The organism is Clostridium sp. Marseille-Q5894 (assembly GCF_946902305.1).
Lineage (GTDB): Bacteria > Bacillota_I > Bacilli_A > Erysipelotrichales > Coprobacillaceae > Thomasclavelia.
In genome coordinates, this window is sequence record NZ_CAMPPT010000007.1 from 173,015 (window position 1) to 214,272 (window position 41,258).

Sequence of the window (41,258 nt, forward strand, 5' to 3'; positions counted from 1 at the left end):
AACTCTAAAGATATTGCTCTGTTGCAAAAAGCATATGTAGGAATTAGCCGTGGTGGTATAAAAGATAAAAGAGTTATTGAAAATAGTGATATTATGTTGATGAATTCGGATTTAAATACGGTTATTGAAACATTTATGATATCTAAAAAACAAAAAGAAGTTACATTTGAAAATATATTTGTCGGATTATTGATTAATTTTATTATGATGATGATAGCTGTAAAAGGTATATTGCCTTGGTGGCTGGCATTAGTGATTTATTTGGTAGAGGAGATAGTAGTTTTATTAAATACTCATCGAATTGTTGATATGAAATAAGCAGGGTGTTTTAAGCTGACTTTGAATAGATAAAAATAAGGGGAAGAGAATTGTATGAAGATGGTTGAAATATGTACAATGGATTATTTACCAGGTTATAAAATAACTAAAAATTTAGGAATTGTATTTGGCAGTAAAGTGATGAATAAGGCTTTAGAAACTGATGATAATACAAATATTGAACAATTATTAGATATTACTAGACAAGAAGCAACATCAATAATAGTTGAACATGCTTTGAGAAGACATGCAACAGCAATCGTTAATGTTCGCTTTACGACAACTAATTTGGGTAATAATATGATTGAATGTCAAGTTTCTGGGATGGCAGTAAAGGCGGAAGAAATAAATGAATAAATATCTGATTGAAAAAGATATTTTATTAATTGAATTTTTGTTGAATCATTATAGTAAGAAGAACGCTAAAAATTTATTAAAATATAAGCAGGTTAAAGTAAATGGAATAGTAACGAGCCAATTTAATTATCAATTAAAAAAAGGTGATGAAATTGTTGTTGGTAAAGGTAGTTTTTCAAAAACAAATTTAGATATTCTTTATGAAGATGATGAATTAATTGTAATTAATAAGCCTTCGGGACTGTTAAGTATTGCTGGTGGAAATGAAAAAGAGAAAACCGCATATCATTTAGTTGGTGAATATTTGAAGAGTAAAAATAACAAGGCAAAAGTATTTGTTGTTCATCGTTTAGATAAAGATACATCAGGTGTTTTGATGTTTGCTAAAAACGAAATAATCAAAAATAAACTGCAAAACAACTGGAATGAGATTGTATATAAACGTGGTTATCTGGCAATCGTTGAAGGTAAGTTAGATAAAAAGAAAGGTCAAATAAAAAATTATTTGGATGAAAGTAAAACACAGATGGTCTATGTTTCTAATCATAGAAAAGGGAAACTAGCAATTACTAATTATCAAGTTTTAAAAGAGTCTCGTTATAATTCGCTGCTGGAAATTTTCTTAGATACAGGACGTAAAAATCAGATTAGAGTACATATGCAGTATTTAGGACATAGCATCGTTGGTGATAAAAAATATGGTGCTGCAACTAATCCATTAAAAAGGATGGGATTGCACAGTCATGTATTTGCATTTGTACATCCTGATACAAAGGTAAAAATGGAGTTTAAAGCAGCAATGCCGGAAGTTTTTAAAAAATGTTTAGTTTATAAATAGGAATAAAACGAATAATTGAACATATAATATAATGGTGATAGGATGTTTACAATTATGGTTTTATTAGGATTTACAGTCATAGGGGCATTTAAATATTTACAAATAAAAGAAGATGAATAAATTTTAAAATATTATTGACTTTATTGAATTAAAATGCTATTCTATACAAGAAAATGAAAAGTAGTGGAAAGAAGAAGTGCCTGCTTCTCGCCTGATTGATGATGTCGATAGGCAAATGTCACTAAGATAATTATCTTATTGTCAATATGTGTGGGCGCTTAGTGTGCTCACTTTTTATTTAAACTACTAAAATGGAGGTGGCTTTTATTAGCAGATTTGATAACAGAAAACCAAAACAACCAGATGAGTTGGTAAACGAGAAAATTCGTTTCAAAGAAGTTTTAGTAATTGATCAAAATGGTGATCAATTAGGAGTGAAGTCTCGTAATCAAGCGATTGATATTGCTTATAACGAAGGTCTTGATTTAGTGTGTGTTGCACCAAATGCAAAACCGCCGGTATGTCGGATCATGGACTTTGGTAAATATCGCTTTGAACAACAAAAGAAAGCTAAAGAAATGAAACGAAATTCAAAAGTTGTTGCATTAAAAGAAACACAATTATCTGTAACTATTGATGTTCATGATAAGAATGTAAAATTAAAGAGAACGTTAAAATGGTTAGAAGAAGGTAATAAAGTTAAGGTGGCAATTAGATTTAGAGGACGTCAATTAGCTCATATGGATCTTGGTAAAAAAGTTATTGATGACTTCGTAGCTGAGTGTGCTGAGGTTGGTCAGATTGAAAAACCAGCTAAGCTTGAGGGTAGAACTTTAACTGCAATAATTGCGCCAAAGAAAAAATAATTTAGGAGGAATTTATTATGCCAAAAATGAAATCACATAGTGGTCTAAAAAAACGTTTAAAAAGAACAGGTAGTGGTAAATTAAAACGTAGTCATGCTTACGTATCACACTTATCTCATAACAAAACTCATAAACAAAAGAAACATTTAGCTAAAGCAACTCTAGTACATGCTTCTGATTATAAGAGAATTAAATCAAGATTATGTAAATAGTTTTAAATAGGAGGAATATATAAATGGCAAGAGTAAAAGGTGGATTTACTACAAGACGTAGAAGAAAAAAAGTATTAAAATTAGCCAAAGGATATTTTGGTTCTAAACATACATTATATAAAACAGCACATGAACAAGTTATGCATTCATTAGCTTATTCATATAGAGATAGAAGACAAGTAAAAAGAGATATGAGAAAATTATGGATCGCTCGTATTAATGCAGCTGCAAGATTAAATAATATCTCATATTCTAAATTAATGCACGGATTAAAATTAGCTAACGTTGAAATTAACCGTAAAATGTTATCAGAAGTTGCAATTTGTGATCCAAAAGGATTTACTGAAATTGTCAACACTGCTAAAAAAGCATTAGAAAAATAATAAAAAGACTGTTGGATCCAACAGTCTTTTTATCATAGTGAACACTTTTAAAGATGTGAATATGTTATAATGAAATTGATGTAAACTATGATTTTTGGAGGGATAAAAATGAAACGTGTGGAGATGACAGTTGATTTTAAAAGTGATGTTGAAAAAGTGTTTGAAACTGTAACTAATATGAGCGATTGTTCTTGGCGTAGTGATTTATCAAAAGTGGAAAAAATCAGTGATAATGAATATATAGAATATGATCGCAAGGGCAGGAATACTAAAATTAAAATAACTGATTATCATAAAAATATTCAGCTTGAATATAATGTTCAAAATGATAATTATCAAGGACATTGGTGTGGGCAGTTTGCACCGTTGAAAAATGGTGGTTGTAGATTGTACTTGTTGTTTTATTTTGAACCTCGATCATTTTTAGGTAAATTTATGAATGTTGATAAATTTGAAGAACGTTATATTGAGGATTTGAAAAAGGAATTGCAGGAGTATTGATTATTTGAACCATTTTTTAAAAAATGGTTCTTTTTTTGAAGTGCTAAAAGGATTACATGGTTTAAGGGTAGTGACATCATAAAAAACAGTTTTTTTATTTCGGGTATCGTAGATGCAATAAGTTGGGGCACGATATTTTCCCCGTGAATAACAGACACTACCGGGATTGATCATGGTGATGTTGTTTTTATTAATGATAAAAGGACTGTGGGTATGTCCAAAACATATGACATCGGCACCTTTTTTCTCACCAGTATTAAAAAGATGGTCAAGGTCATAGTCAACGTTGTAATGATGACCGTGTGTAACAAAAAATTTGAGATTATCAATAGTAATAAATATTTCATCATGAATGTTTCTATTAAAATCGTTATTTCCTCTAACTAAATAAAAATTATTTAAACCAAGGCCGTCATAGGATGTATAAATATCACCACAGTGTATATAATAGTCAGCACGGCTATGTTTAAGCAAAGTTATTAGATCCTCTTTAGGCATTGTGTGAGAATCAGACAAGATCATTATCTTCATTTTGTATCTCCTTATGTAGTTATTAAAAGCATTGGTAATTGTTATGATTTGATATCAATCAACAAAATTATTAAGAAAACGCTTCATTAATATAATTTTAACATTTAAATGTTAAAATTCCTATAAAAATAAAAATTGATCCAAAGTTGGTTTCTTTAAACAATAATTATTTCATGTTATAATTATAATGTCGAAAAAGAAAGGTAGTGATGCTAGTGAAAAGCTTCATTGTTTTTGAAAACGTAAAAAAAATATACAAAGTTGGTGATGTTGAGATCAATGCATCAAATGGTGTTGATTTTAAGATTGAAAAAGGTGAGTTTGTTGTTATTGTAGGACCTTCAGGAGCTGGAAAAACGACGATTTTAAATTTGCTTGGTGGAATGGATAAGGCTACTAGTGGCAAAATCATTGTTGATGGTAAAGATGTTGCAGCATATGATGAAAAACAGTTGACACAATATCGTAGAGATGATATCGGGTTTGTTTTTCAATTTTATAATTTAGTTCAAAATTTAACAGCTCTTGAAAATGTTGAGCTGGCAACACAAATATCAAAAAATCCTTTAGATGTAAAAATGGTGTTAAAAAGAGTTGGTTTGGAAGATAGAACTAATAACTTTCCAGCCCAATTATCAGGTGGTGAACAACAGCGAGTGGCGATTGCAAGAGCTATCGCTAAAAATCCTAAATTATTGTTGTGTGATGAACCAACAGGGGCTTTAGATTACCAAACCGGTAAAGCAATTTTAGGCTTGTTAAGAGAGATGTGTGATAAATATACGATGACAGTGATCGTCATTACTCATAATAGTGCTTTGGCACCAATGGCAGATCGGATCATTCATTTGAAAAATGGGCAGGTAGCATCGATGAGTCTAAATGAAAATCCTAAACCGATAGCAGAAATTGAGTGGTAATATGAAAAAAAGAGCGTATGTAAAAAATCAAATTCAAATTATTCGTAAAACTAAAGCAAGATTTTTATCTATTTTTTGTATTGTTTTTTTAGGAGCAGCCTTTTTTGCGGGATTACGGCATACTTCATTGATCATGGAAACTACAATGGATGATTATTTAAAGAAATATGAATATAATGATTTGAATTATATTAATACTTTAGGATTTGATGAAGATGTTATTGAAAAAATATTGGCTATTGATGAGGTAAAGGCTGTTGAATATGGAAATCGTTTTGATGCACTGATAGAATTTAATGATAATAGTAAAGGAGTTACTGTTTATTCTAATAAAAATTTTGATAATAAAGTAAATAAATTAGAAGTTGTTGAAGGGAAACTGCCTGATAAAGATGATGAATGTGTAATTGATTATAATTTTACTTTAAAGAATAAAGTGAATATTGGTGATAAAATTATTTTATCTAATGATAATGGTTCTAAAGAATTTATAGTTAGTGGTTTTGTTAATGATTGTCGTTATGTTAGTAATATTGAACGTGGGACAAATACCTTAGGAGACGGAACGAATGATGGTTATGTAGAAATATTATCCAAGGGAAATGAAACCATAGCGCAGCCTCAAGAACTATATGATTTACGAGGTACAGAAATTTTTAATGAGCTAAGAGTAACGTTAAAAAATCCAGACAACGATAGTGTATTTAGTGATGAATATCTTGATTATACAAAAAAAGTTGATAAACAAATAAAAAAAGTATTAAATCAAGAAATAACACAAATAGATGATGAACTTGTTGAGAATGCTAATGAGGAAATTGATGAAGGTGAAAAGGATCTATCTGAAGGAGAGAAACAGTATGCTGATGGAATCAACCAGTATAATGATGGTTTAGCCAAGTATCAAGATGGATATCGTCAATATCAAGAAGGTTTGACGCAATATAATGAAGGCTATCAACAATATCAGGATGGCTTAAATCAGTATAATGCTGGAAAAGCTCAATATGATCAAGGCTGGCAGGCTTATCTTGAAGGAAAAAATCAATATGATCAAGGGCTAGTTGAGTGGCAGGCAGGTATGGAGCAGTATAATCAGTTGATAAGTCAATATCAGCAATTGAATCAAGTGTATCAGCAAAAATTAAATGAGTATAATGATGCTATTAATGCGGGAATTCCTGAAGGACAGCTAACTGAATTGAAAACATTTTTAGATCAAACGAAAGAGAAATTAGAGATTTTAGATACAACGAGTACTAATCTAAAACAAGAATTAGATAAAAGTAAAATTGAGTTAGATGAAAATAAGAATGTTTTAGAACAAAACAGTATTTTATTAGAAAATACTAAAAAAACTTTAGATGAAAGTAAAGCTAAGCTTGATAGCACAGAGGTTATTTTAAAGTCATCTAAACAAGAATTAGATAATTCTAAAAAAACTTTAGATGATACGAAAATTTTATTAGATCAAACAAAAATAGATTTAGATAATGCTCGAGTACAGTTAGATGAAGCAAAGCAAAAATTAGATGAAGGTCATGATAGTCTCAAAGATATTCCGAAAAGTGAATTAATAACATTAACTAGAGATGAAAATGCAAGTATATTAAGTTTTGATTCTGCCTGTAAATCAATGGCCGCTTTAGCTGTCGTATTTCCATTAATTTTCTTTTTAGTAGCCGCTTTAGTGAGTCTTACTACAATGACACGAATGGTTGAAGAACAGCGAATTCAAAGTGGTACATTTAGAGCCTTAGGATATGATAAAAAAGATGTTATTAATCAGTATCTTATCTATTCCTTTTTAGCGACTTTCTTTGCTAGTGTTTTAGGAATGGTCCTTGGTGTATATTTTTTCCCAGGAATAATTTATTTCTTGTATCATAAAATGTTATTTAGTGTTGGAGCACCAATAATAGTAAGATTTAGCGCTTTTATCTGTGTGCAAACATTTGTGATTTCGGTTGCAATTACAATGATTGTCACTTATATCGTAGTACGTCAGGAATTAAATGAAACTCCTTCGAATTTATTACGGCCTAAACCCCCAAAAATTGGTAAGAGGATAATTTTAGAAAGAATTACTTTTATCTGGAAAAGACTGTCTTTTAACCAAAAGGTGACGATGCGAAATATTTTTAGATATAAAAAACGTTTCTTTATGTCTATCATTGGAATTGCTGGATGTACAGCTTTAATAGTAGTTGGATTTGGAATTAAAAATTCAATTTCCACCCTTGCCGATAAGCAGTACGGTAATATATGGGTTTATGATGGAGTTGTTGTTTTTGATAAGAATTTGAATCAGTCAGAATTGAAGCAGGAACAGGCCGCTTTTAATGATGTAAGTAATGTTAAAGATAGCTGTAGTTTTTATCGAAAGACGATCAGTGTTTTGGATGATAAAGAATATTATGGTACTTTAGAAGTATTTAATAGTGATCAAGAATTAAGTAAATATATTAAATTTGAGGATTTTGATACTCATGATGAATTGAAATTGAATAATGATGGAGTAATTATTTCAGCTAAACTTTCAGAATTATTAAAAGTAGCGGCTGGAGATAAAATTACACTTAAAATTGATGATCAAAACTATCAAGTAAAAGTTAGCGGGGTAATGGTATTACATTTTCAACATCATATTTATATGACTGATCAGTTTTATCAAAAATTAACGGGTGAGCAGGTAAATAAGAATTATACTTACTTTAATTTAAAAGATAAAACTAATGAAGATACAATTAGTGAATATTGTAATCAGGATACAAATATTGATTCAGTTAATTATATTCAAGGAATCTCGCAAGGATTTAGAGATCAAATGGGAAGTATTGATAGTGTTGTTGTTATTTTGATTGTTTGTGCTGGGGCTTTGGCCTTTATTGTGTTATATAATTTAACGAATATTAATATTCAGGAACGTAAAAGTGAAATTGCGACAATTAAAGTATTAGGATTTTATCCAAAAGAAGTATACGATTATGTATTTAGAGAAAATCGTATTTTAGGACTGATCGGATCTTTTGTAGGCTTAGGACTTGGTAAGTTGATTCATATGTTTATTATTACAACGGTCGAAGTAGAAGTTGCAATGTTCGTTAGAAGTGTAAATTTAATGAGTTATATATATGCAATAGTAATTACGATGTTTTTTACGTCATTTATTAATTTTGTAATGCGTAAAGTTTTAAATCGCATTGATATGGTTGAGTCTTTAAAAAGTATTGAGTAATTAAATTATTTATGGTTATAAGAATTATTATTTAGGAGTATATAAAATCTTAAGAAATTCTAAAGAAAATTTAAAAAAATTTTTTCTCTGAAACCTAAGCCAGGCTTAGGTTTTGAAAAAACGGCAGAAATGAAAATGCTTTCATAGGTGGATTTTTAAGATAAATAGTAATATAATTAGACATGGATATATTATTGAAAGGAGGTAACGAATGGATATAAATATTAAGACGAAGCTAACAAATGTGTTTGATGAGTATATTGTTAATCGTAAAGCAATGTTCATTCCGATTGTGGCTGTTGCAAGTTTTATGCTTGTAGGTTATGCTGCAACCGATAAAGAAATGCCGGAAATTAGATCTAATCAAATTGAAGTTCCATACGGAGAAAAATTAGATTTAGATAGTATTGATATTGTCGACAATAAAGATAGTCGTGAATTAATTGATGTAAAAGCAGATACATCTTCATTGAATGTAAATCAGTTAGGCGTATATGATGTTGAAGTTACTGCTACCGATCAAGGTTCTAATGTGGCGACAAAAACAATTAAAGTTGCTGTTGTTGATAAAGAAGAACCTAAGTTTGAGATGCTGGGAACAAGTAAAGGTTATGTTATTGAAGTTCCAGTAAAAGGAAGTAGTGATTTTGCAAGTTATGTTAAAGCTACTGATAATGTTGATGGTGATGTAACTCCATTTATCGAGGCAAACATGCCGCTAAATACAGATGTACCAGGCTTCCAGGATATTACTTTGAATGTCGCTGACAGTTCTGGAAATACAGCAAGTAAAACATTTACTTTTGCAGTAAGTGATTTAGAAGCACCAGTAATTAATTTATTACAAGGTGAAAATGTTACTGTTGATTATGGTAGTACATTTGATTTAAATAACTATGTAAGTGTTGTAGATAATTTGGATGGAGCATTAACACCAAATGTTGAAGGTTCAATCGATACTTTAAAAATGGATGAAGTGCAAACATTAAAATTATCTGTTCAAGACAGTTCAGGAAATACTACTGAAAGTGCGTTAAATGTTGTTGTTAAAGATTTATCAGCACCAGTAATTACTTTAAGTGAATCAAATATTGTTATAAATGCTGGTGATAACGTTGACTTTAGTTCTTATCTTGTTTCAGCAATTGACAATAAAGATGGTGATATAAGATCTAAAGTAGAAATTTCTGCACCAAGTACTGATAAAGCTGGTAATAAAACAGCTACATATACTGTAAGTGATGAAGCAGGTAATAGTAGTAGTGCTTCTTTAACTGTAAAAATTAATAAAGTATATACAGGTAGTGCTGCAAGCAATGCTTATGGAAATGCGGTAGTATCTGCTGCTTACTCTAAACTTGGAGCGCCTTATAAATGGGGTGCTGATGGACCTAATGCTTTTGACTGTTCAGGATTTGTTAAATGGTGTTATTCTAAAGTAGGAATATCACTACCACATTCATCTTCGGCTCAAAAGAGTGCGGGAACTCAAATCAGTGTTTCAGCTGCAGAACCAGGTGATATTTTATGGAAATCTGGCCATGTAGGTATTTATATTGGTGGTGGGAAGTATATCCATGCACCTCAAACAGGTGATGTAGTTAAAATTTCATCGGTTTCAGGTTCAGGTTTTGTTTGTGCCATCAGAGTAAAATAAAAATTGAATATATTGAGGAATCTTAATAGATTCCTTTTTATTTTGAATAAATGGGTAGGCTTTTTTGTCTGTTTGTTTTATAATTAATACATAAAATTTAGTAGAAAGTATTGGTGATGATATGTATGTTGCAACAAGTAGGCAAATGAAAGCTTACGACAAAGCATTATTAGATGCTGGTTATACAATTGAAGAACTAGTTGATAAAGCTAGTAATGCTATTTTACCCCATTGTAAAAATTATGATAATATTGTGATTGTTTGTGGTCCTGGAAATAATGGTGCTGATGGTTTGAGTTTGGGAATCAAGTTACATCTTAGAGCAAGAAATGTTAAATTATATTGTTTTGGAAATCCAGATAAGTTATCAAGAGCGAATAATTATTATATCGATCAAGCGCAGGAAATGGAAGTACCGATAACCTTTATGGATGAGGAGGATATTTCACTGTTTGTAAGAGATGCTAAAAAAGCAGATGTAGTAGTAGATGCAATGTTTGGTTTTGGGTTAAATAGTGAGGTTAGAGGAATCGCAAAAATATTAGTTAATGAAATTAATAATTTATATGATGTTGATATTATTGCAATCGATATTCCTACTGGGTTAGATCCTGATACCGGAATCCCTTATGGTAGTGTAGTTTGTGCCAGTAAAACAGTTACTCTTACAGCAATTAAGCAGGCGTTTTTAAATGATGAATGTCATATGTATACCGGTGAAATTGCGATTGAATTATTAGATGTAAAAGATTTACGCCATGAATTAAAATTAGCTAAACTAGTGAGTCCATCGTGGATCAAATATCACTTAAAATCACGCAGTTATTACGGGCATAAAGGTATCTATGGAAAAGTATTGCAGATTACAGGATGTGATCATTATCGTGGGGCGGCGTTATTAGCGTCACGAGCAGCAGTATTTAGCGGAAGTGGCGTAGTTTGCGTTTGCTCTAGTGATAAAGTTATTGATGCTCTTGCAAGTACTACGCCAGAATGCACATCGTTACTTAGAGAAGAAATTTTAGATGTAAATGTTTTTGAAAATCGTGATGCTGTTTTGATCGGCTCTGGTTTGGGGTTAAATGAGCAAAGCGAGCGATATGTAATTGATACATTAAAAAATGTAAAATGTCCTTTAGTGATTGATGGGGATGCTTTAACGATTGTTTCTAAGCATCTTGATTTATTAAAAAGTTGTTCTATGCCAATCATTTTGACACCTCATCATGGTGAATTTAAACGGTTATGCTTTTATAATGATGAATTAGAGATGGTTGAAAAAGTTTCTCAGTTTGCATCAGAATATGGAGTGATCGTAGTGTTGAAAGGACCAAATACGATTATTACAGATGGAAATGAAGTATATCGTAATATTACAGCGAATAAAGCGATGGCTACTGCTGGAATGGGTGATGTCTTGGCAGGAATAATCACAAGTTTTGTTGGACAAGGGTATTTACCTAAAGATGCCGCTATTTTAGGAACATATTTACATGGTAGCTGTGGTGATATTATTGGGGATAATTCATATACTGTAATTCCTAGTAAACTAATTAATCTAATTCCTAAAGTGATGCATGAAATTATTAATGAACAAAAATAGTTTATATCTGAAAATAAAAAGATGATTTAAGATTATTGGATTAATAAAATTAAATCATCTTTTTGAGTCTTTAGTTATTTATCAGAACATCTTTTAATAATAGTAATATTTCTACTACTATCTTTATTTTTTCGGTAACTATAAAATAAATCGTCATTTTCAACTGTACAGTATGGAGAAACAGTAATATTATGTTCAAGTAAGCCGAGATTTAAGAGCATTTTTTTATTAAGACCTTTATTGTCCATTAAATAATGAGTTTCATCAGTTTTATGGTAGTAAGGTGTAGTATCAAAATCCATCGCTTTAACAAGATCGATAACATTATCCATAACTTCAAGGCAATCTTGACAAATGCAAGGACCAATATATGCCAACATTGTTTTAGGGTTACAATGTTCATTATTGATCAAATGACTAGTAACTTTAGAAACGATCTGTTTAGTTGTTCCTAACCATCCAGAATGAATTGCGGCAATGATATTTGTTTCTGGAGAATATAATAGAACAGGGGTACAGTCAGCATGAAATGATAATAAAAATAGATCAGCATCTTTAGTGTAAAGAGCATCAGTGTTGTCAAAAGCACTTTCTTGATCATAAATTCCTTTACCCCCATCATGAATAGTTACTTCTTTAAAGTTTGCAGAATGTACTTGATGTGGTGCTACCATATGGTCTAGATCAGTATTTAAAAGAGCAGCCAGATTTTTACGGTTATTTAGTATTAACTCTTTATCAACATTATTAAAAGACATATCTCCTAATTTTTTAGTTACGGTATACGCTTCAATATTTTTTACAGTATTCCATTTAATTAATTTCATAATTTTATCCTTTCCTATGTAATTTGCCTTAGCACCAAATTTAATTAAACATATAGTATATTAAAGGAGGTGAAAATGATGTTTAGTAATTCAGGATGTGGATGTAACAGCTGTAATAGCTGCAACAATTGGGGATGGAACAGTTCTATGAATGGATGTCGTGCAACACCAATCGTAGCTCCTCGAAAAGTTTGTACAACATGCTCTAATCAATATGTTGAGCAACCTATTATTTGTCCAATCGAATGCCGTCATGTTAATAATATCGTTTATTACCCACGTTATTATCCACGCTATGAACGCACTTGTATGACTCAAAGTGCTGGAAATCCATTTACAAATGCTAATATGGCATCTACATTTGGTTTTAATAATAGCGGATATAATAATACTACTGGGGATTCTGTAATCAACGGAATGTACAACACTACAAATAATACAGGAAGTGGTTGTGGTTGTAATCGTTAGAAAAGATAGATGCTAAGGCATCTATTTTTTCTTTAATTCATTTAAACAATTAGCATCAGGATCAATATAAATAGTCTTATAACTATCTAAAATAACCTGGCCAGGTTTAGCTTTATTAGGTTTTTTTAAGGTTTTTACTAAAGTATAATTTACCGGCACACTACTACTGTTTTTACCTTTAGAATAATAGGCAGCAATATTGCTGGCTAAACGAATAGTATATTCATCTAATTTATCACCTTTAACGATCACATGACTTCCAGGCATGTCTTTGACATGAAACCAGGTATCATAGCGATGAGCATGTTTGAATGTTAAATAATCATTTTGGAGATTGTTTTTACCAATACATATTTCAATTCCATCTTTAGTATAGTATGTTTCAAAAGCAGGTTTTTTGTTTTTACGAATAGTATTATGCTTCTTTTTCTTTTTTAAATATCCCAAATTTTCTAACTCTTCTTTTATTTCTAATGCATCATAGTATGATGCATTATCCATTAAAGTTAATAAACTATCAAAATATTCAATTTCTTTTTGAGTTATATTTATTTGTTCTTTTAAAACATTGATTGAATTTTTAGCTTTTTGATATTTATTATAATATTTTTGAGCATTTGCTTTAGGATCAAGTTTTTCATCTAAATCGACCATAATTTTAGTATTATCGTAATAGTTATCTAATTCAATATGTTTCATTCCTTTTTTTAATAAATGTAAATTAGAATATAATAAATCACCAATAATTCGATATTCATCACTATTTTGAGAATCTTCTAATGTTGTTTGTAGTTTAGTTAATTTAGAGATGTTCTTTTGATATTCATTTGTAATGAATTTAAGTAAATTAGAAGTTTGCTGCTTAATTCGCTCTTTTTGATCGATTAGATTGAAATGCTGATCGAGACCTTCAAATAAAGGGTATACTTGAAATGAAGTTTGTAGATGGGTTAGAGGAATTAAGTGAAAATATTCTTTTTGATCTGTTTTACTTATATATAATTGTTCACTGGTTTTGATCTCATTCATGATTGATATAAAACTAGCGCCATTATCATGACGATAAAGGATTTCTTTGGAAAGAATTGGTGAAATACCTTGATAGACTTTAGTTAAATTATTACATTCAATGAAATCTTGATCAAAAGGATTTAGTTTATTGAAATTTACTGGAGGTAGTTGATAGATTGCACCTGGCTGAACAAAACGTTCACTATTAATATTAGGAGTAATTCTTTTTAAACAATCAAGAATTTTTTTATCCTGATTACAAAGAATAATATTAGAATGTTTACCCATTATTTCAATAAAACAATGATATTCTATATAATCGCCAAATTCATTATGACAGCCAAAAAGAATGTGACAAATACGGTCGAGTTCTATCTGTTTGATCTCTTTGATATAGCCGCCTTCTAGATGTTTTCTAAATAACATTGTTAACGGATTAGGGTTTTCCGGAGTTGGATAATCTAAATTTGTTAGTTGAATTCTTGCATACATAGGATGACAAGAGAGAAGTAATTTATAATTTTGTCGATTACTTCTTATTTGGATTAACAATTCGTATTTAGAAATTTGGTAGATTTTATTGATTCTACCACCTGTTATTGTGTTATTCAATTTGTTTATTACTTGATGCATCATTATTCCATCATAAGCCATTTTTATCACCCAAAATAGTATAACATAGATTGAAAACAATTGACATTATAAGGTGTATTTTGTATGATGAACATATCATAAAAAAGGGGTGTTAATAAGTGCAAAAAGGAATGTTAATAATTCTTAGTGGTCCAAGTGGAGTAGGTAAAGGAACAGTAAGAGAAGAATTGTTTAAAGATGATAGTTTGAATTTGGCGTATTCGATCTCGATGACAACTCGTAAACCACGTCCCAACGAAAGAGATGGAATTGATTATTTTTTTGTAGAAGAAGAAGAGTTTAAAAAGAAAGTTAGTGAAGGTAAATTATTAGAATGGGCACAGTTTGTAGGGAATTATTATGGAACCCCTAAAGATTATGTTGATCAGCTGCTAAGTGAAGGGAAAAATGTAGTGTTAGAAATTGAAGTTCAGGGAGCTCTTCAAGTTATGGAAAGATGTCCTGATGCTACGACGATTTTTATTGTACCACCAAGTATGGAAGAACTTGAAAGAAGGATCCGGGGGCGAAGAACAGAAGAAGAAGAGATCGTTCAGCAGCGTTTAGCTAAGGCAAGAAAAGAAATAGCTACTAAAGATGAGTATAAGTATGTTGTTGAAAATGATGATATTATTGAAGCAAAAGAAAAAATTGCAAAAATAATTAAAGAACATCGAACTAATCAGGGTCACTAATCCCTGATTTTTAGTGGAGGAAAGATGGAAAAAATAAAAGAATATTTTAGGCTGTTTACATATATTTTTTATCCTGGAGTTGTTTTCATTTTATATTTTGCACAAGTAGTGGAAGGGAAATTGGGATTGAATTTAATTTTTTGTCCTACAGATCTAGTTTTAATGATATTTATTTTAATAATATATTTGTTGTTAGATGCTTTTAAGATTTTTGATAAAAAAGCATTTAGAATGTTGAAAAAGAACGATGGTAAAATAAAATTACCGGTTATGCTCATCATTATCGTTGTTTTAGTGTTTTTGATGAATTTGTATGATCAATTAAAAATTTATTTTTATCTTAATAATGAGGTAAGTATTAATTTGTTATTTGTAGGAATTGTTTGGTTGATTTTATATAGTGGATGTTATCTTTTAAATAAATTTGAAAAATGATTTTTGATTTAATCGAAAAGAACAGATTTACTCATCTGTTCTTTTTAAATCATCTATTCTTTATCTAAACTGTTTGTAATCACCTTTTTTAACTGCTTTTATTTAATGATGATATCTAGTTTTCATCACTTGTAATAATATCTTTTATATATATTTCCTGTTTTGTTTAAATAGAGCAGGAATTTGAATAAGATATCATTTTTAAATGCATTATATAGGACTAATTCTTTTGGCATTACTTACACTTTTTATTTATTATATATAGAAATTTAATGTTTTATAAGATGTTGAAATTTTATAAAAAGGGTTTTAAAAATAATAAAAAACTGTACTATTGGAAAGTAGTTTAGTACAATAAAATTACAAAGATAAAAACACAGTCTGGTTGGTAGTCCAGACGCAGCTGTTAGTTGCCAGTAACCTGCCTCCTTAGGTTGTCCTTTCTTTGATATTATTTTAAGGAGGAAGCTTTATGGAATTAGATGTGTTTTTTGAAGATCCGTTTTGGATCGGGGTTTTTTATTTAAATGGTGATTGTGAAAGATTTGTTGAAAGAGTTGTTTTTGGTAATGAGCCTAAAGATGGTGAAGTCTATAATTATATTTTATATCACAGTCAAAATTTATCTTTTAAAGCAGTTTGTCAGTTGAAAGTAAAGTCCAAACCGAAAAATCCTAAACGGATGTTAAGAATAATCAAAAAGCAAAGTTCTGATCTTGCTATTGGAACAAAGTCAATGCAGGCTTTAAAGATGCAATATGAGCAAAATAAGAATGAAAGTAGAGTTAGTAAAAAGAAATTGAAGAGAGATAAGAAAGATTATTTGTTTCAATTAAAACAAGAAAAACGTAAGGCTAAGAAAAAGGGACATTGATTCCCTTTTTTGTGGGAGTGTAAAATAAAGTGTGTAAGTAAGTAATATGTGTTATATTACTGCTACACACTTTTCTTATTATCAAAATTAAAAATATGGAGGTTAATGAAATATGGCAAGAATAAAAAGAGATCCAAAAACAGTAGCTTTGGCTCAACAAATTATTGATACTTATAATCCACAATCAGCACAGGATATGGATGAAGCTTTAAAAGATATTTTTGGACCATTATTTGAATCAATGCTTCAGGGAGAAATGAACAACCATCTTGGTTATGCATCTAACAGTAAAGAAGAAAAAAAGACATTAAACAGAAGAAATGGTTATTCTCCTAAAAAAATAAAAACATCAAGAGGAGAATTAGATATTAATATACCTAGAGACAGGGAGGCATCTTTTGAACCGCAAATTATTCCTAAGAGAACGAGAGATGTTTCGGACATTGAAAATAAAGTCATCTCAATGTATGCAAAAGGAATGTCTCAAAGAGATATATCAACCACAATTGAAGATATCTATGGATTTTCGGTTTCTCATGAAATGATTTCCGATATAACCGATGCTATCATTCCTGAACTGGAAAACTGGCAAAACCGACCACTATCTCAATGTTATGCATTCTTGTTTGTTGACTGTTTATATGTGACAGTAAGAAATGATTATGAGGTAAAGGAATATGCTGTATATGCTGTTTTAGGCTATGACATCAATGGAAACAAGGAAATACTGGGGTTATGGTTAAACGAGACAGAAAGCAAGCATAAATGGATGCAGATTTTTGATGAAATCAAAGCGAGAGGTGTGGAAGATGTTTTCTTTATATCTATGGATGGTGTTAGTGGACTTGAAGATGGTGCGAAAGCAATATTTCCCAATGTTGTGGTACAAAGATGTATTGTCCACCTTATAAGGAATTCTATTAAATATGTCCCAAGCAAGGATTATAAGCGATTTACACAATCATTGAAAAAAGTTTATGGAGCTCCTAGTTTAAAGGCGGCCAAAAACGCATTTGAAACATTCAAGAATGAGTGGAAACAATATCCGGGAGCAGTTGATGTATGGGAAAGGAACATTCATCATGTAGAACAGCTGTTTGATTATGGATCAGCCATCAGAAAAGTTATGTATACAACCAATGCAATTGAAAGTGTCAATTCAAGTTTTAGAAAGGTCATAAAAAAAGGAGCATTTCCAAATGAGACAGCGGTATTAAAAGTGTTATATTTAAGAGTTCTTGAATTATCGAAAAAATGGTCAGGTGGGCGTGTATCAAATTGGGCAATGGTTATGAATCAATTAATGATGGATGATAGATTTTCAACAAGAATCCAAAAATATTTAGAAAAATAAAATGACCTATATATACTCGATATAAGTCATTTCTATAGTTCTTTGACAATTTAATAAAATTACTTACACAAATTTCTTGACATTCCCTTTTTTGTAATATTTCCAGGGAAATATAAGGAGGAAGTAGAATAATGTTTAAAAAAGTGATTTTTTGTTTTGGGTTTATTAATATAGGACTATTTTTACTTATGTTTAAAAAGCCATTAAAAAAACAAAAGCAATCAAAATACGATTGTGCAATTGTTTGTGGTTTTCCCGCAAATCAAGATGGCAAACCTTCATTGATAATGAAGTCAAGAGTTGAAAAAGCGGTTGAATTATATCGGCAGGGAAAAATCAAATACATTATCTTTTCGGGAGCTGACGTCCAAAATCGATACAAAGAAGCGGATGTAATGGAAAAATACGCTTTTGAATTAGGAGTTGATAAAAACGCAATTATTAAAGAATCAAAAGCTAAATGCACATATCATAACTTAATGTATGCTAGTGAAATAATGAAAGAAAAAAATTTTAATAGCTGTTTAGTCATTACCAACAGCTGGCATTTACGCAAAGCCGATCATTATGCACGTAAATTTAAATTAAAATATGCGATGGTTGTAGCTTGTAGGCCAAAGGGTTATGGAGTTATAAGAGTGCTATGGCTGCATATATCGACTAATTTGATCATGTATCGTAATATGTTTAAAGGATATTATTAGATTTTAAATAAGGATAGAATTTAGTTTATAGAGACTTTGATGATGAAGTCTCTTTTGTTTTATGATAGAATAGGAAAAACGGAGATGATAACAGTGTATATTGTAGAAGTATTAGTCGAACATCCAACTCATGCTTTAGATACAACTTTTGATTATTTATCTAAAACTAAAATATTAACTGGTGTGCGGGTTGCGATTACTTTTGGGGCTCAAAAAATAATTGGATATGTAATGGCATCTCATTATAGTGAATTAACTAAAAGTGAATTGGAACAGGAAGCAGGATTTAAATATCGTTATATAAGTGAAATTATTGATGAAAAGCCGCTGTTAAATCAAGAGTTACAAGAATTATCACTTACTTTAGCTAAATTGACTTTAGCACCGCGAATCAGTTGTTTACAAGCAATGTTACCAGCTCAGCTAAAACCAAGTACTAATAAAAGTGTCGGGATTAAATATCAAAAGGTGATCAAAGTCATTAATGAAGATGTTAAAACACCTAAGCAAAAAGAAGCTCTTGCTTATTTAAAAGAAAACAACGATACAACTTTAAAAGATTTTCCATATAGTCGAGGCTTACTTAATAAATTAGTCGAACAACAAGCTGTACAAATTATTGATAAAGAAATTTTTCGAGATCCTTATTCTGGAAAAATAGAAATAGAACCTGAATTTTCTTTGAATTTAGATCAACAAAAAATCGTTGACGGCATTATCGCCAAAAGTGATTTTTTTCATACTGCATTAATTCATGGCGTAACTGGTTCGGGGAAAACAGAAGTATATTTACATTTATCAAAATATGTAATCAATCAAGGGAAGACAGTTTTAATGCTGGTTCCAGAAATTTCTTTGACACCAATGATGGTCGATGTTTTTAAACAGCGCTTTGGTAAAAAAGTAGCTATCATTCATTCTAAACTTTCTCCAGGAGAAAGGTATGATGAGTATCGAAGAATTTTAAATAATGAAGTAAAAATCGTCGTTGGGGCAAGAAGTGCAGTATTTGCACCTTTAAATAAAATTGGTTTGATCATTCTTGATGAAGAACATGATCCTAGTTATAAACAAGAAACTAAACCGCGCTATCAAACGATTCAAATTGCCAGGTTGCGTGGACAATATCATCATTGTCCAGTTGTTTTAGGAAGTGCTACCCCCTCATTGGAATCATATAGCCGAGCTTTAAAGGGTGTTTATGATCTTTATAATTTGCCTAAACGAATCAATCAATTTCCGTTACCTGAAATTGAATTAGTAGATATGGCTAAAGAAATCAGAGATAAAAATTATTCTTTGTTTTCTAGAGAAATGAAAAAAAGAATTGAGAATTGTTTGGATAATCAAGAACAAGTTATTCTTTTATTAAATAAACGTGGTTATGCCACATATATTCGTTGTCTTGATTGCAAAGAAGTGATAAAATGTCCTCATTGTGATGTGACTTTGACATATCATAAGCATGATCACAAATTAAAATGTCATTATTGTGAGTATCAAATGGATATGCCTGCAAGCTGTCCTAATTGTAAAAGTCATTACTTAAAACCTGTAGGAATTGGAACCCAAAAGGTTGAAGAACAGTTGGAAGCAGCTTTTACTAAAGCAAAAGTAATTCGCTATGATGTGGATACTACCAGGAATAAAGATGGACATCATAAGTTATTAGAAAAATTTGCGAGAAAAGAAGGTAATATTTTATTAGGAACACAGATGATAGCTAAAGGCCTGGATTTTGAAAATGTTACGTTTGTTGGGGTTTTAGATGCGGACATAAGCCTAAATATTCCTGACTTTAGGGCTAATGAAAGAACTTTTCAGCTATTGGAACAAGTATCTGGAAGAAGTGGACGCGGGCGAAAAAGAGGAACGGTCTTGATTCAAACCTATAATCCGGAACACTTTGTCTTACAATGTGTAAAAAATCATGATTATCTAGGTTTTTTTAAAGAAGAAATGAATTTTCGGAAAATGGCTCATTATCCGCCATATGTTCATTTAGTTAGTATCTTGATTCAGGGACATGATGAATCCATAGTAATTCAAAGTGCTGATCAAATTAAAACTTATTTACAAAAGCAGTTAAGTAAAGTAATGATTTTAGGACCAGCAAATAGTTTAATTTATCGAATGCATGATATTTATCGCAAACGAATCATGATAAAGTTTATTAATAGTAAGGAAATATATCCAGTATTGGAAAAGATGAGCAAATTTTATAATAAAAATGGGACTAAAATAAATGTTGTGTGTGATTTTAATCCCTATAGTCAAATGTAGAAAGGAAATTTATGGCAAGAGCAGTTGCATTAGAAGTTTTATTAAAATATTGGAATGAACAGAGTTATTTAAATATAACTTTGAACGAATATTTACAAAATAGTGATTTATCAAGAAATGATAAAGATTTAGCGACACGAATAGTGTATGGTACGATTCAAAATAAAATATATCTGGAATATCAATTAGAACCGTATATTAAGGGTAAGAAAGTTAAAAATCGGGAAAGATTGATTTTGTTGATGTCATTATATCAATTGATATTTTTAGATAAAATACCATCATATGCAATTATTGATGAGGCTGTGAAACTGGCTAAAAATAAAAATTTATATGCTGGTAAATTTGTTAATGCCATTCTTAGAAACTATCTTCGAAACGGTAAAAGAAATATTGAAGAAGTCGATGAATTAAAACGATTATCAATTGAAACCAGTCATCCTTTGTGGATGGTAAAAATGTTAAGTAAACAATACGGTTTAGAAGTGACAAAAAAGATTTGTTTTCATGATAATATGCCACCAGTAAGAGCAGCGCGAGTCAATACACTAAAAATAAATAGAGAAGAGCTATTGAAAGACAGCACTTTTAAAAAGGGAAATCTAGCTTTAGATGCTGTTTTATATGAGGCTGGAAATATTGCGGATACAGAATATTTTAAAAATGGATCAGTGACGATTCAAGATGAATCCAGTCAGCTTGTAGCGCCATTATTAGATCCGCAAAAAAATGAGTTGATATTGGATATGTGCTGTGCTCCTGGCAGTAAAACAGCTCATTTAGCGGCATTGATGGAAAACAGTGGCAAGATCATTGCTTATGATTTGTTTGAACATAAAATCAAATTAGTTAATGATAATTTAGTACGGTTGGGGATAACTAATGTAGAACTGCATGTCAAAGATGCGACAACTTTGAAAGATGATTATCCAAAAGAAACGTTTGATAGGATTTTATTAGATGCGCCATGCAGCGGTTTAGGAGTAATGAAAAGAAAACCAGAAATTAAATATCATGATTCTACAGTGATGGATACGCTGATCCCTTTACAAACAAAATTATTAGACAATGCCTACTATTTATTGAAAAATAATGGTAAAATGGTATACAGTACTTGTACTATAAATAAAAAAGAAAATGAACTAATGATAAAACAATTTCTTGATAAATATCCAGATATGCGGATAATTGAAGAAAAGAAGATTTTGCCATATGTTTATGATAGTGATGGTTTTTATATGTGTAAATTAGAAAAAGGAAAATAAGATGAAAAATATTTATGATTATTCTTTAGAACAGTTAACTGAATATTTTGCTTTAATAAAGCAAAAGCCATTTAGAGCAAAACAAGTGTTTAGCTGGCTTTATCAAAAAGATGCTTATCAATTTGATGAAATGTCAGATTTATCAAAAGAACTTAGAAATAATTTGAAAGAAGAATTTAGATTTGATGTTTTAAAAATCAAAGAAAAACAAATATCTAAGGACGGAACAATTAAGTATTTGTTTGAATTATTAGACGGAAGTTTGATTGAATCAGTATTAATGGTTCATGATTATGGTAAGTCTTTATGTGTAACAAGTCAGGTAGGCTGCAACATGAAATGTAAATTTTGTGCCAGCGGACTGCTTAATAAACAGCGAAATTTGACAGCGGGAGAAATGGTTGCTCAAATCATGAAGGTCCAGCAGGATATAGCACAGCGAATAAGCCATGTGGTCGTAATGGGTACTGGGGAACCGTTTGATAATTATGATAATGTGATGAGTTTTGTGAGAATCATCAATCATCCCCATGGTCTAGCAATCGGAGCACGACATATTACAATTTCTACTTGTGGTTTAATTGATGGTATTAATAAATATAGTGATGAAGGTATTCAAACTAATTTAGCGATTTCTTTACATGCTCCAAATGATGAAATTCGTGATCAATTAATGCCGATAAATAAAGTATATCCGATGGATGATTTACGAAAAGCAGTTAGTGATTATATTAATAAAACTAATCGGCGGGTTACTTTTGAATATATTTTGTTGAAAGATATCAATGATGATATTATCTATGCTCGTCAGCTTGCTCATTATTTAAGAGGATTAAATGCTTATGTTAACTTGATTCCTTATAATAGTGTTGATGAACATGGCTATCAGCCTAGTTCTAAAGAGCAGGCCGAAATATTTAAAAGCGAATTACTTAGATTACATATAAATGTAACGATGCGAAAAGAACATGGGCGCGATATCGATGGTGCCTGTGGACAGTTAAGAGCTAAAAGAAGTGAGGTGAAATAATGAACTATTATGCAAAAACTGATATCGGTAAGGTAAGAAGTAAAAACCAGGATCAAGCAGCAGTAATTGTTAATACAAAAGATCAAATCGTTGCAGTTGTTTGTGATGGGATGGGTGGTCACCGTTCGGGAGAAATAGCTTCGAGAGTAGTAATTGAACATGTGGTAAGCTGTTTTAATTGTATTCCGCCGTTTGATAATGTTGATGAGGTAAAAAAATGGATAAAGGAAACGATAATTGAGGCTGATATTATTGTGAAAAAAACAGCGATGCAAAATATTGAACATCGTGGTATGGGGACGACAATTGTTGTGGCAGTTTTTATGGACAATATGTTATATATATCTCATGTTGGCGATAGTCGTGCATATGTTTTGAAAAATGATAATTTAATTCAGGTAACTAGAGATCATACTTTAGTTAATGAATTGATCAAACGTGGCGTGATTAGTGAAGAAGAAGGAAAAAATCATAGTCAAAAACATGTTTTGATGCAGGCAATCGGTGCCGATACTAAAATAGAACCTTCATTGATCGAATTGGATTTTGTAAATAGTTTATTATTACTTTGCAGTGATGGCTTATATAACAGTCTTGATGAAAATAAAATAATTGAAGTATTGAAAAAAGATATAAAGGTTCCTTATATGGTAGATGAATTAATTGATTTGGCTAATGAAAATGGTGGTTATGATAATATTGCTGTAGCTATTATTGATAATAGGGGAGGTAAATAGGATGTCAAAAATAATTGCAGAACGTTATGAATTATTAGAGCTTATTGGTCAAGGTGGTATGGCGGATGTTTATTTAGCTAAAGATATTATTTTAAATCGGACGATCGCGATTAAAATTCTTAGAACAAGTTTAGCTAAAGATCCTATTTATGTAACAAGATTTCAACGTGAAGCTAGTGCCGCAGCAGCACTTTCACATCGAAATATAGTTGAGATATATGATGTCGGTGAAGATGAAGACAAATATTATATTGTTATGGAATATATCCCTGGAACAACTTTAAAAGAGTTGATTTTAAAGCGTGGTGCTGTGCATGTTGTAGAAGCAATAGATATTATGAAACAGGTAGTTAGTGGAATTGCTAAGGCACATCAGTTAGGAATCATTCATCGTGATTTAAAACCGCAAAATATTTTAGTGACTGATAGTGGTGTAGCTAAGATTGCAGATTTTGGAATTGCATCTATGCAGTCGTTAGCGCAAGTGACACAAACGGATGTAATTATGGGATCTTTACATTATTTGGCACCAGAGCTGGCACGTGGTGAAAAAGCAACAGTACAAAGTGATATTTATGCTTTAGGAATCGTTTTTTATGAACTGTTACGTGGTGAAGTTCCTTTTAACGGTGAATCTCCAGTAAATATTGCTTTGAAACATATGCAGGAAGATCTACCTTCGTTATTAGAATTTAATCCTTCAATTCCGCAATCAGTTGAAAATATAATTATTAAAGCAACTGCTAAGAATTTGAATGATCGATATAATAATGCAAATGAAATGCTGGAAGACCTTAATACTTGTATGGATCGTTTAAATGAGGAAAAACTTAAATTTACTTATGATAGTGAGCCGGAACCTACGATAGTTCTTGATTCTCGTTCTGTATTTAATACCGGAAATACAGCGGATATTCCTCCGGTAAAAGAAGTAATAAAAGAGGATAAGGCTAAAGAAGAAAAAGGATTGAAAAAATTAGTTACAAAATTTAAGGGATTAAGTACTAAGGCTAAAGCTGCAATTATTATTGGTACAGTATTTGTTGTTGCTGTAATTGCATTTGCACTTTATGTTAATATCCGGCCAGATACAAATTTAATGCCTGATCTCGAGGGAAAAACGCAGGAGCAGGCTCAAGAACTGTTGAAAGATTACAAAGTAACTATTAGTGATGATATTATTGAAGAATTGTCTGATGAGTATGATGAAGGTAAGATTATTGAAACAGATCCTAAAAAAGGAACAACAATAAAAGAAGGGGATGTTGTTAAGTTAACAATATCTAAAGGTAAATATATTGTTGTTGATGATTATGTAGGAATGGATGTTGAAAAAGCTGAAAAGGCATTAGATAAATTAGGATTTGATGTGACTATTGAATATGAGATTTCTTCAAAAACTAAAGGTACTGTAATCGAACAAAGTATTGATGAAGGTGAAAAAGTAGATCCTACTGAGAAAAAACGTGAAATTACGTTAACGGTTTCTAAAGGTAATTATATAGTTATTTCAGATTATTTAGGAATGGATATTGAAAAAGCTAAAGAGGCTTTGGCAAAATTAGGATTTGAAGTAATTGAAGAGACAGAAGAATCTGAAAAGCCTCAGGGAACAGTAATAAAACAAAGCTTACAAGATGGTCATAAAGTGGATCCTGATGAAACTAATCGGACAATTACGTTAACAGTTTCAGGTGGTCTTAAAATAGAAGTTCCTAATGTTGTAGGAATGGAAATCAATGCTGCTAAAAGTCGTTTGGAGAGTAAAAACTTTAATGTTGTTCTCAGCAAATTATCAACTGATTCATTGAGTGAAGATGAAATTAAAAATATTACTATTAATCGAGTGATAAGACAAAGTCCAGATGCTTTTAGTACAGTTGATAAAAATGGTGAAACCGTTACATTATATTATTATGATTCAAAACCGGAAATTTCTACAGATGATTAAGGAGGAAATTAATGTCACAAGGTAGAATAATTAAGGCGTTATCAGGGTTTTATTATGTTGAAGATGATGATAAAATAATTCAATGTCGGGCAAGGGGGAAATTTCGCAAGGATGAAATTAAGCCCCTTGTTGGTGATTATGTTGAATATCAAGATAACTATATTATGAAATTATTGCCGAGAAAAAATTTTTTAATTCGCCCACCAATTTGTAATGTTGATCAGGCTTTAATTGTTAGCTCATGTAAAGAACCGGATTTTTCTTCGATGTTATTAGATAAATTTCTATTAGTAATTGAACATTTGCAGATTGAACCAATAATCGTCATATCTAAGATAGATTTAGGTGATAAAGAAGTAAAAAAATATATTGCGGATTATCGAAAAGCGGGGTATCGCGTTTATGAAATAAGTTCGAAAGACAATGTAGGAATCATGGAATTAAAAAGTGTGTTCAAAGATAAAATAACGGTAATTACTGGTCAAAGTGGGGTAGGGAAAAGCAGTTTATTAAATGCTTTGGATATTAATTTGAATTTAGAGACAAATGTTATTTCTAAATCATTAGGACGTGGAAAACATACTACAAGACATGTTGAGTTGATTAAAATGTATGATGGATATATTGGTGATACACCAGGTTTTTCTTCGATAGATTTAAATATAAAACCAGAAGAATTAGCTGTTGCATATCATGATTTTGAAGAGTATAGTCATAAATGTAAGTTTAGAGGCTGTTTGCATGATAGTGAACCTAATTGTGGCGTAAAGCAGGCGGTAGTTGATGGCGTGATTTCTAAAGAACGCTACGAGCATTATCTAATGAATTTACAAGATACAAAAAAGAAAGAGGAACATAAGTATGGTTAAAATAGCACCTTCATTATTATCAGCAGATTTTACTTGTTTAAAAGATGAAATTAACAAAATAGAAACAGCTCAATGGATTCATTATGATGTGATGGATGGACATTTTGTCCCTAATATTTCGTTTGGTTACAGTATTTTAAATGATGTAAGCAAAATCACAGATATGTATTTAGATGTTCATTTAATGATTAGTGAACCAGCAAAATATGTTGATAATTTTATTGCTAGTAAAGCATCTTTGATTGTTTTTCATTATGAAGCGGTCGTTAAAGAAGAAATAAATAGTTTAATAGATTATATTAAAAATCAAAATGTTGATGTGGGAATTTCGATTAAACCCGATACGCCAGTAGAAGAGATACTACCTTTTTTATCAAAATTAGATTTAGTGCTGGTAATGTCAGTTGAACCAGGCTTTGGTGGGCAGGAATTTAATCCTATTGCACTTGATAAAATATCTAATTTAGCAAAATTAAAAAAGGATCATCAGTACCATTATTTAATTGAAGTAGATGGTGGAATAAATGAAATTACCGCAAAACAATGTCGTCAGGCAGGAGCCGATGTTCTTGTTGCCGGCAGCTATATTTTTAATAGTGATGATTATGCAAAGGCGATTGAATCATTAAAATGAAAATAGGAATTTGTAGTGCTTTAGCTAAAGAACTTGATCATTCGTTAAATTATATAGGTGTTGATCGTGGTGTTGAGATTTTAATTAAGCAAGGGATCAAACCAATTTATGCAATCGGTGATTTTGATTCAATTGAAAATCAGAATTTATTAACGAAATTAAAAATAGAGCGTTTGCCAACAAGAAAAGATGTTACCGATAGTCATGCGGCATTGGAATACGCTCTTTTACAGGGTTATGATGAAATTGATATTTATGGTGTGACAGGAGGTCGCCTAGATCATTTTTTTAGTGTAATGTGTTTATTGGAAAAATATCAAAGTGTAAAAATCAGAGTTATTGATAGTCAAAATATAATTGAGCTTTTAAAACCAGGTAAACATAAAATTATGAATGATGGCTATAAATATTTTTCATTATTTGCTTTAAAAGATAGTTACATTGATATCGAGCATGCACATTATCCTTTACATAATTATTATTTAAAACATGATGATCCACTATGTGTATCGAATCAAACAATTGAAGATTTTGCATATGTTACTAATAGTGAGACCATTATTTTAATTAGATCTCGAGATAAGTCTGATATTTAAAAAATAATTAAATAAGTTTAAAGGTGTTTAAATTAAAAGATTCTGTTGCCAGAATCTTTTAATTTTATTATCGATAAGTGTAGATAGTTTTACCTGCTTTGATTGAGGAGGCGGTGGTCATAGCTTTAATAGGATGGCTGTAATGATTACATATTACAATAGGTGTGATAATTTTATAATTATGTTTTTTTAACAATTCTTCGCTCAATGTAACAATAGGAGTTCCAACTTTTACAAGATCACCAACTTTGATTTGATAATCGTAGTTGGCTGCATTAGGCTTGAGCGATTGAATACCGATATGCACTAGTATTTCTACTCCATCTGGGGTTAAAATTCCAAAAGCGTGTTTTGTTGGGGCAATTACACTAATTTTTCCTTGGCAAGGTGCACAAATACAGTTTGAAGATACTTCAATTGCTAAACCATCGCCAATTAGTTTATTGGAGAATGCTTTATCAGGAATATTTTGTAAGTGAACGATCTTACCGCTAACAGGTGCACATATATGATTTTTTTTATTTAAAGTTATTATTTTTGGGATAAAAAGCATTCTATTTCGTTCCTCCTTATAAATAATATTAAAAGGCATTAGCTGTCAAAAAATAACTGCTAATGCCTAATTTAATAGTAACATCACAATTAGATTCTACCTTGTAATCTTAATAATGTCAACTTAATTTTGGATCACTAGAAAATAAAGCAGCAATATTAATGCTGGAGAGATGTTATCAATTGTTTATCTTATTTTGGATTATTATTTTGGTTGACAGATTTTGATATTAAAGGTTATAATTTTACAAAGATGCAGAGATGATCAATCTGCAATATTTTATTTTGGGACGATTAATTTATAATAAGGTAGGAAAATGATGAACTATATTCAACGTTTAGGAAAATCTTTGATGTTACCGGTATCAATAATGCCAATAGCAGCATTATTAAAAGGAATTGGATATTGGATCGATCCAGTTGGTTGGGGGAGTAATAACTGGATATCAGCATTCTTGATAGAATCTGGTACAGCAATAATTGATAATTTACCATTATTGTTTGCAGTTGGGATTGCAATTGGTATGATACATGAAAGAGATATGACAGTGGCGATTTGTGCGGTTGTTTGCTATTTGGTTGTCGTAAAGATTTTATCACCTGAGGCTGTTTCTTTAATTAGAAATATCCCAATAGATGAAGTGCCATTAGCTTTTAAAAACACAGCCAATACTTTAGTTGGAATAATTGTTGGTTTACTTGTAGTTTTTAATTATCAGCATTTTTCAAAAACTAAATTGCCATTAGCTTTATCTTTTTTTAGTGGAAAGCGTTTTGTACCCATTATATCTACATTCATGATGTTAATACTGTCGGCAATATTAATAATCGTATGGCCGTTTTTGTACAGTATTTTTATGAGTTTAGGTAAAGCAATATCGGGCTTAGGACCAGTCGGTGCAGGATTATATGGCTTTTTTAATCGACTTTTAGTTTCAACGGGATTACATCATGCATTAAATTCAGTATTCTGGTTTGATAGTGCAGGTATTGATGATATCGGTAAGTTTTGGGGAACGGTATCTGGTGGTGTCCGGGGGATAACGGGAATGTATCAGGCTGGTTTTTTTCCAGTAATGATGTTTGGCCTTCCGGCAGCTGGAATTGCAATATATAAATGTGCGCGACCAGAAAAGAAAAAACAAGTAGGATCAGTTTTATTATCGGCGGCGTTTGCCTCTTTTTTAACGGGGGTGACCGAGCCGTTAGAATTTTCATTTATGTTTGTAGCACCACTTCTTTATATAGTTCATGCTATTTTAACGGGAATAATGATGTTTTTAGCTGCCTCTTTTCAATGGATAGCAGGATTTGGCTTTTCAGCAGGACTAATTGACTATATATTAAGTATAAAATCACCTTTTGCAAATGATATTTTCATGCTGATACCTTTAGGGATAGTTTGTGGAATAATTTATTATTGTGTTTTTAGATTTTTGATTATTCGTTATGATCTGATGACGCCAGGAAGAGAAATAGATGATATAATTATTGAAGTAGATGAGAAAGAATATGGAGTTATGTTGGCTGATCAGGACTACGATGAAATAGCAATTTCGATATTAGAGGCATTAGGTGGTCGTAGTAATGTAATTTTTGTTGATAGTTGTATTACCAGATTAAGAGTAGAATTAAAAGATGCTGATATAATTAACGAACAACAGATCTTAGCAACAGGTGCCGCAGGAATAGTTAAAATTAATAAAAGTAGTATTCAAATTATTATGGGAACGGAAGTAGGATTTATTGTTGATTCAATAAATGATATATTGATGTAGAAAGAGGTGGCAGAGTTGAAAATATTAAAAGTTTTTAACAATAACAGTATAGCTGTAATTTCAGATGAATTAGGTGATATTATTCTAACGGGTTCCGGTATTGGGTTTCAAAAGAAAATCGGAGATCCAGTCGATGAGTCTAAAATCGAAAAAACGTATTTATTTAAAGACGAACAAAAGAAGCGTTTTGAGCAGTCAATTGCAGAAGTACCTGCTGTTTATTTTGAGATTGCCAATAAGATAGTTGCTAAAGCGAGCAAAGATTTAGAGACAGATTTTAGTGGTGAAATTTTTATTGCTATAAGCGATCATCTTTCTTTTGCTGTTAAGAGAAAAAAAGAACATGTCTATTTACCAAATATAATTTTAAATGAGACAAAAACACTTTATAAAAAAGAATATCAAGTTGGTTTATGGGCACTTGACTATATTGAAAAAAAAATAGGGATTCGATTAGATGATGATGAAGCTGGATATTTAGCTTTGCATTTAGTCAATTTTTCATTTAATGATAAAGCAAATAATGCAATTAGAATAGTTACTTTGACAAAAGAAGTTTTAAATGTAATTAAAACAACCATGAAAATAGAGTTAGAGGAGGATTCTATTGGTTATGCAAGAATTTCAATTCATCTAAAATATTTAGCTGAAAGAATTTTTAGTAATGAGGAAGTTAATTTTGAAGATACAACACAGGATATTCGTGATATGCTTAAAGAGAATGCACGATTAGCTTTGTGTATCAATAGAATAGTAAAATTAATCAAAGATCGTTATGATTATACTTTGTCACCTGATGAACAGACATATCTGTGTATCCATATTAAAAGAAATACTATTCTTTAGTTAAAATTAACTAAATTAAAACTAAAATATAAGTTTGTATTTAGTAAAAACGGTTGACAGAGATTTAAGCAATGATATAATAGAAGTGCGATAGGATTGTTACTTTAAGTAGGCAAGACCAGATGCTGGATATGCTTTTAGTATACTAGCATTTGGTCTTTATTTGTAGCAGTATTCTATGCGATACGGAAACTTTAATTACTAGTAAACGTGGAAATCTAGTTAATTTAAAGTTATACGAGAAAGGAGAATGAGATGAAAAAAACATTAAAAAAAGTGTTAACAGTTGCTTTAACGTTATCGATGACTTTTAGTTCATTAGTTATGTTAAATTCAGTAAATGCAGAAGAAATTTCGAACTACACAATATATCCAACGCCTCAAGAAATGATATATAGCGATGACAGCTTTTCGATTTCTGATGATGTAAATGTGGTGTATGGTGATGCAATCGATAGTTTTACTAAAGATCATGCTGCTGATATATTAAGTATATTAGATAAAACATATACAGTTAGTGAAGCAATCGATGCAAATAAAACAAATTTGATTATTGGGACATATAATTCAAATGATTATGCAGATAGTTATTTTAAAAGCAACGGTTTAATCGAGAGTGAGAATCTATTTACTAACTATGATTCTTATATTTTAGATATCAATAATGGTGTTATTGCAGTACTAGGTAAAGATACTGATGCTGCTTTCCACGGATTGACATCATTAAAACATATTTTTAACCAAGTTAAAGATAACAATATCTTAAATGTAAAGATCAATGATTATGCTGATGTAAAAGGACGTGGATTTATTGAAGGGTATTATGGAAATCCATGGTCAAATGAAGATCGTGCAGATTTGATGACATTTGGTGGAGATTATAAGTTAAATCAATATATTTATGCTCCTAAAGATGATCCTAAGCATAATTCAAATTGGAAAGCATTATATACTGATGAAGAACTAGTTGAAATTAGTAAACTGGCAGAAGCTGGTAATAAGAGCAAATGTTACTATGTTTATGCATTACATCCATTTATGTATAATGCAATTCGTTTTAATACTGATGAAAATTATGAAACAGATTTAAATATTATAAAAACTAAATTTGAACAATTAATGTCAGTAGGAGTAAAACAATTTGCGATTTTAGCAGATGATGCTTCTGTTCCATCTCAAGGGGCACAATGTTATGTTCGTTTGATGAATGATTTAACTGAATGGTTGATTGAAAAACAAGCAACTGTATCAGGATTAAAATCAGATACGATTTTTTGCCCAAATGATTATATGGGATATGGTTCAAGTTCTCAGATGCAAACTTTGAAACAACTGCCAGATTCAGTAAGTATCATTCAAACTGGTGGTAGAGTTTGGGGTGAAGTAGGACCAAGCTTTAATGATAGATTTTATCAAAATATGGGACGTCCTGCTTATATGTGGATCAACTGGCCATGTAGCGATAACACTAAAGATGGTTTAATTATGGGTGGAGCTGAAGCAGTTTTAAAACCTAATGTTGATCCATCAACTGTTGAAGGAATTGTTTTAAATCCAATGCAGCAGTCAGAGCCTAGCAAAGAAGCATTATTTACTAATGCTGATTATGCATGGAATATTTGGGAAGAGGCAAGTAAATATGATCAAGTATGGCATGATTCATTTAATTATATGGATCATGGAACAATCGATGATACACCTGCTTCGATTGCATTACGTGAATTGAGTAAACATATGATGAATTCACAGCAAATTGGTAATGAGGAATCAGTAGACTTAAAAGATAAGTTATCTAGCTTTATCAATGATTTGAATGCTGGTAATGATATTTTGGCTCAAGCTGATGATTTAATTGCTGAATTTGAATTATTACAGGATAGTGTTAATACCTATCGTAACAATCCTGGAAATGAAAGAACGCGTGATCAAATTATTTATTGGTTAGACTGTTGGCAAGAAACAACAGAATCGATTATTAATTATTTAAATGCTGCTAAAGCATTACAAAATGAAGAAGAAAGTAGCGTGATTTGGGATTATTTTGCAACTGGTCAAGCTGAATTTGATGCTTCTAGAACGCATGGATTCTTTTATGTAGATCATACTGAATATGCAAAAGTGGGTAGAAAATACATTTATCCATTTATGCAAAATCTAGATACTATTTTATCAGCTAAAGTAAGTACAATAGTTAATCCTGATCAAGATGTTGTTTCTTTTATTACAAACCGTACAGATACGCCAACAGGTTCATTAAATAATGCATTAGATAATAATGCAAGTACGGAAGTGGTTTATAAAACACCAAATACAATTACAACTGGTACGTATGTCGGAATTAGTTATAGTAAGGCTATTGATGTCGATTCAGTAACTTTTAGATTAGGACAAAGTGGAAATTTAAATGATACTTTCTTAAAGGCTAAAGTAGAATATAGTACGGATGGTAAAGTATGGCAGGATGTAAATGGTGAAGAATATGATTTACCACAAGAAATCAATTTAACTGATTTAAATTTACATAATGTAAAAGCAATTAGAGTAATTGCAACTGTTGATAAAACAAATACTTGGTTAGGTGTTCGTGATATTGTAGTAAATGGTCAAGGTATAGTAGACGATACAAGTGAAAAATATAATGCTAGTGTTATCAAAGTTTCTAGATATGGAATCTATTCAACTTATGGTACTGCTAACATGATTGATGATGATGACAGCACTTTTACATGGTTTAATCAAAATAGTCAAGTTGATGACTATGTAGGTTTAGATTTAGGATCTGTTTTACCACTTGGTAAAGTTAGATTTATCATGGGTAATTCTGGTACTGATTACTGGAATGCTTATGATTTAGAATATTCAAGTGATGGTACTAACTATACTGTTTTTGCAAGTTATACTCAAAATGTTGAAAAGAAAACAGTAGAAGCAGATTTAACTGGTATTAAAGCACGTTATGTAAGAGTTAGAAATACTCAAGATAAAGGTGTTTGGTTAAAGATGTCTGATTTTAGAGTTAATAAACCAAGCGATACATTTGTAGATACAAATAATGCAGATCTAAAGAATATCGCTACAACAATTGACACTAACAGCGCATTAATAGCACCAGTAGATACGATCGTATTAAATAGCAATGAGTATATTGGTATTACATTACCAAGAATTAGAGATTTAGCCAATATCGATCTACAATTAGTAAATGGTAACGCTTTAACATTACAAGTATCTAAAAACTATGTTGATTGGGTAGATGTTGATGCAAATGATACAGATTTACCTGATGCTCGTTATATAAGATTAATTAATAATACTGATGAACCAATCACTTTTGGAATTACTAAATTTGAAGTAATTTCGAATGAATTATCAGGACCATATTTATTAGATAGTGATATTGGTATTAATTCATCTTGGGGAGTATCAGAAGATTGTCGTAATAATGGAGCTGCATTTGATGGAAATGTAGATACAATGACAGAATTTGCAGATTTGCCACAAAAAGGACAATATATTATTTATGATTTAGGTCAAGAAAGAACAATTAACAAATTGGCAATGTACTGCCAGGATTCAGCTGTTAATTATATTCGTGATGCTGATATTTTAATTTCAAATGATTTAGAAAACTGGACTAAAGTTATTACAATTGGTGATGGAGTCGAAAATGAAGATGATGCCAGCATTACTTGCTTAAATTCAGATGCAGGATATAAAGCATCTAGTACATATCCAAACAAAGTATATGTGGAAGGAACAGTAGATAATATAACAGCTCGTTATATTAAAATTTTGATTACTGCGACTAATAATAATCGTGCTGTTGTATTCAATGAAATTGTAGTCAATGAAGGTGAATATGTTCCAGTATCAAATGATCCAACTTTTGATGCAAGTGTAATTGAAAAACAAGGTTATGTACCACAAAATATGTTTGATGGTAATTTAGCTACAGCATATAGACCAGATACTGATGAAGCTGGTTATATTAGTTATACATTATCAAAAAATCTAGATGTTAAAAAAATAAATATTATTCAAAAAGGAAGTATTTCTAACGCTAAAGTACTAGCACTAGTTGATGGTGAAAATGGTAGAGAATGGGTACAGGTAGGTACTTTAAGTAAGTCATTAAATGAAATTTATTTACCTTTCTGGTCAAATATTTATGAATTAAAATTTGAATGGGAAGCAAATAGTATTCCAACGATTTCTGAAGTAATCTTGTTAAATAATGAAGAATATCTACCAGATCGTAATAATTTACAATCATACATTGATGGATTAGATATTGATGAAAATCAATATACTACTGAATCATATCAAATATTTGTACAAAAATTAGAGGAAGCAAATTCTGTATTAGCTAATAATAACAGTACGCAAAAAGAATTAGATAATGCTTTAGCTGATCTACAAGATGCGGTAGATAATTTAAAAGAAATTGAAATACCACAAACAAATAAGGTAGCTTTACAAATTGCGGTCGATACTGCTAATACATTAAAGTCTCAAGAAGTATTGGAAAATGTCGTACAAGCAGTCGTTAATGAATTCAACGCCGCATTAGCTGAAGCTGAAGGTATTTTAGCTGATAATTATGCAGATCAAACAACGATCGATGCATCATTCTATCGTCTAGCTAACGCAATTCATATGTTAGAGTTTGTAAAAGGTGATAAAACCGAATTAAAAGCCTTACTAGAAAAAGCAAATGGTTATGAAGAAGAAAACTATACAACTGATTCATGGGCAGCATTGCAAGAAGCAATCGAAGCAGCAACTGAAGTCATGAATGATGAAAATGCCTTAGAAAGTGATGTAACAGAAGCTTTGAATAACTTAACAGAAGCAATTGGAAACTTAGTCTTAAGAGCAGATAAAACAAGATTACAGGCCCAATATGATAAGTTAGAAAGCTTAGATAAGAGTGTATATACAGAAGCAAGTGTAGCTAAATTAGATGAACCAATGGCAAATGCAAAAGCTGTATTAGATGATCCAGAAGCAACACAAGCAGAAGTAGATAATGCATATGCAGAGTTAATAAGAGCATACTTAGACTTAAGATTGATACCAAATAAGGATCTATTACAAGACTTAATTAATAAAGCAAATGGATTAAATGCTGCAAATTACAGTGCTGAAACATGGAATGTAATGCAAGATGCTTTAAATAAAGCAATGGCAGTATTAGATGATCCAGAAGCAAGTCAGGCAGAAGTTGATAATGCTAAAGATGTATTAGCAAAGGCAATGGCAGGATTGGAAACAAGTAATTCAGTCAAAGCCGGTGATACAACAGCAAGTGTAGCTACTGGTGATAATGTTGTTTTAAGTCCATTAATGGGATTAACAATGTTAAGTTTAGCTGGTTTATGGATCTGTCGTAAAAAAGAAGAATGTTAAAATTTTAAACGGTTATGTATATTCATAACCGTTTAATTTATGAAGTTAATAAATGTATAAAAAATATTTAAATATTCTTGTGTGTAACTAAATAAAGTATTAAACTACAAAGGAAATAGGTATTTTAGTATTGACTTTTTTTGAAAATAGGATATACTAATATTAGTAATTATTACTGATAATTACTAATAACTAACTTATGAATGTGGAGGAAAATTATAATGGCTAAATTTGTATGTTCAGTATGTGGTTATGTTTATGAAGGAGATGCTGCTCCTGCAGAATGTCCTGTATGTCATGTTGGTGCAGATAAGTTTAAAAAAGTAGAAGGTGAAATGAAACTTGCTGCAGAACATGATTATGGTATTTATGCAAAAACAGTAAAAAATAATCCTGATATTTCTGAAGAAGATAAAAAATATATCTTTGAACAATTAAAAGCTAATTTTGAAGGTGAATGTTCAGAAGTAGGTATGTATTTATGTATGGCAAGAATTGCTCATAGAGAAGGTTATCCTGAAATTGGTTTATATTGGGAAAAAGCTGCTTATGAAGAAGCAGAACATGCTGCTAAATTTGCAGAATTATTAGGTGAAGATCTAGAACCAAATATGAAAGCAACAACTAAAGATAATTTAGCTTGGCGTGTTGATTGTGAATTCGGAGCAACAGCTGGTAAAGTTGATTTAGCAACTTGTGCTAAGAAAAATAACTTAGATGCTATTCATGATACAGTTCATGAAATGGCTAGAGATGAAGCTAGACATGGAAAAGCATTACAAGGATTACTTGAAAGATATTTTGGAAAATAATTAAATAGTAATTTTGTTTTTAAAGGTACAATCATAAATTATTCAAATTTATGATTGTGCTTTTTTATTTGTGCCAAGTTCTGCATTTCAACAATTTATAATGAATATAATAAATTTTTAAATACAAAAATTCAGATATAAAAACAGACTAGATCAATGGAGAAGATTGTTTGTGCTTAGAGTCTATGATACAGTGAGTATACAAAATAAACACACAAGGCAATGACAATAAAAATACATGTTTTATGAAAATAAGCAGTTGATCACTTGTTGACTGCTTTTTCTATAACTAAAGATAAGATTGGAGTGCTATATTGAAAGATATTTTTACGGATTTAGAGTGCATTGCAAACCTTTGGTTTTACAAGGAAAAAATATCAAGAAATTAGCACTCAGGGGGTTGACAGTGCTAAAATAAAGTATATAATATAGTTAGCACTTAGGGAAGAGGAGTGCTAAAGGAGTGATGGACATGAATATTGAAAAATGGACTGCTAAAATGCAAGAAGCAATCCAAAAAGCAATTACGATGGCTAGTGAAAAGGGTCATCAAGTAGTAGATGTAGAACATTTTTTATTAGCGTTATTGGAAGATAGTGCTGGTATTTTATATCGTGTTTTATCAAGAAGTAATGTTGATATTGCTAGTTTGCAAAATAAGTTGTTAAACAGACTTCAAAGTAAACCGGTCGTTAGTAATGTAGATATAAATAGTATTCGAATTTCTTATGATTTAAATCAGTTAATAAATTTATCTGATAAACAGATGCATAAATTTAAAGATGAGTATTTGAGTGTTGAACATTTGATTATGGCATTATTTGAGTTGAATAGCTCATGGGTCAAAGATTTATTAAATGAATATCATTTGAATCGAAAAGATGTTAAGAAAGTTATTGATGAAATGCGAGGTGATAATATGGTTAATAACCAAAACCCTGAAAATCAATACGAAGTGTTAGAAAAGTATGGTCGTGATTTAACTAAAGATGTCGCTGATGGTAAGCTCGATCCGGTTATTGGTCGTGATGAGGAGATTCGTCGGGTAATTCAAATTTTGTCACGAAAAACAAAGAATAATCCAATCTTAATTGGTGAACCTGGTGTTGGTAAAACGGCAATCGTAGAAGGTTTAGCGTGGCGAATTTTCAAAAATGACGTTCCTGTTTCTTTACAAAATAAGACTTTATATGAACTTGATTTAGGTGCTTTAGTAGCCGGAGCTAAATATCGTGGTGAGTTTGAAGAAAGATTAAAAGCTGTTTTAAATGAGATTAAAAAAGCTGAAGGTGAAATTATTTTATTCATCGATGAAATTCATCAATTAGTTGGTGCTGGTAAAACTGATGGTGCAATGGATGCAGCCAATTTGTTAAAACCAATGTTAGCTCGTGGTGAACTGCACTGTATTGGAGCTACTACTTTAGATGAATATCGTATGTATATTGAAAAAGATGCTGCCTTAGAACGACGTTTTCAAAAAGTTCAGGTTGATGAACCAGACCAGGATGATACAATTGCTATTTTGCGCGGATTAAAAGATTCATTTGAATCACATCATGGTGTTCAGATTACTGATAGTGCGATTATTGGGGCAGTAAATATGTCACAGCGTTATATTACAGATCGTTTTTTACCAGATAAAGCAATTGATTTAATTGATGAAGCGTGTGCTTCAATTAGAATGGAAATTGATTCTTTGCCAGAAGAACTAGATGTTATTACGCGTGAGAAGAATCGATTAGAAATGGAACGTATTTCAATTGAAAAAGAAGATAAAAATGATGATAATGAAAAACGTTTAAATGAAATTAAGGCACGAATAGCTTCATTGGATGAACAAGTTAAAGGATTAAGTGATAAGTGGAAAGAAGAGAAAAAATCTTTAGATCATGTAAAAGAATTAAAAGATCAAAAAGTTCGTTTAGAAGCATTAAAGGAAAAATATCAAACTGAAGGTAATTTAGAAGAAGCTTCTAAAATCAAGTATCAGACATTACCACAAATTGAAAAAGAAATCCAGCAGTTTGAAGCTTCAAAACAAGAAGATGATCTATTACAAGAAAAAGTAACGGTCGAAACAGTAAGTGAAGTGATTGCACGTTGGACAGGAATTCCTGTTAATAAATTAATGGAATCAGAACGTGAAAAACTATTACGATTGGATGAAGCTTTAAAAGTAAGAGTTATTGGTCAAGATGATGCAATTGAGAAAGTAACTGATGCGATCCTTAGATCACGGGCTGGTATCAATGATGAAAATCGACCAATTGGAAGCTTTTTATTCCTAGGGCCTACCGGTGTTGGTAAAACTGAAGTCGCTAAATCATTAGCTGAACAATTGTTTGATACTGAAAGAAATATTGTTCGTATTGATATGTCAGAATACATGGAAAAATTCAGTGTGTCTAGATTGGTTGGAGCGCCACCAGGATATGTAGGATATGAAGAAGGTGGACAATTAACAGAAGCAGTACGTCGGCATCCATACAGCATCGTTTTATTAGATGAGATTGAAAAAGCCCATGTGGAAGTGTTTAATATTCTATTGCAAGTATTGGATGATGGTCGGATCACTGATTCTAAAGGAAATCTAGTAAGTTTTAAAAATACGATTATTATCATGACTTCAAATATCGGTTCTAATTATTTACTTGAAGGTAATAATGAGGATACTAGAAATGCTGTTGACAGTGAATTGAAAGCTCATTTTAAACCTGAATTTTTAAATCGTATCGATGAGATCGTTTACTTTAACTCACTTGATCAAAGTGTTGTTAATAAAATAATTGATAAATTTATTAAGCAATTATCAGATCGTTTAAGTGATAAAAAGATTGTCATTTCTGTTAGTGATCGTGCTAAAGCCGTAATTAGTGAACAAGGTTATGATATAACATTTGGAGCGCGTCCATTAAAGAGATTTATTCAGTCTAATATTGAAACTTTAATTGCTCGTGAAATGATTAAAGGAACGATCAAGAATGGTAGTAGCGTAACTGTAGACTATGATAATGGTTTTAAATTATTAAGTTAATAGATAACTAGTAAATGTATTCTTATCTTATAATAGATAGGAATTACATTTTACTAGTTTTTTTATGTAATAAAACATTTAACAAACTAATAATAATTTGTTATAATAATAAAAAAGATGGGAGTGATGAATATGAAAATTGCAATATCACAATTTGATATGTCTTTTGAAGATATAGAAACAAATAAAAAAGAAGTAAAAGATATTATTAAGGTTGCTAAATTAAATCATGCTGATTTAATTGTCTTTCCAGAAATGACTTTAACTGGATTTACAATGAAATGTAAAGAAATGTATGATGAAAGTATCGATGATTTTTTTAAAGAATTATCACAAAAATATTTTATTAAAATTATTTATGGTGCAATTAGTAAAAAAAATGATTTATATTATAATAGTTTAATAGCAGTTGATGGTCAGAAAGAATTACTTAGATATGATAAAATTCATCCATTTTTAAAAGAAAGAAATTATTATCATTGTGGTAATGAAATTCCTTATTGTAATATTAATGGATATAATATTAGTGGTTTTGTTTGTTATGATTTAAGATTTCCAGAAATCTTTCAATTAGCATCTAAAAATAGTGATATGATCGTTGTAATTGCGTCTTGGCCTAAAGAAAGAGATGAACATTGGATAACATTGTTGAAAGCTCGTGCAATTGAAAATCAATGTTATGTTTTAGGGGTGAATCGTGTTGGCCATGATCCAAATGAAAGTTATGTTGGTCATAGTGTTTTATTTGATCCATGGGGCATGCAGGTTAATGAAATGAGTGAGCAGGAAGGCTTGATCTATGTTTATATGGAACATACTTTAGTTGATCATGTAAGAAAAAATCGGAATTTAAAAAATGGTCGTAGAGAAGAATTGTATTATAAATTAATGAAAGAGTATAATGATAAATTATAGTAAATTGAGGTAGTATTTACCCAATGGTATTAAGTTAAGAGAAAATGAAAAATCATTGAATTAAGATAAGATGGTTGTTAAAGTAAAAACAGCCATCTTTTCTGTTATTCATAAATAAA

General features: G+C 30.7%; 35 protein-coding genes and 1 other annotated feature (1 of these 36 cut by a window edge). Of the genes, 31 read left to right on the forward strand and 4 right to left on the reverse strand.

Features of this window, described 5'->3' with window-relative positions; translation table 11 throughout:
- The 7 genes from OC535_RS11430 to OC535_RS11460 all read left to right on the forward strand — a co-directional run.
- Positions 1–318, forward strand: the 3' portion of a protein-coding gene (locus OC535_RS11430) for a P-type ATPase actuator domain-containing protein (protein WP_498823879.1). 1,632 nt of this gene lie to the left of the window's left edge; the window shows 318 of its 1,950 coding nt (coding positions 1,633–1,950); the start codon falls outside the window, past its left edge; it ends in the stop codon at positions 316–318.
- 54 nt (positions 319–372) lie between these two features.
- Positions 373–675 (forward strand): heavy metal-binding domain-containing protein, encoded by a 303-nt coding sequence (locus OC535_RS11435; protein WP_024721163.1) that lies wholly within the window; start codon positions 373–375, stop codon positions 673–675.
- A complete protein-coding gene (locus OC535_RS11440) occupies positions 668–1,513 on the forward strand; it encodes an RluA family pseudouridine synthase (protein WP_227052750.1) in 846 nt (281 codons plus the stop codon). Before OC535_RS11435 ends, OC535_RS11440 begins: the two co-directional genes overlap by 8 nt.
- Before the next feature lie 182 nt (positions 1,514–1,695).
- Positions 1,696–1,818 (forward strand) — a sequence feature (ribosomal protein L20 leader region).
- Between the two features lie 6 nt (positions 1,819–1,824).
- Positions 1,825–2,379, forward strand: coding sequence for a translation initiation factor IF-3 (infC, locus tag OC535_RS11445; protein WP_034595347.1), 555 nt, complete (start codon positions 1,825–1,827; stop codon positions 2,377–2,379).
- Between the two features lie 17 nt (positions 2,380–2,396).
- On the forward strand, positions 2,397–2,591 hold the full coding sequence (gene rpmI, locus OC535_RS11450; protein ID WP_004608985.1) for a 50S ribosomal protein L35: 195 nt from the start codon (positions 2,397–2,399) through the stop codon (positions 2,589–2,591).
- A gap of 23 nt (positions 2,592–2,614) precedes the next feature.
- On the forward strand, positions 2,615–2,974 hold the full coding sequence (gene rplT / locus OC535_RS11455; RefSeq protein ID WP_024721160.1) for a 50S ribosomal protein L20: 360 nt from the start codon (positions 2,615–2,617) through the stop codon (positions 2,972–2,974).
- 108 nt (positions 2,975–3,082) lie between these two features.
- Positions 3,083–3,475 carry a hypothetical protein gene (locus OC535_RS11460; RefSeq protein WP_498823880.1) on the forward strand — a complete coding sequence of 131 codons (393 nt, stop codon included), beginning with the start codon at positions 3,083–3,085 and terminating at the stop codon, positions 3,473–3,475.
- Here OC535_RS11460 and OC535_RS11465 read toward each other — a convergent pair whose 3' ends face one another.
- The gene (locus OC535_RS11465) at positions 3,476–4,006 is read right to left on the reverse strand and encodes a metallophosphoesterase family protein (RefSeq protein ID WP_498823881.1); all 531 of its coding nucleotides are present in this window, start codon (positions 4,004–4,006) and stop codon (positions 3,476–3,478) included.
- A gap of 215 nt (positions 4,007–4,221) precedes the next feature.
- Here OC535_RS11465 and OC535_RS11470 point away from each other — a divergent pair, with 215 nt between their 5' ends.
- The 4 genes from OC535_RS11470 (at position 4,222) to OC535_RS11485 (ending at position 11,424) form a co-directional block, all read left to right on the forward strand.
- A complete protein-coding gene (locus tag OC535_RS11470) occupies positions 4,222–4,926 on the forward strand; it encodes an ATP-binding cassette domain-containing protein (RefSeq protein WP_024721157.1) in 705 nt (234 codons plus the stop codon).
- A gap of 1 nt (position 4,927) precedes the next feature.
- Positions 4,928–8,164 (forward strand): ABC transporter permease, encoded by a 3,237-nt coding sequence (locus OC535_RS11475; protein ID WP_498823882.1) that lies wholly within the window; start codon positions 4,928–4,930, stop codon positions 8,162–8,164.
- Positions 8,165–8,375: 211 nt separating this feature from the next.
- Positions 8,376–9,821 (forward strand): C40 family peptidase, encoded by a 1,446-nt coding sequence (locus OC535_RS11480; protein ID WP_227052755.1) that lies wholly within the window; start codon positions 8,376–8,378, stop codon positions 9,819–9,821.
- 121 nt (positions 9,822–9,942) lie between these two features.
- Complete coding sequence (locus OC535_RS11485) at positions 9,943–11,424, forward strand: NAD(P)H-hydrate dehydratase (protein WP_498823883.1); 1,482 nt, start codon at positions 9,943–9,945, stop codon at positions 11,422–11,424.
- A 74-nt stretch (positions 11,425–11,498) separates the two neighbouring features.
- Here the strand turns inward: OC535_RS11485 and pgeF are convergent, their stop codons facing one another.
- Complete coding sequence (gene pgeF / locus OC535_RS11490) at positions 11,499–12,251, reverse strand: peptidoglycan editing factor PgeF (RefSeq protein WP_498823884.1); 753 nt, start codon at positions 12,249–12,251, stop codon at positions 11,499–11,501.
- A gap of 75 nt (positions 12,252–12,326) precedes the next feature.
- Here pgeF and OC535_RS11495 point away from each other — a divergent pair, with 75 nt between their 5' ends.
- Entirely contained in the window at positions 12,327–12,719 is a 393-nt protein-coding gene (locus OC535_RS11495; protein WP_227052758.1) for a hypothetical protein, read from the forward strand.
- 21 nt (positions 12,720–12,740) lie between these two features.
- Here OC535_RS11495 and OC535_RS11500 read toward each other — a convergent pair whose 3' ends face one another.
- Positions 12,741–14,384 (reverse strand): Rqc2 family fibronectin-binding protein, encoded by a 1,644-nt coding sequence (locus OC535_RS11500; protein WP_024721152.1) that lies wholly within the window; start codon positions 14,382–14,384, stop codon positions 12,741–12,743.
- 110 nt (positions 14,385–14,494) lie between these two features.
- On the opposite strand from OC535_RS11500, the gene gmk reads away from it, so the two are divergent.
- The 13 genes from gmk (at position 14,495) to OC535_RS11565 (ending at position 27,790) form a co-directional block, all read left to right on the forward strand.
- Complete coding sequence (gene gmk, locus OC535_RS11505) at positions 14,495–15,058, forward strand: guanylate kinase (protein WP_264467745.1); 564 nt, start codon at positions 14,495–14,497, stop codon at positions 15,056–15,058.
- Between the two features lie 24 nt (positions 15,059–15,082).
- Positions 15,083–15,493, forward strand: a complete 411-nt coding sequence (locus OC535_RS11510; protein WP_024721150.1) for a hypothetical protein — start codon at positions 15,083–15,085, stop codon at positions 15,491–15,493.
- Positions 15,494–15,965: 472 nt separating this feature from the next.
- Positions 15,966–16,367 (forward strand): YjdF family protein, encoded by a 402-nt coding sequence (locus OC535_RS11515; protein WP_227052760.1) that lies wholly within the window; start codon positions 15,966–15,968, stop codon positions 16,365–16,367.
- Positions 16,368–16,479: 112 nt separating this feature from the next.
- A complete protein-coding gene (locus OC535_RS11520; protein ID WP_498822983.1) occupies positions 16,480–17,721 on the forward strand; it encodes an IS256 family transposase in 1,242 nt (413 codons plus the stop codon).
- A 131-nt stretch (positions 17,722–17,852) separates the two neighbouring features.
- On the forward strand, positions 17,853–18,425 hold the full coding sequence (locus OC535_RS11525; RefSeq protein WP_227052761.1) for a YdcF family protein: 573 nt from the start codon (positions 17,853–17,855) through the stop codon (positions 18,423–18,425).
- Positions 18,426–18,509: 84 nt separating this feature from the next.
- Positions 18,510–20,708: a replication restart helicase PriA gene (gene priA / locus OC535_RS11530; RefSeq protein ID WP_227052762.1), complete on the forward strand. Its 2,199-nt coding sequence runs from the start codon at positions 18,510–18,512 to the stop codon at positions 20,706–20,708.
- Positions 20,709–20,719: 11 nt separating this feature from the next.
- Complete coding sequence (gene rsmB / locus OC535_RS11535; protein ID WP_227052763.1) at positions 20,720–21,973, forward strand: 16S rRNA (cytosine(967)-C(5))-methyltransferase RsmB; 1,254 nt, start codon at positions 20,720–20,722, stop codon at positions 21,971–21,973.
- A 1-nt stretch (position 21,974) separates the two neighbouring features.
- On the forward strand, positions 21,975–23,003 hold the full coding sequence (gene rlmN, locus OC535_RS11540) for a dual-specificity RNA methyltransferase RlmN (protein WP_227052764.1): 1,029 nt from the start codon (positions 21,975–21,977) through the stop codon (positions 23,001–23,003).
- Complete coding sequence (locus tag OC535_RS11545; protein ID WP_498823885.1) at positions 23,003–23,740, forward strand: Stp1/IreP family PP2C-type Ser/Thr phosphatase; 738 nt, start codon at positions 23,003–23,005, stop codon at positions 23,738–23,740. The genes rlmN and OC535_RS11545 overlap by 1 nt, the downstream gene beginning before the upstream one ends.
- Before the next feature lies 1 nt (position 23,741).
- Positions 23,742–25,691, forward strand: a complete 1,950-nt coding sequence (pknB, locus tag OC535_RS11550; protein WP_498823886.1) for a Stk1 family PASTA domain-containing Ser/Thr kinase — start codon at positions 23,742–23,744, stop codon at positions 25,689–25,691.
- Positions 25,692–25,702: 11 nt separating this feature from the next.
- A complete protein-coding gene (gene rsgA, locus OC535_RS11555; protein WP_498823887.1) occupies positions 25,703–26,560 on the forward strand; it encodes a ribosome small subunit-dependent GTPase A in 858 nt (285 codons plus the stop codon).
- The gene (gene rpe, locus OC535_RS11560; protein WP_227052767.1) at positions 26,553–27,194 is read left to right on the forward strand and encodes a ribulose-phosphate 3-epimerase; all 642 of its coding nucleotides are present in this window, start codon (positions 26,553–26,555) and stop codon (positions 27,192–27,194) included. The genes rsgA and rpe overlap by 8 nt, the downstream gene beginning before the upstream one ends.
- Positions 27,191–27,790, forward strand: coding sequence for a thiamine diphosphokinase (locus tag OC535_RS11565; RefSeq protein WP_227052768.1), 600 nt, complete (start codon positions 27,191–27,193; stop codon positions 27,788–27,790). Before rpe ends, OC535_RS11565 begins: the two co-directional genes overlap by 4 nt.
- 67 nt (positions 27,791–27,857) lie before the next feature.
- Here OC535_RS11565 and OC535_RS11570 read toward each other — a convergent pair whose 3' ends face one another.
- Entirely contained in the window at positions 27,858–28,343 is a 486-nt protein-coding gene (locus OC535_RS11570) for a PTS sugar transporter subunit IIA (protein WP_498823888.1), read from the reverse strand.
- Positions 28,344–28,662: 319 nt separating this feature from the next.
- On the opposite strand from OC535_RS11570, the gene nagE reads away from it, so the two are divergent.
- The 6 genes from nagE to OC535_RS11600 all read left to right on the forward strand — a co-directional run bounded on the left by nagE (position 28,663) and on the right by OC535_RS11600 (position 41,139).
- The gene (gene nagE, locus OC535_RS11575; protein ID WP_498823889.1) at positions 28,663–30,120 is read left to right on the forward strand and encodes an N-acetylglucosamine-specific PTS transporter subunit IIBC; all 1,458 of its coding nucleotides are present in this window, start codon (positions 28,663–28,665) and stop codon (positions 30,118–30,120) included.
- 15 nt (positions 30,121–30,135) lie between these two features.
- Entirely contained in the window at positions 30,136–30,966 is an 831-nt protein-coding gene (locus OC535_RS11580; protein ID WP_498823890.1) for a PRD domain-containing protein, read from the forward strand.
- 255 nt (positions 30,967–31,221) lie between these two features.
- Entirely contained in the window at positions 31,222–36,375 is a 5,154-nt protein-coding gene (locus OC535_RS11585; protein ID WP_498823891.1) for a beta-N-acetylglucosaminidase domain-containing protein, read from the forward strand.
- A 221-nt stretch (positions 36,376–36,596) separates the two neighbouring features.
- Positions 36,597–37,187 (forward strand): rubredoxin-like domain-containing protein, encoded by a 591-nt coding sequence (locus tag OC535_RS11590; RefSeq protein ID WP_024721137.1) that lies wholly within the window; start codon positions 36,597–36,599, stop codon positions 37,185–37,187.
- A gap of 472 nt (positions 37,188–37,659) precedes the next feature.
- Positions 37,660–40,224: an ATP-dependent Clp protease ATP-binding subunit gene (locus tag OC535_RS11595; RefSeq protein WP_498823892.1), complete on the forward strand. Its 2,565-nt coding sequence runs from the start codon at positions 37,660–37,662 to the stop codon at positions 40,222–40,224.
- 132 nt (positions 40,225–40,356) lie between these two features.
- Positions 40,357–41,139: a nitrilase-related carbon-nitrogen hydrolase gene (locus OC535_RS11600; RefSeq protein WP_024721135.1), complete on the forward strand. Its 783-nt coding sequence runs from the start codon at positions 40,357–40,359 to the stop codon at positions 41,137–41,139.
- The last annotated feature ends 119 nt before the right edge of the window (positions 41,140–41,258 follow it).

Coding starts and splice junctions, on each gene's coding strand:
- OC535_RS11500 (WP_024721152.1), bottom strand. CDS start 14,384: ATGGCTTATGATGGAATAATGATGCATCAAGTAATAAACAAATTGAAT.
- OC535_RS11595 (WP_498823892.1), top strand. CDS start 37,660: ATGAATATTGAAAAATGGACTGCTAAAATGCAAGAAGCAATCCAAAAA.
- priA (WP_227052762.1), top strand. CDS start 18,510: ATGATAACAGTGTATATTGTAGAAGTATTAGTCGAACATCCAACTCAT.
- pgeF (WP_498823884.1), bottom strand. CDS start 12,251: ATGAAATTAATTAAATGGAATACTGTAAAAAATATTGAAGCGTATACC.
- OC535_RS11525 (WP_227052761.1), top strand. CDS start 17,853: ATGTTTAAAAAAGTGATTTTTTGTTTTGGGTTTATTAATATAGGACTA.
- OC535_RS11545 (WP_498823885.1), top strand. CDS start 23,003: ATGAACTATTATGCAAAAACTGATATCGGTAAGGTAAGAAGTAAAAAC.
- gmk (WP_264467745.1), top strand. CDS start 14,495: ATGTTAATAATTCTTAGTGGTCCAAGTGGAGTAGGTAAAGGAACAGTA.
- rpmI (WP_004608985.1), top strand. CDS start 2,397: ATGCCAAAAATGAAATCACATAGTGGTCTAAAAAAACGTTTAAAAAGA.
- OC535_RS11495 (WP_227052758.1), top strand. CDS start 12,327: ATGATGTTTAGTAATTCAGGATGTGGATGTAACAGCTGTAATAGCTGC.
- rplT (WP_024721160.1), top strand. CDS start 2,615: ATGGCAAGAGTAAAAGGTGGATTTACTACAAGACGTAGAAGAAAAAAA.
- OC535_RS11600 (WP_024721135.1), top strand. CDS start 40,357: ATGAAAATTGCAATATCACAATTTGATATGTCTTTTGAAGATATAGAA.
- OC535_RS11465 (WP_498823881.1), bottom strand. CDS start 4,006: ATGAAGATAATGATCTTGTCTGATTCTCACACAATGCCTAAAGAGGAT.
- OC535_RS11440 (WP_227052750.1), top strand. CDS start 668: ATGAATAAATATCTGATTGAAAAAGATATTTTATTAATTGAATTTTTG.
- OC535_RS11435 (WP_024721163.1), top strand. CDS start 373: ATGAAGATGGTTGAAATATGTACAATGGATTATTTACCAGGTTATAAA.
- OC535_RS11590 (WP_024721137.1), top strand. CDS start 36,597: ATGGCTAAATTTGTATGTTCAGTATGTGGTTATGTTTATGAAGGAGAT.
- OC535_RS11565 (WP_227052768.1), top strand. CDS start 27,191: ATGAAAATAGGAATTTGTAGTGCTTTAGCTAAAGAACTTGATCATTCG.
- OC535_RS11475 (WP_498823882.1), top strand. CDS start 4,928: ATGAAAAAAAGAGCGTATGTAAAAAATCAAATTCAAATTATTCGTAAA.
- rsmB (WP_227052763.1), top strand. CDS start 20,720: ATGGCAAGAGCAGTTGCATTAGAAGTTTTATTAAAATATTGGAATGAA.
- OC535_RS11570 (WP_498823888.1), bottom strand. CDS start 28,343: ATGCTTTTTATCCCAAAAATAATAACTTTAAATAAAAAAAATCATATA.
- OC535_RS11460 (WP_498823880.1), top strand. CDS start 3,083: ATGAAACGTGTGGAGATGACAGTTGATTTTAAAAGTGATGTTGAAAAA.
- rsgA (WP_498823887.1), top strand. CDS start 25,703: ATGTCACAAGGTAGAATAATTAAGGCGTTATCAGGGTTTTATTATGTT.
- OC535_RS11515 (WP_227052760.1), top strand. CDS start 15,966: ATGGAATTAGATGTGTTTTTTGAAGATCCGTTTTGGATCGGGGTTTTT.
- OC535_RS11510 (WP_024721150.1), top strand. CDS start 15,083: ATGGAAAAAATAAAAGAATATTTTAGGCTGTTTACATATATTTTTTAT.
- nagE (WP_498823889.1), top strand. CDS start 28,663: ATGAACTATATTCAACGTTTAGGAAAATCTTTGATGTTACCGGTATCA.
- rlmN (WP_227052764.1), top strand. CDS start 21,975: ATGAAAAATATTTATGATTATTCTTTAGAACAGTTAACTGAATATTTT.
- infC (WP_034595347.1), top strand. CDS start 1,825: ATGGAGGTGGCTTTTATTAGCAGATTTGATAACAGAAAACCAAAACAA.
- OC535_RS11485 (WP_498823883.1), top strand. CDS start 9,943: ATGTATGTTGCAACAAGTAGGCAAATGAAAGCTTACGACAAAGCATTA.
- pknB (WP_498823886.1), top strand. CDS start 23,742: ATGTCAAAAATAATTGCAGAACGTTATGAATTATTAGAGCTTATTGGT.
- OC535_RS11480 (WP_227052755.1), top strand. CDS start 8,376: ATGGATATAAATATTAAGACGAAGCTAACAAATGTGTTTGATGAGTAT.
- OC535_RS11585 (WP_498823891.1), top strand. CDS start 31,222: ATGAAAAAAACATTAAAAAAAGTGTTAACAGTTGCTTTAACGTTATCG.
- rpe (WP_227052767.1), top strand. CDS start 26,553: ATGGTTAAAATAGCACCTTCATTATTATCAGCAGATTTTACTTGTTTA.
- OC535_RS11520 (WP_498822983.1), top strand. CDS start 16,480: ATGGCAAGAATAAAAAGAGATCCAAAAACAGTAGCTTTGGCTCAACAA.